Here is a 57,145-nt window from a genome sequence, read left to right on the forward strand (position 1 = left end):
GCAGGCTGCGATCTTTTGATCTTGTTTTTTAAGATCAAAAGATCGCAGCCTGCGGCAGCTCCTACAGGGTGCGGGTCAGCTCTGGTTCTTGAGGAGGCGGCCCAGGGTCTGCAGTGCCTCATCGATCCTCGGTGAATACGGCGCTCCACAGCCGATGCGCACAAAATTCGTGAAACGCTTGGCGTTGGAAAAGATATCCCCAGGTGAAATCTGGATGCCGAGGCTCAGCGCATCATGAAACAGCCCCATGGACGAATGCCGAGCCGGCAACTCTACCCATAGCAAGGTGCCGCCCTGAGGGCGGGTCACTCGGGTGCCCTCGGGAAAATAGCGCATGATCGCCCCGCTCATTTGCTCGCGCTGCTGGGTCAGGGTTTTTCTCAAGCGACGCAGGTAGCGTTCGTAGGAGGGCGTACCCATGAATGCACTGACGGCCAGTTGCGACAGCTTCTCGCAGCCACGGGTTTGCGTGTGCTTGAGCATTTCCACGCGATCGTGCCATTTGCCAGCGCTGATCCAGCCCAGGCGCAGGCCCGGGGCGAGGGTTTTGTTCAGCGAAGCGCAATAGATCACATTGTCGGTGCGGTCCCAGTGCTTGAGGGTGGACAGCGGTTGCTCGGTGTCCACCAGGTCACCGTAGGTGTCGTCCTCGATCAGCACTGTTTCGTGCTCGGCACAGAGCTTCACCAGCCGTGCCTTGTGGGTGTCGGGCATGATGCTGCCCAGCGGATTGTGCAGGTTGGGCATGACGATCAGCGCCTTGATTGGCTCTGGTCCATGCAGCAGGTGTTCAAGGGCCGGCAGGTGAATCCCGGCATGGGTCGAGGCCGGGACTTCCAGCACCCGCAGGTTCAGGCTTTCGAGAATTTGCAGCAGGCCGTAGAAGGTCGGTGACTCCACGGCCACGGTATCGCCGGGACGGGTCACGGCACGCAACGCCAGGTTGATCGCTTCGGTGGCGCCGTGAGTGATCACAATGCGTTCGGCCGTCAGGTTGGTTTTGACTGTCAGCATCCGGCGGGCAAGGACGTTGCGCAGTGCACTGTTGCCGCAGGTCGAACTCGTGGTATCGAACAGATGCTGGTCCAGGCGCAACGCCTTGATCATGTTGTCCTGCAAGGTCTTGAGCGGATAGAGCTGCGGCGCGCAATAGGCGCTGGCAAAATTGACCTTGACCGTGGCGCGCTGACTGGCCTTCAGGACCGAGGAAACCTTTTCATGGATGCCCACGTAGACCCCATTCTCCAGTGCCGGGGGCAGGGCGATCGGCGTGGGTCCGGGCGCAGTGTCGGGCTGACGAATGTAGTTGCCGGAGCGCGGTCGGGCTTCCAGCACGCCATGGTCTTCGAGCTCCCGACAGACCTGTACGGCGGTGGACAGGCTGACGGCGTGTTTTTCCATCATCAGGCGGATCGAGGGCAGGCGCTCGCCGGTCTTCAGGGTGCCGCTGCGGATTGCGTCCAGGTAGTGGTTGGCCAACTGACGGTACAGGGGTGGCGTGTTCATGATGACCTCAGCAGTCGCACCACTGAGGTCTTGGGCTGGAAAGTGAGTTGACGCTCCCCGCAGGCGGCCCCGTGGTGCAGGTGGGTGAAGGGAAGTGTTTCTCTGGCCTTGATACTGGAACACTAAACGCGGTTTTGCAGGAATCGCGGGCAATAAAAAGCCCCGCACGGGGGCGGGGCTCTGAGGATGCCGGCGCGGCTTACTGGGCGGCGATGCTGTAGCCGTCGAAGGCGGTCTGCTGTTGCAGGGCGGTGATGATGTTCTTGCGGTTCACGGCCTGTTCGGCGCCCTGGTTGTCCAGGAACGTCTCGCTTTGCAGCTCTGCCTCGTCGCCTTCGCCAACGAAGCTGAAACCGAGGAACTCCAGGGCTTCACGGTCGACGTTCAGGCGCGAGCGCGGGGTGCGCAGCGGCAAGGTGACGCTCATGCCGTCCTTGCTGATGGTGAACACTTCGACTTCTTTTTTCGCCTTGGCGGCCTTGCTCTTGCCGCCACTCGGGTTGCTGATGGCCTGGTGCGTCTGGTTCAGCACCTTGAGGGCCAGGCCGTAGACGATTTCCTGGAAAGCCGGGTCGTCCTTGAAACTGGACAGGATGCGGCTGATCGGGAATTTGCTGCTCAAGTCTTCGAGGGCGGCGATGTCGGCGGCCTCGGCGTCCTTGAGTTGCTTGAGTTCACCCATCAGTTCGTAGGCTTTATCGTCGTCGAAGCTGTCATGGGCCTGGCGGATCGCGGCGCGTAGCTCGCGGATCTGCTCGCTTTCGCGGGTGGACTGGAAAGCGTCCAGGACCATCTCGCTGATGGTCTTGGCCTGGGGCACATGCTGTGAAAGATTGATGGAGTTTTCGTATTCCGCTTTGGACGACAAGGTGACTACGGATTCAGCGGTGTTGGAATCGGACATTGAAATTTCACTACTTCTTTGAACTTGAATAGGGGCGAGAAAGCCCGGGGGCTTTTTCAGGCCGACTAATCTATTGGACCGGGGCGCGGATGTCACGGAGCAACAGGCAGCTGGTCATTTTTTTGCCTTTCTGTGGGAGCGAGCCTGCTCGCGATGGACGACAGAACACCGCGGGGTGTCAGGCTGCCAGCGTTATCGTTGACGTCCATCGCGAGCAGGCTCGCTCCTACAGAAGATGCAAAAAAGCCCCACGGTCATGACAAACGCGGGGCTTTCCGTCCGGTAGTGTGTTTATGGATGCAACAGTTTCTGCGCGCGTTTTTCCGCCAAGTGTTGAGCCACCAACCGCCCGATCAGCACCAGCAAGGTCAGCGAGATCAGCAGCACCGAAATCGCCGCCACGCTCGGATCAACGTTATCGCGCAAGCCGCTCCAGATCCGCTTGGGCAGGGTGTCGACGTTGACGCTGGTGATGAACAACGTCACCGCCACTTCTTCCCACGACAGCGCGAAACCCAACAGGGCGGTGGACGCCAGCCCCAGCTTGAGGTTCGGCAGGATCACCATGAAGGTGGTCTGCATCAGGCTGGCGCCGAGGTTGCGTGAGGCCAGTTCAATGCGTCGGTCGATCTGGCTGAGGGCAACCAGCATGGTCACCACGCCGTATGGCACCACCATGATCACGTGGGCGATCACCACGCCGGTCAGGGTGTCGTAGCCCATGCCGGGTGCGAAGCGGCCGAGCTTGGTTTCCATGAAGTACAGCACCAGCGCGGAAATCACCGGCGGAATCGCCATCGGCAGCAGCACCAGGCCGATCAACGCCGTGGCCCATTTGGAGCGCATGTACCAGATGCCGAGGCTGAAGCTGGCGGCCAGCAGGGTCGCGATGATGCTCGTGGCGAAGGCGATGGTCAGGCTTTGGCTGATGGCATGGAACCAGTCAGGGTTGCTCACCAGCGCTTCGTAATGCCGCAGCGACCAATTGCCTTGGGGCATCGACAGGAAACGCTTGCTGGTGAACGACACCGGGATGACCGTCAGCAACGGGAACAGCATGAAGGCCATGGCGACCACGGCCAGCAGGCGGGTACTCAGGCTTGTACGATGGGTGTTCATAGTGATCTCAGCCTACCAGTCGGTTCACGCGGGTCATTTTCAACAGCACCCAGATCAATGCGCTGACCAGGGCCAGCAGCACCACGCTCAGTGCCGCCCCCAGACCCCAGTTGCTGGTCTGGAACATCTGCAGGAACACGTATTCGGCGATCATCACCGTTTGCCCGCCACCCAACAGCACCGGTGTGATGAAGAAGCCCAGGCAGAACACGAAGACCATGATGAACGCGCCCAGGATGCCCGGCAGGGTCTGTGGCAGCAGCACTTGCCAGAAGGTGCGCAAGGCACCTGCACCCAGCCCGCGCGAGGCCATGAGCACGCGTTGATCGAGTTGACGCATGGTCGATAACAGCGGGAACACCGCATACGGGATCATCACGTGGAGCATGCCGATGACCACGCCGATTTCATTGCGGCTCAGTTGCAGGGGTTGATCGATCAGGCCCATGCCCAACAGGCTTTCGTTGAGCACACCATTGCTGCGCAGGGCGATCAGCCAGCCGAAGGCGCGTACCAGCACGGAAATCCAGAACGGGATGAAGATGCAGATCTCCACCACCCGCTGCCAGAACGGCGGGCTGAACACCCAGCAGTACGCCAGCAGGTAACCGATCATCAAGGCCAGGCCACTGACAGTCAGGCACAGGCGCAAGGTGCGCCAGAGCATCTCGTGGATCGCCGGGTCGGTGGCGATGCGCTGGTACTGCTCGATGCCTGGAGTGGGCAGCGAGAAGCTCCAGCCGACCACGCCGAGAAACGGCAACACGTAGAAGACCAGCAGCAGCAACGGCAGCGGAAACAGCAGCAAGCCACGCTCCAGGCCCGGCGAGCTGACGCGCGGCTTGGGGGCGGCCAGGGTTGAAGTCAGGGTCGTAGTCATGGTCGATGGCTCACTTGGACAACCGCGTCAGGTACTCTTCCAGGGCTTTGGAGTAGTTATCGGCGTACCACTGGGCATTGAGGGCGATCTGTTTTTTCAGGTTCGCTTCGGAGCCGCAGTTGGCTTCCAGCTGCTCGGCCGACATCAGTTTTTCGGTCGCGCTGTTCGACGGACCATTGCCCAGTGCTTCGAACAACTTGAGCTGGCCTTCAGGCTGCATGGCTTGCTGAATGAACTGCATGGCCGGCTGGGTGCCCGCCGGGTTGCCGTTCAGCACGGCCCAGCTGCTGGAGTTGATGAAACCGTTGTCGAAGCTCCAGCGCACGCGGTTGTCGGTGTCTTCGCTGAGCAGTTTGGCGCGGGTGTGCCAGATCGCCCCCACCGACACTTCGCCGTCGACCATCAATTGCTGGCTCTCGGCGCCCGAGCTCCAGAACGACAGCACGTGAGGCTTGATCTCGTCGATCTTCTTCAAAGCCCGCGGCACGTCCAGCGGGTAGAGCTGATCAGCGGGAACGCCGTCGGCGAGCAGGGCCGCTTCGAGCATCCCGTTCATCCATTTGTACAGCGTGCGCTTGCCCGGGAATTTCTTTACGTCCCAGAAATCCGCCCAGGTCTTTGGCCCGTTGTCGCCGAATTTTGCGCTGTCCCAGGCCATCACGTAGCTGAACTGGTAGCTGGCGATGCCGAAGTCAGAGCTGAGCGCCGGGGCTGCCTGATCGCGCTTGATGGTGGTGTAGTCCAGCGGTTGCAGGATCTTCTCGCGACCCAGCACAATGGCGCTGTAGCTCTCGACGTCGACCACGTCCCAGCTCGGTTGTCCGCTGGCCAACTGCGAGCGGATCGCGCCCTCGGTCGGGCCGGCGCCGTCGATGCGCACCTGGATGCCGGTGTTTTTGGTAAAGGTGTCTGTCCATGCCGAACGGAACGCGTTCAAGGCATCACCGCCCCAGTTGACCACCACCAGCGGCTTGTCCGCCGACCAGCTGATGCCACTGCGCATCGCCAGCGGTACTGCCGCCAACAGGCCCATGGCCTGGATGAAGGTGCGACGATTGATCTGACCGCCACGGGCTTTTTCGATTAGCACTTCGATGCAGTCTTGTTGGTGATCCTGGCGCATTGGGCAAGTCCTCAGTCGGCGGATGCCTGCGTGGGCACCGGCCTTTTTGTTGTCATTGGAAGAGAGCTTTGTGACGCAATGTGTTGGGGGGGAATCAGGCCTGGAGCAGGAAGCTTTGCTGCACCGGCCAGCTCAGCCAAACCGGCGCACCGCTGGGCATCAGCGCGCCCGGGTGATTGCCCGGTACGGACAGGTTGATCGGCAATGTATCGCCGCCGACTTTTAGCGCCAGGTGGGTGCTGGAGCCTTGATAGACCTTGTCTGTGAGCTGCGCGGGCATCACGTTGTAGCCCTCCGTGGTCGGGCAATCGCTGTGCAGTTCCATGTGCTCTGGGCGTACGGCCAATACGATCGGCGCATTGCTCAATGCGTTCGGTGCAACGGCGTGTAACACGCTGGTGCCACAGCGGCCGCTGGCGGTCTGGCCGTTGCGGGTCAGGTTGTCCAGCGGGAACAGGTTCATCTTGCCCAGGAACTCGGCGACGAAACGGCTCTCGGGGCGGTTATAGATGTTTTCCGGCGTGTCGACCTGGGTCAGCTTGCCGTGGTTGAAAATCGCGATGCGCGAGGACAGCGCCAGGGCTTCGTTCTGGTCGTGGGTGACGAAGACGAAACTGGTGCCGACCTGACGGTGGATGCGTTGCAATTCGGTTTGCAGCTGTTCGCGCAGGTTCTTGTCCAGGGCTGACAGCGGTTCGTCGAGCAGCAACAGTTCCGGTTCGAACACCAGCGCCCGGGCAATCGCTACGCGCTGCTGTTGGCCACCGGACAGCTCGGCGGGCTTCTTGTGCATGTGCGCTCCGAGGCCGACCACTTCAAGGATGTGCTTGACCCGGCGATTGCGTTCTTCGGCCGCGACTTTGCGGATGCGCAGCGGGTAGGCGACGTTGTCGGCCACGCTCATGTGCGGGAACAGTGCATAACCCTGGAACACCATGCCGTAGTTCCGCTTCTCGGCGGAGCGCCGGATGATGTCGACGCCTTGCTCCATCAGCTTGCCTGAGGTCGGGCTGAGGAAACCGGCCAGGATCATCAGCAAGGTGGTCTTGCCCGAGCCGGAGGGGCCCAGCAGGGTCAGGAATTCGCCTTGGCGAACATCCAGGTCGACGTTATCCAGCGCCGCGAAACGGCCGTAATACTGGCTGATACCTTGAGCGCTGAGCTGAATCGCTGAACGGCTGGACACAATGAGGTTCCTCTTTTTATTGCCCATAAGACGTACGAGGACGGATGCGAATCCGAAATGGGCTTTGGGCGTATTATTGTTAAAAATATCGCTACATCAATGGAATTATTTTGCCCGTATTGGTTAGTTTTTTTACTCATTTGCCGGTGTCGCCCAGACGGCTTTTCTGTAGGAGCCGGCTTGCTGGCGATAGCGTTCTTCAGGCCGCCATCGCCAGCAAGCCGGCTCCTACAGATCTGCGGTGGTCAGGCATCCCGCTCTGTCCTCAGAGGGTGTCCTGCCAGGTCTGGTGGGAGGACTGCAGCTGCGTCTTGACCCAGTTGCTGAAGGCCTGGACCACTGCGCGCTCGGCCTTTTGCGGATCGGCGGCGAGGTAGTAGCCACGGTGCAGGTCAATGGTGATGTCGAAGGGGCGTACCAGCAGGCCCTTGGACAAGGCATCGCCGCTAATCAGGTTGTCGCCGATCGCGATACCCTGGCCGGCAATGCACGCCGACTGCGCGCAGTGCGCATCGGAGAACAGGATGCCGCTCGTCGCGTTGACCCCCGAAGCCCCCGCGGCGGTCAGCCAGACGCGCCAGTCCGAATAATCGGTCATGTGCAACAGCGGGTAGTTGCTCAGTTCCTGCGGGTTTTTCAGGCCGCTCAGGGCGTTGATCAGGCGCGGGCTGCACACCGGGAAGAAGCGCAGCGCAACGATTTCTTCGACCACCATCTCCGGCCAGTCGCCAATCCCGTAGGCGATGAACAGGTCGGCGCCGGGGTTGTTGATATCGTCCGGTGTGCGTGGGGAAATCAGCTGCAATTGCACCTGCGGATACTGGCGCAGGAACGCGCCGATGTGGTGGCACAGCCAATAGGTGGCAAACCCCGGTGCGCAACTGACGCACAGCCGGCCGGAGATTTCCTGGTCGTCGACCAACTGCCCGGCATCGAGCAGGTTCAACAAGATCCCGTGCACCTCCCTGGCGTAACGTTCGCCCTGGTAAGTCAGGCCAATGCCGCGGCCAATGCGCTCGGTGAGGGGGAAGCCGACACATTCCTCCAGCTTGCTGATCTGGTGGCTGATGGCGCTACGGGTCAGGTTCAGCTCACGGGCCGCAACCGACACGCTGCCGGTGCGGGCGACTGCGTCCAGCGCGCGAAGGGCGGTCATCGAAGGAAAACGCATAAATCATCCCGGTCTTGTTGTGAGCTCGTATGGTGACGTAAATCGAACAGTCAGGCCAAAAAAAATCGATTGTTGTATCGGTTGATTCAACAATACTAGCGCCAATTGTCCTTGGGCCGATATCGCCCATCATCAAAGAGGTGCTGCATGACCCGTTGTGCCCAGGCGCTCGTTCAGTTGCTGGAAGGTTATGGCGTTGAAACCGTCTTCGGCATTCCCGGCGTGCACACCGTCGAGCTGTATCGCGGCTTGCACGGCAGCCGCCTGCAACACGTCAGCCCACGCCACGAGCAGGGCGCCGGGTTCATGGCCGACGGTTATGCCCGCGCCAGCGGCAAGCCGGGGGTGTGTTTCATCATCACCGGTCCCGGCATGACCAACATCATCACCGCCATGGGCCAGGCGTATGCGGACTCGGTACCGATGCTGGTGATCTCCACCTGCAACCGTCGCGAGCACTTGCGCCTTGGGCACGGTCACCTGCATGAACTGCCGGACCAGCGTGCGCTGGTCGCCGGTGTCTGCGCCTTCAGCCATACGCTGCAGCACCCGTCGCAGTTGCCGGAAGTGCTGGCGCGGGCCTTTGCCCTGTTCGGCTGCACGCGGCCACGGCCGGTGCACATCGAGATTCCGCTGGACGTGCTGGAAATGCCTGCCGATGGCCTGGACTTGCGCCCGCGGGCATTGCCGGCAGCACCGGCCCCGGCAGCCACGGCCATCGCCGGCGCAGTCGAATTGATCCAGGCGGCGAAGCGTCCGTTGATCCTTGCCGGTGGCGGCGCGCGCCGCGCCAGCGAGGCCCTGACTGCACTCGCCGAACGCTTGCAGGCCCCCGTGGCATTGACCACCAACGCCCGTGGTTTGCTGGCTCCCGAGCATCCGTTATTGCTCGACGGTGTGCAGTCTTCGGCCCTCGGCCGCGAGCTGTTCGCCGAGGCCGACGTGGTGCTGGCGGTCGGCACTGAGCTGGGGGAAACCGACTACGACTTTTTCGGCCTTGGCCCCTTGCAGTTCAAGGCGCCGCTGATTCGCCTGGACATCGACCCGCTACAGATACTCGGGGTGCAGGCGGCTACGGTCGGCTTGTTGGGTGACGCCGAACAAGGCTTGCTCGCGTTACTGGCGCAACTGCCGCAACGCGAGGCCGATGGCGCCTGGGCCGCTGCGCGGGTGAGTCGGGTCAACGCCCTTGAACAGGCCGGCTGGACGGCGAAACAAAATCGCATGCAAGCGCTGCTCGATACGCTGCGCGATTGCCTGCCCCAACCGCTGATCGTCGGTGATTCGACCCAGCCGGTGTACCAGGGCGCCCTGGGCTACCGGGCGCCAACACCCAACAGCTGGTTCAACGCCGGCAGTGGCTACGGCACCCTCGGCTACGGCTTGCCCGCCGCCATCGGCGCCAAGCTCGCGCAACCCTTGCGTCCGGTGGTGGCGTTGGTGGGCGACGGTGGCTTGCAGTTTTCCAGCGCCGAACTGATCGCCGCCAGGGAAGCCGGCGTTGGCGTGATCCTGCTGCTGTGGAACAACAGCAGCTACGCCGAAATCCGCGACTACATGAACGCCAGGGCGGTGCCCTTGCTCGGGGTGGACATCCTCACGCCGGACTTCGCCGCTCTCGCGCAAAGCTGCCACGTCTCCCACCACCGGGCGAGCACTCTGCAAGCGCTGCGCGAGCTGCTGGGGCAACTCGGCAATTGCCATGAACCGGTGATGATCGAGGTCGATGCGGCAACGTTTCTGGCTGATTAAAACAACAACAATTTTTTCAGGCCCCCGATGCGCCCGACGCCCGGTGGACCTTTCAATCTCCTGAACTCAAAGGTGGCTTACATGGCTGAGTCCGATAACTTTTCCTCTACCCATTCCGTGCAGGGGACCTATGCCGACCTGATCCTGGCCAACGGTCGTATCTACACCCAGGACCTTGCCAACCCGTGGGCCGAGGCCGTGGCCATTCGCGACGGCAAGTTGATCGGTGTTGCCAGCCTTGGTCAGATCGAGATGTTCAAGGGCCCGAACACCCGCGTGCATGACCTGCAAGGTGCGTTCTGCATGCCGGGCCTGCACGACATGCACACCCACCCCGATCTCGCACTGGCGCCGCGCTACGCCGATGACCTCGACGTCGGCATCGAAGACCCGACCCCGGAACAGCTGCGCGAAAGCATTCTCGCCTACGCCGACAGCCATCCCGGCGATGGCTGGATCTACGGCCAATACTGGGTGCGCTACACCTTCCGCGAAGCGGGCCTGACCCCGGGGCGTGCCTGGCTCGACAGCGTCATGCCTGACCGTCCCGTGGCGCTGCTCGACCGCATGTGGGGCACCATGATGGTCAACTCCAAGGCCCTGGAACTGGCTGGGATCGATGGCAACACCTCAGACCCGCGCAACGGCTATTTCGAGCGTGACGAACTGACCGGCGAACCCACCGGCCTGATGATCGATGGCGCCTACGCGATGATCCACGCCGCCATGCCGCCGACACCGGTCAGCGTGCTGCGCCGCGCTTATCGCGATGGCGTGCACTTCCAGAGCTCGCGCGGGGTCACGGCAAGCAAGTATGTGCACGTCTGCGAACAGCGCTTGCAAGCCCTGAAGGCGCTCGATGACAGCGGTGAACTGACCGTGCGCATCGAAGCGGCGATCAGTTGGCAGGACGACATCTTCCCGGTGCGTCGTCGCTGGGAATTGCTGGCGGGCGAGCGTCACTACTATCGCAGCGCACGCCTGAGCGCCAACGCGGTGAAGTTTCACTTCGACGGTACCGTGGAGCCAAAGTCTTCGTACCTGCTGACCCCATGGCCAGAGGAAAAGAGCTGGCGCGGCAAGCTCAACCTGACACCGGAGCACATCACCGACATGGTGGTGGACATGGACCGCAAGGGCATCCGCGTCATTGCCCATTGCACCGGCGACGGCGCCTCCGACGTGTTCCTCGATGCCGTGGCCGAGGCGCGTCGGCGCAACGGCTTCAGCGGTGTGCGTCACCAGTGCGCCCACAGCACCTTGCTGCACCCGGGCAACCTGCCGCGTTTCAAGGAACTGAATGTCATCGCCGAATTTTCCCCGGCGGCCTGGTACCCGACACCGTTCGCCAGCGGTGCGCGTTCCGGTTACGGCCAGGAACGGCTCAAGCGCATCTACGACTTCAAGGGCGTGCTCGCCGCGGGTGGCACCGCCGTGATGGGCACCGACTGGCCAGTGGCGTCCATCGACCCGTGGCTGGCGCTGGAAACGATGATCACCCGGCAGAACCCGTGGAACGACGACCCGGCCTGCTTCGGCGACCCGATCAGCCTCGAACAGGCGCTGACCGTGATTACCAGCAACGGCGCCGTGGCCATGGGCCTGGAGCACAGCACCGGCAGCCTGCAAGTGGGCAAGTCGGCGGACCTGATCGTGATCGACCGTGACCTGTTTGCTGCACCGGCACGCAACTACATCCACAAGACCCAGGTGCTGCTGACCTTCGTCGAAGGGCAACTGGTCTACGACCGCCATTCGACGCTGGAAGCCGTTGGCCTCAAGGCGGTCTGGCAGGGCGAACCACCGGTGCTGGAGGGCAAGGCGCAATGACCACGCCACGTATTGCCGTGACCGTCGTCTCGGGTTTTCTCGGGGCTGGTAAAACCACCTTGCTCAACCGCATGGTGCGCCGTGCCGAAGGCAGCCGCCTGGCGGTGATCGTCAACGATTTCGGCGAGCTGAACATTGATGCTGCGATCGTTTCGGAGGTGACCGACGCGGTGTACAGCCTGCAAAACGGCTGCATCTGCTGCACCGTGCAAGAAGACCTGCTGGCCCAACTCGGCAGCCTGGCGCAATTGCAGCCGCGGCTGGAGCGCATCGTCATTGAGTGCAGCGGCGTGTCCGATCCGCAGCGCATCGTGCAGACCCTGGCTTATCCACAGCTGCGTAGCCAGATGCAACTGGACATGGTGATCACGGTGGTCGATGCCACTCGCCATCTGCAACTCGACGGCGAGTACGCGCGACTGGCGCGGGCGCAAGTGGCCGCTGCCGATTTGCTGCTGTTGAACAAGACCGATCTGGTCGACGAGACGCAGTTGCAGGCATTGCGCGAGGCGTTGGGGCTCAGGACCCGCGTGCATGAAAGCGTGCAGGCGCAGTTGCCGGATGCGCTGTGGCTGGATACCGAACTGGAGCTTGAACCTCGCAAAGTCAAACCGCTGACACGGGTGTCCGATGGCGATCACGGCGAGATGTTCAGCAGTTGGTTGTGGCAGAGCAACGCGGCCCTGGATGCCGACGGATTACGCGGCTGGTTGCAGGCGCTGCCCAGCGATGTGTTCCGGGTCAAGGGGCTGGTGAAGCTGGCGCAGGGCAACAAGGCGCACTGGCTGCAACACGTCGGTACCCGCAGTCAGTTTTTGCCGGCGACCGACGAAGCCGGCGTCGATACTACCCGGCTGGTGTTCATCGCCCGTCGTGGCTTCGACGGTTGGGAGGCCTTGGGTCAGGGACTTGAGGCCTCTACCGTGAAGGTGAACGCATGAGCCCGACCGAACAACGTTTGCGCGAAGAACTCGCCGCCTGTTATCGCCTGGTGGCGCATTTTCGCATGACCGATTTGATCTTTACCCACATCTCGGTGCGCATTCCGGGGCCGGAGCATCACTTCCTGATCAACCCCTACGGGCTGATGTTCGATGAGATCACCGCGTCCAACCTGGTGAAAATCGACCTCGATGGCAACGCGGTGGAACCGTCGCGGTACCCGGTGAACCCGGCCGGTTTCGTGATCCACAGCGCCATTCACGGTGCTCGTGAAGACGCGCAATGCGTGTTGCATACGCACACCAAATCCGGTTGCGCGGTGGCGGCGTTGAAGTGCGGGCTGTTGCCGGTGAACCAGATTTCCATGGAGTTCTACAACCGTGTGGCCTACCACGACTACGAAGGCGTGGCGCTGGACATGAGCGAACAGCGGCGGCTAGTGGCGGACATGGGCGACAAGCCGGTGCTGATGCTGCGCAATCACGGTTTGCTGACGGTGGGGGAGACGGTGGGGCAGGCGTTCATGCGCATGTATTACCTGGAAAAGGCCTGCGACATTCAGTTGGCAGCCATGGCTGCCGGGGAGTTGGTGTTGCCGTCGCCCGAGGTTTGCGCGCATACCGAGCGGCAGTTCAATGAGCCGGGACGGGCGCTGGAGGAGGGTGAGCTCAATGATCCAGATGCCATGCAACTGGCCTGGGCGGCGTTGCTGAGATTGCTGGAGCGGGTGGCGCCGGATTATCGGGACTGACCTGAGTTCTATATTGTTTGAGCTGGCCTATTCGCGAGCAGGCTCGCTCCCACAGTTGATTTGGGTTGCCACAAATTCTGTGTACGACGCAAATCCCCTGTGGGAGCGAGCCTGCTCGCGAAAGCGGTGTGTCAGGCGCCCTGACTTTTCAGACTTGCCCCGGCGTATTCAGGTTCATCGATCGCTCCGCCAATCCCGCCGCAGTCTGTTCATCGATCGGCAACAAAAACCGAAACGTCGCCCCACGCCCCGGCCTGTCGATCAACTGAATCTCAAGCCCATGCAATTGCAGGATGCGGTGCACAATACGCAACCCCAGCCCGCCATCGCGCCGTGCGCCACCGATATTGAACGGCCGCAAAAACAGACCCTCGCGCAGTTCGGGAGCGATACCAGGGCCAGTGTCGCTGACAGTCACTTCAATGAACGAGCCTTGTGGACGCAATCCCAGTTCGATCTCGCCACCTGGCGGCGTATGGCGCAACGCGTTGTCGAAAAGATTGGTCAACACCCGCTCGATCAATCCCAGGTCAGCGCAGGCTGCAGAAACGTTGGGGGCGAACGTGGCCTTCAATTCAACCTGCCGCGCCTCGGCCGTCAGTTCGAATTTCTGGAAAATGTCCTGGACCAGGTCGGTCAGCGAAAAACGCTCCAGCACCGGTTGCACAAAACCATGTTCCAGGCGCACAAGTTCCAGCAGCGACTGCGCCAGCCCACCGACCTTGCGGCTTTGATCCAGGGCGATGCCCAGGTAGCGGCGGCGGTCGGCGGCGGACAGTGTGGCGTCCTTGAGCGACAGGGTTTCCAGATAGCCGTGCAACGAGGCCAGCGGCGTACGCAGATCGTGGGAGATGTTTGCCACCAGTTCGCGGCGTTCCTGGTCCTGGCGGGTCAATGAGCGCCATTGTTCGCCCAAACGCGCCTGCATCTGCCGGAAGGCGGCGTCGAGAACAGCAATTTCATCGTGGCTGGCGACCTTTTCCAGGGGAACGGGCAGGGCCGGCGTCACCGGGACGCCATCGATGTCGAACTGGCTGACGGTTTCGGTGAGGCGGCGCAATGGCCGGGTGATCAGCGCAAACGCGGTGAGACCGGCAATCAGGCACAACAGCGCGACCAATCCAATGGACATCAGGGCGGTATTGAGCGCAGCACTGGTGGCGCCCCGTTCGGCCAGGCGATCATGGTCTTCACCCAGCAGCACCACGTAGAGATACCCGACGGCCTTGCCATTGACCTTCAACGGTGCGGCGCTGAACACCTTGCGCGCGTCGACGCTGCGCGGATCATCACCGGTAATCGGCAAGGCGTCGCCCCTGAGCAGGCGCTGGATTGGCGCCAGGTCGACACGCTCGCGTCGAATCCGGCCTTCGGGCGCGGCACTGCCGACAATCTTGCCCTCGGTGTCCAACAGGTACACCTCGACACTGGGGTTGACCTGCATCAGCTTGCTGAACAGATCCCGCACGGCATTGGGCATCAGGCCCTGGGTGTCCATCAGCACCGTGTCACTGGCGATATGCTGCGCCAGGTCCCGGGACAACCCTTGCACCACTTCCTGTTCATGCATCTGGTTGGAACGCACCTGCAGCCACGCCGAGGTGCCGCAGCACACCAGCAGTAGCACGGCGAACACCAGGGACAGGCGCTGCGTCAGGGTCAGCCTCATGGCGGCGATTCCTCCCCGGTGGCGAACTTGTAGCCGCGGCCCCAGACCGTGAGGATGCGTACCGGTTGCGCGGGGTCGGCCTCGATCTTGGCGCGCAGGCGATTGATGTGGGTGTTGACCGTATGCTCGTAGCCTTCGTGGCTATAGCCCCAGACGGCGTTGAGCAGGTCCATGCGCGAAAACACCTTGCCCGGTTGGCGGGCGAAAAAGTACAGCAGGTCGAACTCCCGGGGTGTGAGGTCCAGGCGTCGGCCGCCCTGGGACACTTCGCGGGTGATCGGGTCAATGGCCAGGCCGTCGATGAGCAGGCTGCCGGCGTCCATCTTCAGGTTGCGTGCCATGGCATCCACCCGGCGCAGCAGGGCTTTGACCCGGGCCACCAGTTCGAGCATGGAAAACGGCTTGGCCAGGTAATCGTCGGCACCGAGCTCCAGGCCGAGGATCCGGTGCACTTCGCTGGAGCGCGCACTGGTGATGATGATCGGCGTGTAGCGGGCCATGGCGCGGGCGCGGCGGCAGATTTCCAGGCCGTCGACACCGGGCAGCATCAGGTCGAGGATCAGCGCATCCCAGTTGCCTTGCTGCAGCAGGCGCATGCCTTCATTGCCGTCGGCGCTGTGCACCACCTCGAACTGCTCGTCACGCAGGTGCAGGCAGATCAGGTCGGCGATATGCAGGTCGTCCTCGACCACGAGGACGCGTTTGGTCTGTTCCATCCAGCTCGATCCCTCTGCGCATTGTGCGTAATGCCACTCACTGTAGGAGCTGCCGAAGGCTGCGATCTTTTGACTTTGATTTAAAAAAACAAGATCAAAAGATCGCAGCCTGCGGCAGCTCCTACAATCAAGTCAGTCAAGTCAGTGAAGTCATTGAAGGGTCCATTGTGCGGGTTTTTCGCGGCGCGAGTTATCACGAATTGTTTAACTTCCCGTGAGGATTTGGCGATCACCCAAAGCCTAGGCTGTGTTCCATGAAACACCCCTGGATTTTTGGAGACGAGCATGTTTTCACGACGACAATTTCTTCTCGCGAGCGGCGGGCTGGGGGTGGCAGCCCTGGCAATCGGCCTGTTGCCTAAGTTTTCCACAGGCACGGCATTGATCAGCGATGCCAGCGCCGCCGAGGCGTTTGAAGTGACCCACAGCGATAGCGAATGGCACGCCATCCTGAGCGACGAACAGTATGAAATTCTCCGCGAAGAAGGCACTGAACGGGCCTACAGCAGCCCGCTGAACAACGAGCACCGCGACGGCACATTCCTCTGCGCCGGGTGCCAGTTGCCGCTGTTCTCATCGGCGACCAAGTTCGATAGCCATACCGGCTGGCCGAGTTTCTGGGCGCCGCTGGACAAGGCCGTGGCCACTCGCCAGGACCGTTCCTACGGCATGTCGCGCGAAGAGGTGCACTGCCGGCGTTGCGGCGGGCATCTGGGCCATGTCTTCGACGACGGGCCGAAACCGACCGGTTTGCGTTACTGCATGAACGGTCTGGCGCTCAAGTTCGAGCCCAAAGCCGTCTGAATTTCTCAGGAGTCTGTGACATGAAAAATCTTTTCACCTGGCGCCGCACGCTGTTGGGGTTGGCCGCTGCGGGCATCATTGGCCAATGCTCGGCATTTTCCCTGGGCGGGGCTGAAGAGGGCGTGCTCCTGCCCCCACCGGCCCTCGACGAAACCACCCAGGCCCGCAGCGAAACCGCGGTATTTGCCGGTGGTTGCTTCTGGGGTGTGCAAGGGGTGTTCCAGCATGTCAAAGGCGTGAAGAATGCCGTCTCCGGTTACGCCGGTGGCAAAGCTGATACGGCACAGTACGAACGCGTCAGCAGCGGCAGTACCGGTCATGCGGAATCGGTGGAAGTGACCTTCGACCCGAGCCAGGTCAGCTACGGCACCTTGCTGCAGATCTACTTCTCCGTGGCCCACAACCCGACCGAACTCAACCGCCAGGGGCCCGACACCGGCACCCAATACCGTTCGGCGATCTTTACCAAGAGCAGCGAGCAGCAACGGGTCGCCCAGGCCTACATTGCCCAGCTCGATGCCGCGCATTCGTTCGACAAGCCGATCGTGACCAAGCTGGAGAGCTTCAACGGTTTTTATCCGGCCGAAGAAGAGCACCAGGACTTCCTGACCGAGCACCCGACCTATCCCTACATCGTGATCAATGACTTGCCAAAGGTGGCACAGCTCAAGCAACTGTACCCGGATCGCTATCAGGAAAAACCGGTGCTGGTGAAGACGGGGATGTGACGGTCGTTATCCGGTGATCACATTCTTGCCGGCGATTTTCGACCGATACAGTGCCTGATCGGCCCTGGCCATCAGGCCGGTCTGTTGCTCCTCCTCGAAGCGCTGGACCACGCCGAAACTCATGCTCACGTGAAAGTCGCCCACCGATGGCATCTCCGATAGACCCTGGCGGATGGCTTCGGCCAGGGTCCTGGCCTCAGCCAGCGAGGTATCGGGCAGGACCGCGATGAATTCGTCGCCGCCCCAACGGGCCAGCACATCCCCCGCACGCAAACTGCGCTTGACTCGTTCGACCACCTGAATCAAAGCGGCATCGCCCAGTGCATGGCCGTAGTGATCGTTGATGCTCTTGAAGTCGTCGATGTCCATGGCGATCAGTGACAACGGCTGGCGAAAGCGCTGGGACCGCTCGCATTCCTGGCGCAGGGTCTGTTCCAGGCGATAGCGATTGGCGATCGACGTCAGGGCATCGGTTTCAGCCAACTTACGATTTTCTTCCAGTTGCTTCTGCAGTTGCTGATTGACCCTGGACAGCTCGCGGGTGCGTTCTTCAACGAGGGCTTCAAGGGATTGATTGCGCCGCTCGAGGGCTTCGAGCAGGCGCTTCTTGTCTTCGATGCTGCGGTGGGCGCCGACCATCCGCGCCACTGAACCGTCGGCATTGCGTGCCAGCACGTGGCCGCGGTCTTCGATCCAGATATAACGGCCGTCATGCGTGCGGCAGCGGTACTCGGCCTGATACACGGGCGTGCGCTGGCTCAGGTAGTCATCGAACAGGGCCATCACCTGCGGGAAATCATCGGGGTGAATGATGTTTTCCCAGGTCAACACGTTGTTATCCAGGGAGTGCGGCGTGTAGCCGAGCATTTCGTACCAGCGGGCGTTGCGGTAGACGAAGCCGGTGTTGGCGTTCCAGTCCCATATTCCGTCGCTGACCAGTTCCATGATGGTGTGCAGCATGCCTTCGTTCATGTCCGAGACATTGAACTTCAAGGGTTCGATACTCGATGCTTCTCCCATCGCTGCTCTCCCTGGCACGCGCCTGATAGCCAATGACCTGCTCAGTCAGGGAGATTAGTCCAAGGGTTGGCGAGGCTGCTAGTGCTTGCCCCACATCTGCACCGCGAAGTCGACGAAACGTCGCAATTTCGGCAGGCGGTAGCGGTCCTGGGCATACATCAGGTGCATCGGCCGGCTCGGTGGGTTGAATCCGGGCATCAAGGCCAGCAGTTTGCCGTCCTGGATGTCTTGCTCGACCAGGACATCGGGCAACATCACGATGCCCATGCCGGTTCGCGCCGCCTGATGCAGCCCTGCCGAGCTGTTGATCAGCATCGGTCCGCTGACCGCTACCGTGACTTCGCCTTCGGGGCCGGCCAGGCGCCATTCTTTCTCCACCGAATGCCAGTCATCGCCAGCCGGATAGGCGAAGGACAGGCAATCGTGGTGGCGCAGGTCTTCAGGGGTTTGTGGCGCGCCGCGACGGGCCACATACGCCGGCGATGCGCACATGGTCAGGGTGTAGTCGAGCAGCGGGCGGGCGATCAGGTTGGACGCCTCGATGGCGCCCAGGCGAAAGGCCACGTCCAGCCCGTTTTCCAGCAGGTCCGGACGCCGGTTGGTGAGCATCACGTCGAGTTTTACCCTGGGGTAGAGCAGGGCGAATTCGCTCAGGGCGGGTGCCAGTTTTTCCGTGCCGAAGGTCAAGGGCGCCGAGATGCGCAACGTGCCGCTGGGTTCATCCAGCGCTTGCTCGGCCAGGCGTTCGGAATCAGCCACCAGCCCCAACACTTCGAGGCAGCGCTGGTAATACGCAACGCCAAATTCGGTCAACCGCTGGCGCCGGGTCGTGCGGTTGAGCAGGCGTACGCCCAGGCGCTGCTCGAGGGCCTTGAGGTGGTTGCCGACCATGGTCGTGGACATTTTGCACTGCGCCGCGGCGCTCGTCATGCTGCCGGTTTCTACCACCTTGACGTAGACGGTCATTGCCTGGAACAGGTCCATTATCAAGCTCGACTTTAAAATGATTGAAGTATTGCAGTATTTATCCAGTTCAGGTGGCTAACCATACTGCAAAAACAACGACCCTTGATGGAGCTTGATGTCATGACCGCCGCCTGCCTGATGAGCACTTACCAACCCTTGGCCTTGAGTTTCAACAAGGGCCTGGGCACGCGCCTGTGGGACCAGGCCGGTCGTGAATACCTGGACGCGGTGGCCGGGGTGGCGGTGACCAACGTCGGCCACTCTCACCCGAAAATCGTCGCGGCGATCAGCGAACAGGCCGGCCTGTTGCTACACACTTCCAACCTCTACAGCATCGACTGGCAGCAACGCCTGGCGCGCAAACTGACCCAACTGTCAGGCATGGACCGGGCGTTCTTCAACAACTCCGGGGCCGAGGCCAATGAAACGGCGCTGAAAATTGCCCGTCTGCATGGCTGGCACAAAGGCATCGAGCAACCCTTGGTGGTGGCCATGGAAAACGCTTTCCATGGCCGCACCCTCGGCACCCTGTGCGCCAGCGATGGCCCGGCGGTGCGCCTGGGTTTCAACAAGTTGCCGGGGGACTTCGTCAAAGTGCCGTTCGGCGACCTCAAGGCACTGGACAAGGTGCGCCAGGATTACGGCTCGCGCATCGTGGCCATCCTGATGGAGCCGATCCAGGGCGAAGGCGGTGTGCAACTGGCACCCCCCGGTTACTTGAAAGCCGTGCGCGAGCTCTGTAACCGGCGCTCCTGGTTGTTGATGCTGGATGAAATCCAGACCGGCATCGGCCGTACCGGGCAGTGGTTCGCGTTCCTGCACGAAGGCATCGTCCCGGATGTGATGACCCTGGCCAAAGGCCTGGGCAACGGCGTCCCGATCGGCGCCTGCCTGGCCCGTGGCAGAGCCGCCGAACTCTTTACCCCCGGTAGTCACGGCAGCACCTTCGGCGGCAACCCGCTGGCCTGTCGGGTCGGCTGCACGGTGCTGGACATCATCGAGGAGCAAGGCTTGCTGGAAAATGCCCGGCTTCAGGGCGAACGCCTGATAAGCAGGTTGCGCATGGAATTGGCGGATCAACCGAACGTCCTGGCGATCCGTGGCCAGGGCCTGATGATCGGCATCGAACTCAAGCAGCCGATCCGCGACCTGAGCCTGATCGCCGCCCGGGACCATGGGTTGCTGATCAACGTGACGCGCGGGCAAACCATTCGTTTGTTGCCTCCGCTGACGATTGATGAGCGGGAGGTGGATATGATTGTCAGGGGGGTGAGTCGGGTGCTGAAAGCAGAACGGTGACTCCCTTCGTAGGCGCTGCCGCAGGCTGCGATTTTTTGTTCTTGATGTGCGGCGGCTCTGGCGTCGTTGAAGATCAAAAGATCGCAGCCTGCGGCAGCTCCTACAGTAAATCGGTGGCGAACACTGTTATTTCCGTCCGATCCGTCAGCCGCATTTTCGTACCGGTAAACCCTTCGAACAGCCGCTGATGGGCCGTATATCCGCTGGAGTCATCGCGCTGGCGATAACTCCCCGCCCACTCCAGCAGGGCGATCAGGCGTTCATCGTCGTTGATTTCACGCTGGCGAATATTGGCGACGCAAACCTCGTCGGCAACGCTCAACCAGATCAGCGTCGTCGTGCGGGGCAGCAGTTCGCTGGCGATCCAGCCATACACGCCTTCGATCACCCAGCGCTCCTGCTCGGCCGCGACCCTCGCCATGGCCAAGGCTTCAGCGCGGGGGCGGGCGATGCTGTGTTCGTCGGACAGCCAGTGAATGCGGTCGAGATCGGTCCATGGCACCTGCAATCGCTCGGCCAGGCGTTGCGCCAGCCAGCTCTTGCCGGAACCGGAGTTACCGATGATCAGGGTTCGGGTAAGGTCCATGAGCGACACCGATCAAACTGTGGGAGCGAGCCTGCTCGCGAAAGCGGTGTATCAGGTAGCATAAATGCTGAATGTTAAGCAGTCTTCGCGAGCAGGTCGGATCGCCGCACCGTCGCTCCCACAGGTTCTCCGTACAGCCCCTCAGTCATCGTTTGCAGGCGCCACCATTCGCGTCTTCGGCGAGCCATTGGCGTTGTGCTGAAAAATATCCCGTGGCTGCCCTTGTTCATTGAAGTACACCTGGCCGATCCCCGCCGAATTCCACAGTCGTTCGCCCGCTTCGGCATGTTCGGGCACGTGCGGCACGATGCGCATGCGCCGGCGCTTGGTCAGCCAGTTCAGCGGCGAGCGTGGTGAATACAGCCAGCGATTGAGGCGGTCGAACCACTCCAGCAGGGTCGGCGGGAACTCGTTCTTGATCCCGCTGCTGGTGATCTGCCAGATGCGCGGGCCGGCCTTGCGGTGGCGGATCAGCACTTCGTAGACGAAGGAGTAATGCACATCGCCGGACAGCACCACGTAGTTACCCGGCGTGCGCGAGTGGCGGAAAATGTTCAGGATCACCTGGGCCGCGCCGCGATGGGCCATCCAGTTCTCGGCGTCCACCAGCAGTGGATAGCCCAGCCAGCTGAACACTCTTTGCACGGTTTCAATCAGTTTGACGCCGAAGATCGGCGCCGGCGACACGATGATCGCCGAGGGGTGATCGAGCAGCTCCTGCTGCAGTTCGCAGAGGGCTTCCCAGTCCAGCAGGCCCGACGGTTGCTTGAGGTTCATCTCGCTGCGCCAGCGTCGGGTGCGGGTATCGAGCACCACCATGGCCGGGGTGGTGGGCAGCACGTAATGCCAGTGCTGGAAGCGCAGCAGCTCATCGATCAGAGCGTCCTGGACATCGCTGTCGAGGTAACGGTCATCTCCGGTGGCACTGAGCAAACGGGTCTTTTCCAGGACAGCGGTGAAGGCATCCGGATTGTTGCCCCAGCCCTGGCAAAGCATGTAGGCCAGCAGCGCGTTGCCGATGATGCGTTTGGAAAACGGATGGCCGTAGGCCGTCTCCTCCCACTGCGCGGAAAGATTCCAGTCGTCGGTAATGTCGTGGTCGTCGAAGATCATCAGCGTCGGCACGTGCGCCAGGGCTCGGGCGACCTTGTCCAGGCCGGCCTTGAAGGCATCGATGCGCGTCTGCTCCAGGGCATAACGCTCGCGTCGCTCCTTGATCAGTTTCGGCGGTTTGGGCGCGATCAAGGCCCAGGGCGTCGGCGACCAGACCAGCAGGTACATGGCCATGACTTCGGCGAAGGTCACCAGGTGATTGTCGGCACTGCTGCTGGTGAAAATCGGCTTGCGCGCGCCGCCGAAAAAGCGCTCGCGCAGGGTTTCGTTGCTCTGTAGCGCCGGCAACAGATCCGCGCGGTGGTAATAACAGGCCGCGTGCCCGTAAAGCTCGGCGCTGTCGCTGACCACGGCGCCTTCCAGATGCTCACCGAACAACCCCAGCCGTTCGATCAGGGCGTGGATCGCCCGCAGGGTCGGCCCGGCTACATCGTCGGCGTAGACCTGATCGCCGCTCATCATCAGCAGCGCCGGACGGTCCGTGGCCGGGTGGTCTTGCGCCAACAACCCGTCGACGCACAGCAGGCCGTCGGTCGCCGGATGATGGGGTTTGCGGCAGGAGCCGTGCAGCAACTGCTCGATGCGGCTGCGCAGGACGAAGTTCGGCGCAGTTGCATCGCCGTACAACAGATGCGGCGCCCAGGTGGCGATGCCGGTGCCGTCATCGATCAGCAGGTCGTACTCGATCAGTTCATCGCAGGGCAGGGCAACGTCCAGCGCCACATCAATCAGATGCACAAATGCATGGGTACCCACGGCAATCACCGTGCATTGCCCGGCATCGAGGCGAATATCGCCCACGCCCTGCAAGCGCAGCGTCAGCTCCAGCGCCCGCGAGCCCACCAGCCACAGCACCAGCCGCGTGGGTTCCAGGCGTCGCAACAGCGGGCCGGCCAGCACGGGTGGCAGCGATTGAGGGGCATCGGGTATTGGCAGCGCTTGGGACATCCGGGATACAAACTCTTGAAGATACAGAGGCGGGCGATGATAGCGCAGCTGACGGCGACACAGGCTAAAGTGAAGTGGCCATTGCGTCTGTCACGAAATGATCCGCCGCCCCCAGGATACCCATGACATGAAGCCCACCCATACCTCGCACATCCGTCGAGCGTTCTACAAAGCCGTAGGTTACTACCTGCGAATTGTCTGGCCGATCTTTTCCACCATGCTGGTCGTCATCGTCACCTGCGGCCTGATCATCAGCTACCTGGAAGGCTGGGACGCTTTCGACGGCATTTACTTCGGTTTCGTGACCGGGTTGACCATCGGCTACGGCGAACTCGTGCCGAAACTGCCGATGTCGCGAATACTCGCGATATTGCTGGGGTTCAACGGCGTGCTGCTCACCGCGATCTTTGCGGCGATCAGCGTGCGGGCGATCGAGAGTGCGGTACGCACGACCGGCGGAGAAAAGTAAGGCAGGCCCGATGGCATGAAGTCGTGCTTAGATGCTCTTTTTGACAATCAGGGAGAGGCCAATGATCGACTTCAACAACAAGGGATTCTTCAAGCTCAAGCAAAATGCGGAATACGCCGAACGCGTTGCCGACCTTTTGCTCGACGGCGAACAGGTCATCGATTCCTACAAGTCCATGCGCGACGGCGTGGTGTTCACCAACAAGCGCATCATTGCGGTGAACGTACAAGGCATCACCGGCAGCAAGAAAGACTTCACCTCGTTGCCATACAAAAACATCGTGGCATATTCGGTGGAAACCTCAGGGACGTTCGACCTGGATTCCGAGCTGGAAATCTACTTTTCGTCATTGGGCAAAGTAAAATTCGAGTTCACCGGCAAGACCTCGATGGTCGAGATCTCCAAGCTGATCTCCCAACACTTGCTCTAACCCCCCCCTGCAGGTACTGAGCCCGCAGGCATAGGTCACCGCTTCATCCCACCCATACTGTTCGCAGCCATTGGCCAAGTTGTTGATCAATAAGAGGGCAATCATGAAAAAAATCATCCTGCCAGTGCTGGCAATCCTGCTGACCGCGCAATCCCCGGCGTTTGCCATCAACGACAAGTACCGCAAGCAACTCGAGCAATCGGGTTGCACCCAGGTCAGCGAGACCCAGGGCTGTGATATCCACAAGAGCAAGGCGGAAAACGCCAAGGCCGGGTTCACCAACCCCGCCACGGACAACTCGACGACCCAGACGCCCTATGCCGGCCAGTGGGTAGCCAAAAGCGATGCAGGCGCGACAGTGGCCACCATCCGCATCGATGCCAAGGAACAGGTCTGGGTGAACGGCAAACGGGTTGACGCCAAACGCACCGACGGCACCCTGCAATTTCACCAGGGCAAACTTACCTTCACGTTGCAAGGTGATCGGCGGCTGACGGGTGAGGATTACTGGACGGACAGTGATGCCGGGACCAAGGGGCCGATTGAGATCGAGTGATCCAAACAGGAACTCGAGAGCGACGCTCCCATAGGGGGTGTGGTGAATTTTAGGTTTCTTCATTTCCTACAAAAAAAACAGAAAGCGGAGTGTCCCAGCGTCCCACTTGGCCCATTTATGTTAGTCGCTCAAAACTTCAAGGTCGTCACTGCGTACACCATCAATATCGTCAGGGAAGATCAAATGACTATAGGTTCAAGCTACAACTACCCTTCATACGCAGCCACGCTAACCACCAGAAAAAAGCGCTCGACTGACAACAAATGGGCCGCCCGCTTTCCCAATCCACCCGACCTGTGTTTCGACTATCGATCACTGGTTGAACAGGCAAATGGTATAGCCAAGACCGCTGCCCCGGATCACCGAATTTGTATCGTCGGCGCGGGGGTGACCGGACTGACGGCAGCCCGAGAACTGTATCGCTGCGGTTTCACCAATATCACCCTCATAGAACAGTCCTCTCGAATAGGGGGCAGGCACTTAACCATTCCAGGAAGTCGTAACTCCACGGAAAGTCATACGCCGTTTGAAATGGGGGCCATGCGCATGCCCTTTTTCAATCGGGCAGACGAGCCACCGACAGAGGGCAGATCGCTCATGGCTTATTACGCGAAGGCGTTTGACCTTTCGTTTTCAGACTTTGCGAATCCCGGAAGCCAGTGGGTCCGTTCGACTGGTATTTACCTAAGAGAAGGCAGCATGGGGAACAGTGGCACCCCGGAGATGTTGATCTGGAAAAATGCCGATGGACTCACCCCTCCTCCTGGTGAGGAACTGCAAAAGGTTTATGCAAAGTGGAAGGATTTTGCCGATCGCATGACGAAACATGTTTCGGAAATTTACGCGAGTCCGCAATGGGAAAGCATGTGGGCTGCGATCGTAAACAAGTACGAGAGCGTTTCATTTCGCGATCTGGTCAGTATGCCGGCCCTTACAGCCTGGGATGAAAGCGCTCCCGGGGACTTTGGCGGAATGGGAATGTCCGCGGAAGAATCCGCAATTTTCTATGCGATAGGTATAGGTGACGGGAGCTGGGGGGCTTTTTACGACGTCTGCTGCCTTTACCCACTGCGAACTGCTATTTTTGGATTTAGCAGTCAATTGCAACTGATCCATGGTCGGGTAAACGCAAATGGAGACCCACTGGCCTCGCCGTACCTACACAGCAAAGCTGTTTTTGACTCGGCTGGATTGAATTTCGACGTTCCGCGCTATATCGGACTCGCCGCTTTAGACGAATGCCTGATGTTTCTGAAGACCGTCGAAACCGGGAAGTCGGTTTACGAACACAGCATTGAAAGAAGCAATGGCCTCCTCACGGACTCATCCGTCACAAAACTTGAAAAACTGACTAACCAGAAAATACGCGTCTACTTCAACTGGCAGAACAGTCGACCCGAGCATGCCGAGGAACGGTTCGACGAATTTGATTCGGTCATCATGACCCTACCGTCCTGGTTAATCGAGACTCGAATCGAACTGAAAAATTTCTCTCAGGAGATGCTGCCATTCGAGATAATCAACGCCTACAAAACGGCGCACTGGGAAACCAGCTGTAAAGTCTATGCACCGCTGAAAAAATCATTTCTTTCGAAGAACCACAAAATCCCGCAAACCATCGTCACCGACAGCTTTATCCACGATGTCTACACCTACCGCTACAACGATAACTATACATACGACTGCATCCTCTTGAGTTATACATGGGAGGATGACGCAACAAAACTCGCCTCATTCACCGACAAAGAACTGGTTACCAAGTGCGTCAAAGAGCTGGATCGCATCCTCATGAACTCCGCCAATATTCAGGAGAAAATCTCTCCTTACGTTGGGATTGATCAAGCGGTGGTCCAACGCTGGATAACCGACAAAAACGCCTTGGGTTGTGCAAAGCTCTACCGGCCCGGCACTTATTACGACGCAGTGAGCCTGATGAAGTACAACAGAGACTTCGCGCGTTCATCAGGCCTGTATTTTTCTGGGGAGTCATTTTCAGTCGATGCTGGCTGGACTGAACCTTGTTTCCGGGCGGCCGTCGATGCGGCGATTCACATCTGCGACAAAACCGCAGCAAAATTCAATGGCGGTTTTTCCATGAGTGACTATCCACACTACAAACTTAAAACCTGATGCCTCCGCCAGAGCCATGCACCTCTGGCATGGCTCTGCTTTCCCGCCTGACCAGGCCGACGAACAAAACACTCGCTCATGCATCTTCGGACAAAGGCTACAGCCTTATCGGAAACGTCTGACTTACGTCGGTTGGCTTTTCGAGTCTTATAAACACGCAATTAAACAGCGTGAATAAAAATAAAAAGAGGTCACCCGAAATGAGCGAGCCAACAAGCCCTGTGCGTGTAGCAGTCGTGCAATTCGATCCACAAGTCGGCATTGAAAACTGTGATGCAAATCTGTGTCGCAGCCTGGAATTGGCGCTGGAGGCGGTCAACGGCGGTGCGAATCTTATCGTGCTGCCTGAACTGTCCAGCACCGGTTATTTCTTCAGCAGTCGGCAGGATGCCTTTGCACATGCGCAGTTGATACCCGGCGGACCAAGCGCGCAACTCTGGATCGATTTTGCCTGCAGGCACAACGTCTACCTCGTGGCCGGCCTGGCGGAGCGCGACGGCATGCGACTGTTCAACACCGCGATGCTGGTCGGCCCTGACGGTTTTATCGGCAAGTATCGAAAGACGCATTTGTGGAACCTGGAGAAACTCTGGTTCACACCCGGCGATCTGGGTTTTCCGGTTTTTGATACGCCGATTGGTCGAATCGGCATGTTGATTTGCTGGGATATCTGGTTCCCCGAGGTGCCACGCATCCTGAGTCAACAAGGCGCCGACATCATTTGCAGCGTCAACAACTGGGTCTGGACACCGCCGCCGCTGTTCGACGATGCCGGCAAATGCATGGCGTCGTACCTGACGATGACAGCGGCGCACGTAAACAATGTGTTTATCGCCGCTGCCAGCCGGATCGGTGAGGAACGAGGTGCACGCTACCTCGGATGCTCGCTGATCGCCGGCACCAATGGCTGGCCGATTGGCGCCGTAGCCTCGGCAGACCAGGAGGAAATCCTGTATGCCGATATTGACCTGACCAGCTCCCGCAGCGCCCCCATCTGGAACAACCTGAACGATCTGCATCGTGACCGTAGAGCCGACCTCTACGATCAGATGCTCGGCTACACCCAACACCCATGTCTCCCACGCTGATAGGGGAGACCTGACATGCAAACGACTACCGACAAAAACCGCATTGCCCACAGATCGCCATTTGATATGGCGGTCATCCTGATGCTGGTCGGCGCGACATTGCTGATCATCTGGCTTTCATTGACCTATCGCTCGCTCTGGGCCGCGCATTGGCCGAGTTACAGCGACATGGTGTCGAGCCTTTCCCAGCCGAGTGCCTGGTTGCGCTGGCTGCTTGGCGACATCAGCGAGGTGGCGTTCTACAAACACGAGTTCGCCTCGATCGGACTCTTGGCCGGCGCCTATCTCGCCTATTGGGCGAATCGAACGGGCAGAGCCTGGCAAGGCTTCAGCATTGCCTATGGCACCGGGTTATGGCCGTGGCTGATCACCAGTTCGTTACTCGGGTTGTTGCTGAGTAACGTGCTGTGGGGCTGGACGGTGACCGCCACCAGCTGGCAACCCACCTTCGCCGCGTTCGTTTCGCTGCCAGCGGCGATGGTGCTGATGTTTGGCAGGGGCTGGAAGGTCACGATCAACGGCGCAATCATGGGGGCCGTACTCGTCACACCCATGTGCCTGTTGATTGTCAATTACCTGTGTAACCCGTTGGGGTTGCCAGCGGTGATCGGTAATGTTCTGGGCATGGCGGTCGCCAGCGTCGTGGCATTTTTGCTGTGTCGCTACCGGCCCGGCCTGATGAAGTCCGGACAGACGGAGATATCACCTGGCAAGCCTCCCGCACCCGTCACCAAAGCGCCCGACTACGGGGTCGTCTGGAGCCTGCGCCGGGTCTTGGCAGACTTTTCCGAAGCGCCATTCTTTGGCAATGAACTGGCCAGTCTTGGCTTGTTACTGGGGGTATTGCTGGCGTACGCGATGAACCCGATCAGCCCGGCGTACGGGTCGGGACTATTGCTGCATATCATCGCTGCACAAGCGCTGAGCTCGGCCATCGGGGTGCTGGTCTGGCGTCGACAATGGAGGCTGCGCGGCTGGTACCCCACTTACGTGCCTCTGGTGTCAGTGGTGCCCGCTGCGATCCTGACCCATGGCGGCAGTGGGCTGGTGATCGGCTCGAGTGCGTTGCTGGGGGCATTGATCGCACCGCCCCTGGCCTGTGCGATCGCCAAGCGATTGCCGGCCGACATGCATGCCTACATCGGCAATGTCCTGTCCATGGCCATCAGCACGTTGTTGATCCTGCCGCTGATCGGCGTTCTTGTCGCGGAGTAAATGCCCCAGCCCCTTCGGCTGTCCCCGTCTTGAACCGGGTACAGCCACCTCTCTTCCTGAACACGTGAGGTATCACATGGATCTGCCCAAACTAGCTATCGCGGCGCTTGGTGGCACAGTGAGCATGCAAGCCAGGAATGCTGGCGAAGGCGTTATCCCGACCGTCAGCGGCGAGACTCTACTGGCATCCGTTCCGCAATTGACGACGCTTGCCCGGGTGACCGTTGAAACCCTTGGACTGCTTCCCAGCGCTTCACTGGATTTCGAACTTTTACTGACCGTATTGTCTTGGGCAGAATTTCAAATCAAACAGGGCGCCGTGGGTGTCGTGTTGATCCAAGGCACCGACACACTCGAAGAAACGGCAGTTTTTTTCGATTACCTGTGGCCTCACGACGCGCCACTGGTGCTGACCGGTGCGATGCGCTCGGCAGCACAGCCAGGGGCCGAGGGGCCGGCGAATCTGCTGGATGCATGCCGCGTAGCGCTGTCCGAGAACAGCCGGCGGCGGGGCGTTCAGGTCGTTATGAACGGGGAGATTCATCAAGCGAGAAGCGTGCGCAAAACCGATTCGCTGGCGCTGCAGGCGTTTACCTCTCCAGTCGTGGGGCCTACAGGCTTGATCATGGAAGACCGCGTTCACTACCTTCGTGCGCCGGCTCAGCGCAGGGTTTTGCCTTTACCACACCAGACAACACAGAAGGTTGCGATGCTCGAGGCATCCCTCTCGGCCGACACGCTGTTTCTGGAAAGCACTCTCACCCTCGGTTATGACGGGCTGGTGATAGCCGGTTTCGGCGCCGGACATGTCTCGCAGAGCTGGGCGACCGTGATTGAGCACGTCGCCGAAAATATCCCGGTCATCATCGCGACTCGCACCGGTTCGGGCTCTACCGCGCAAGCCAGCTATGGTTTTAACGGCAGTGAGATGGATTTGATTCGCAAGGGTGCATCGATGGCGGGATTTCTATGTCCGCGTAAAGCCAGGGTTCTGCTTTGGCTGTTGCTTGGTTGTCAGCGGCAACATGAGTTGTCGCGCTACCTCAAAGACGAAAGCTGCATTCAAAATTGATACTTAACCTTGTAGGAGCCGGCTTGCTGGCGATTGCGGGCATCCAGACGACACAAATGTCGCCTGACGAACTGCAATCGCCAGCAAGCCGGCTCCTACAGGAATTGCGTTTTTCAGTCGCTACCAGCCCGCTCCGCTGACCGCCTCCTGCGCCAGCGGGTGCATATCCGCGCCCTGATGCTCGGTCTGCCAGGCCAGCAGCTCCTTGCGCATGCCCGGCGTCCAGTACATCTGCAGATGATTACGCACACCCAGTACTGCCTGTTGCCGGTCCGGTTCGGTGGCGAAGTACTGGGCGATCTGGTTGGCCATCTTGATCAGGTTTTCGGTGCTCATCGGCGCACCTCTGCCTTATCGCCACGGGCCTGGCGGCGCTCCTTGAGCAAGCGGTGCTGTTCTTCGGTGAATTCCTGGAAGCGTTTTTGCCACTCCGAAGGGTGGTACACGCGGCTGACCTCCACGGCCGTGACCTTGTACTCCGGACAGTTGGTGGCCCAGTCGGAGTTGTCGGTGGTAATCACGTTGGCCCCCGATTCCGGGAAGTGGAAGGTGGTGTACACCACGCCCGGCGCCACCCGCTCGGTGACCCGCGCGCGCAGCACGGTCTGCCCGGCGCGGCTGCCGATGCCGACCCAGTCGCCTTCGTTGATGCCACGGCTCTCGGCGTCGGTCGGGTGGATTTCCAAGCGGTCTTCATCGTGCCAGGCGACGTTTTCGGTACGCCGGGTCTGGGCGCCGACGTTGTACTGGCTGAGGATGCGCCCGGTGGTCAGCAGCAGCGGATAGCGGCTGTTGACCTTCTCCTCGGTGGGCACGTAGCCGGTGAGCATGAAGCGCCCCTTGCCGCGCACGAATTGATCGATGTGCATGGTCGGCGTACCGTCCGGTGCCTCGGCGTTGCACGGCCATTGCAGGCTGCCGTGGCGCTCGAGTTCGGCGTAGCTGACGTTGGTGAAGGTCGGCGTCAGGCGGGCGATTTCATCCATGATTTCCGATGGATGCTTGTAGTTCATCGGGTAACCCAAGGCATTGGCCAGCGCCACCGTGCCTTCCCAGTCGGCCTTGCCGCCCAGGGGATCCATGACCTTGCGCACCCGCGAGATGCGCCGCTCGGCGTTGGTGAAGGTGCCGTCCTTCTCCAGGAACGAAGCGCCCGGCAGGAACACGTGGGCGAATTTGGCGGTTTCGTTGAGGAAGATATCCTGCACCACCACGCACTCCATGGCCGACAGGGCCGCGGTGACGTGCTGGGTGTTCGGGTCGCTCTGGGCGATGTCTTCGCCCTGGCAGTACAAGCCCTTGAAGCTGCCGGCCAGCGCCGACTCGAACATGTTGGGAATGCGCAAGCCCGGATCGGGTTGCAACGTGACGTTCCACGCCTGCTCGAACTGCGCCCGCACCACTTCGTTGGAAATGTGCCGGTAGCCGGGCAATTCGTGGGGGAAGGAGCCCATGTCGCAGGAGCCCTGCACGTTGTTCTGCCCCCGCAGCGGGTTCACGCCCACGCCTTCGCGGCCGATGTTGCCGGTGGCCATGGCCAGGTTGGCGATGCCCATCACCGCGGTACTGCCCTGGCTGTGCTCGGTGACGCCCAGGCCGTAATAGATCGCGGCATTGCCGCCGGTGGCGTACAGGCGTGCGGCCGCACGAATATCGGCGGCGTCGACCCCACAGACTGGGGAAAGGGCTTCCGGTGAGTTCTCTGCACGGCTGACGAACTCGCTCCAGCGGGCGAAATCGTTGCCTTCGCAGCGGGCGTCGATGAAGGGCTGGTTTTGCAAGCCTTCAGTGATGATCACGTGGGCCAGGGCGTTGAGCATGGCGACGTTGGTGCCGGGGCGCAGCGCCAGGTGATATTCAGCGCGAGCATGCACTGAGTCCACCAGATCGATACGCCGTGGATCGATGACGATCAGCCGCGCGCCTTCACGCAGGCGGCGCTTGAGTTGCGAAGCGAACACCGGGTGCGCATCGCTCGGGTTGGCGCCCATCACCAGGATCACGTCGGCCTGCATCACCGAGTCGAAACTCTGGGTGCCGGCGGACTCGCCGAGGGTTTGCTTCAAGCCATAACCGGTCGGCGAATGGCAGACCCGGGCACAGGTGTCGACGTTGTTGTTGCCGAAGGCGGCGCGCACCAGTTTCTGCACCAGGTAGGTTTCTTCGTTGGTGCAGCGGCTGGAGGTGATGCCGCCGATGGAATCGCGGCCATATTTCTGCTGCAGGCGGCGGAATTCGCTGGCGGCGTAGGTCACCGCTTCATCCCAGCTGACTTCCTGCCACGGGTCGTTGATGTGCTTGCGGATCATCGGCTTGGTGATGCGATCCGGGTGGGTGGCGTAGCCCCAGGCAAAGCGCCCTTTGACGCAGGAGTGGCCGTGGTTGGCCTGGCCGTTCTTGTCCGGGACCATGCGCACCAGTTGGTCGCCTTTCATCTCGGCACGGAACGAGCAACCCACACCGCAGTAGGCGCAGGTGGTGATCACGCTGTGTTCGGGCTGACCCAGTTCGACCACGCTTTTTTCCATCAGCGTGGCGGTCGGGCAGGCCTGTACACAGGCGCCGCAGGACACGCATTCCGAATCGAGGAAGTTATCCCCGCCAGCCGCCGCCACCCGGGATTCAAAACCGCGCCCGGTGATGGTCAAGGCAAAGGTGCCCTGGGTTTCTTCGCAGGCGCGCACGCAGCGGTTGCAGACGATGCACTTGCTCGGGTCGTAGTCGAAGTAGGGGTTGGAAGTGTCCTTCACGTCGGCCAGATGGTTGTCGCCTTCATAGCCGTAACGCACCTCCCGCAGGCCGACCTGACCGGCCACGGTTTGCAGCTCGCAGTTGCCGTTCGCCGAGCAGGTCAGGCAGTCCAGCGGGTGATCGGAGATGTACAGCTCCATGACGTTGCGCCGCAGGGTGGCGAGCTTCGGCGTCTGGGTATGTACGGTCATCCCTTCGGTGACCGGCGTGGTGCAGGACGCCGGATAGCCGCGCATACCGTCGATCTCCACCAGGCACATGCGGCAGGAGCCGAAGGCTTCCAGGCTGTCGGTGGCACAGAGTTTGGGAATGGTGGTGCCCAGCAACGCGGCTGCGCGCATCACCGAAGTACCTTCGGGCACGCTGATGGTTTGGCCGTCGATGTTCAGGGTGACCTGCACCTGGCTGTCGCGGGCTGGCGTGCCCAGATCCATGTCGGTTTTCGGATCGAATACAGTGATCATTGCTCGGCCTCCGAGGGCTGCAAGCCGAAGTCGGCGGGGAAGTACTTGAGGGCGCTGGCGACCGGAAAGGAGACCATGCCGCCCAAGGCGCACAGCGAACCGTATTGCATCGTGTCGCACAGGTCCTTGAGGATGATCACTTGCTGATCACGACCGGCCTGATCTGGCGCGGCCAGCAAACGGTCGATCACCTCCACGCCCCGGGTCGAGCCGATACGGCACGGCGTGCATTTGCCACAGGATTCCTCGGCGCAGAACTCCATGGCGAAACGCGCCATGTGGGCCATGTCCAGCGTGTCGTCCGCCACCACCACGCCACCGTGACCGAGCATCGCGCCCATGGCGGCGAAGGCCTCGTAATCCAGCGGCGTGTCGAATTGCGCCGGCGGCACCCAGGCGCCAAGCGGGCCACCCACCTGCGCAGCCTTCAGCGGCCGGCCACTGGCAGTGCCGCCGCCGTAGCCTTCCACCAACTCGCGCAGGGTCAGGCCGAAGGCCCGTTCCACCAGGCCGCCGTGACGAACATTGCCCGCCAACTGGAAGGGCATGGTGCCCAGGGAACGGCCCATGCCGTAGTCGCGATAGAACTGCGCACCCTTGGCCAAAATCAGCGGCACCGAGGCCAGGGTCAGCACGTTGTGCACCAGCGTCGGCTGGCCGAACAGGCCCTGCAACGCGGGGATCGGCGGCTTGGCGCGAACGACCCCGCGCTTGCCTTCGAGCGAATCCAGCAGGGCGGTTTCTTCACCGCAGATGTAGGCGCCGGCACCGACGCGTACTTCCATATCGAAGGCCTGGCCGCTGCCGCCGACATTGGCGCCCAGGTAACCGTTCGACCGGGCAATCTCCAGCGCGTTGCGCAAGGTGGCCACGGCATCCGGGTATTCCGAGCGCACGTAGATATAACCGTAGGTGGCCCCGGTGCAGAGACCGGCAATGGCCATGCCTTCGATCAGCAGGAAGGGGTCGCCTTCCATCAACATGCGGTCGGCGAAGGTGCCGGAGTCGCCTTCGTCGGCGTTGCACACGATGTACTTTTGCGCCGCCTGGGTGCCGCGCACCGTGCGCCATTTGATCCCGGCGGGGAAGGCGGCGCCGCCACGGCCACGCAGGCCCGAATCGAACACCGCTGTGGCGGTTTGCTCGCCGCCGATGGCGACAGCCCTTGCCAGGCCTTCGAAACCGCCGTGGGCGCGGTAGTCGTCCAGCGATAGAGGCCGGGTAATACCGGCGCGGGCGAACAGCAGGCGTTGTTGGGTCTTCAGATAAGGCAGCTCTTCTACCAGGCCCAGGGACAGAGGATGTTCGGTTGAGCTGTGTAGGGCTTCGAGGACGGACGGCACATCGGCAGCGGTCATCGGGCCAAAGCCGATCCGGCCTTGTGGCGAGTCCACTTCCAGCAATGGCTCCAGCCAATACAGGCCGCGCGAACTGGTGCGCTGCAACTCCAGCGGCAGGTTGCGCTCCCTGGCCTGAGTGATCAGCGCCGCGGACACCTCATCGGCCCCCACGGCACGGGCCAGCGAGTCGGTCGGCAGATAAAGAGTCGGCATCATGCATCCTCCCGGCAAGCGTCGAGCAAGGCATCCAGACGCTCAGCGCTCAGCCGCGCATGCACCCGGCCGTCCAGCTCCAGGGCCGGCGAGCAGGCACAAGCACCCAGGCAATACACCGGCCGCAAACTGATGCTGCCATCAGCGCTGCTGCCGTGATCATCCAGCTGCAGACGCTCACGCAATTGCGCCGCCAACTGCTCGGCACCGCGACTCTTGCACGACTCGGCGCGGCACAGCCGCAGGATATGCCGGGCAGGCGGCGCAGTACGGAAGTCATGGTAAAAACTGATCACCCCACGCACCTCGGCCTGACTCTGGTTCAGCGCGTGGGCAATCTCGGGCACGGCCGCATCGGGGATATACCCAATGCGCTCCTGAATATCATGAAGAATCGGCAACAGAGCACCGGGAGTGCCCTTATGGCGCTCCAGCAGGGTATTGACCACAGACAGGTGCAACTCAACATCAGGCATTCAGCAATCCTCACGGTCACGGACAAACCAGAAGGTCGTCGGTCGTCCGAAAGTGTCGGCTGCGGCACTCACACCACGTCACGGCATCGTGGCATTGACAGGCCGTTGGCCAGGGCACCCTGAGCGGGCATCTTGTTGTGCCCGGCACGGTCTTCGCCGCACCTCAACTGGGCATAAAGGGCAGCTTGCCACGCCGCTATTGATCAAACCGCACCAAAGCGACGTGCTCGGTTCTGCCTACGACTATGCAGTAAGTCTAGATGAGCGCCACAAGGGGCGTTCACACACTGACCTAACGGCCTGAAGGCTTGTCGATGAGGGATGTATAACAAGCATTACAGGTGGAAAGAAGCCTCAGAACCGTAGGCAATTCTGCGGCGCAGATGGGCAAAACCATTCCGCGAAAAGCAGCGGTCCGCTCAACCAAAGCCCGAAACTCGGGGCTAATCCAACCGAACGGCACGCAAAACCCCTGTGTGCCCCCCCTGTGGGAGCGAGCCTGCTCGCGAAAACGCCAGCCCAGCCAACACAAATGCCAAATGGGGTCCTGCATCAAAAAGCAACTCACCCACCAGGGCCAAACAACACCCACCAGCCCCCGCAATACCCTGTAGGAGCTGGCTTGCCAGCGATAACGCCAGCCCAGCCAACATCACTGCTGAAGCTAGCCACTACCCCTCAACCTCCGCCGCCACCCGCACGGGTGTCACCAAAACCAGTGTTCAATGCGAAATCGAAATTGCCACATCATCAGACTGGCTCAGTCCGGCATTCCATTCGAGCCTTCTTGTTAACGAACCACGAAGATTGCCCATACCAGCTTCCTGTAGGAGCGAGCATGCTCGCGAAAAACCCAAGGCAACCCCCACGCCCACAGAATGCCCAAGCCCCCGCAACCAAACCCATCCCTACAAACGTCATGCCTGGCGTCTAAAACGCAAAAACTACCCTCCAGCCTCCGCCGCCCGCTTGCCCATCGGCCCAACCACCCGATCCCGCTCCAACACCTTCACCGCATCATCCACCAACGCCTTACTCATCGACGTCAAATAATGCGCAGCCCAGGCATGCCGGTCGGTATCCCTTGCATAGGCAGCATCTTCAGTCAGCGTCTTGGCCAGAAACAGAAAATCAGAAGCCATCGACAACGCATCACCGAGCGGAACACCGCGAGTGACGTGGAACAGTGGTTGATCGGAGCAGTAGATGGCGGGGGTTAAGCCGATGGTTTTGAGTTCAGGTTGTTCAGTCATTGGCCACCTCCGAGGATGGAGAGGCAATGGGGGAGGGCGTTACGCGATTGGGAATTACGTCGTGGGAAAAGCCAAATTTCAAACGGATTTATCTTGTTCATGGTCAACATCCTTGATTTGAGGAGCTGCCACGAGCCTTCTCACGGGCTTGGGTGACAGCCGTGCGCGGGGTGAGAAACCGGCAATCAAGGCAACCGGCAGACCCGAAGGTCTCCCACGCACAGCCGCCATAAAGCCATATCGCAGACGAAAAAAACGCCACGACAGGTTTTTGGGCGCTTAGCGCCTTGATTTCCACGGGTTCTCACACCCGGTCGCTGAATTGGCAGCGACGGCGGAAGGGTATCGTGCAGTCACCACTGGTGCAACCATCAATCGAGCAGTACATGACCTGCCGCCGAGAAGATAATGGGGCGAAGGACGACTAAGTTATTAATGTATGTTTTTTTGACGTTTTTACGAATTAAGGACGAATTTGTATTTGTCCTGTCTACATTTTCTTCGGCTTTTTCCGCATGGTTTGTGGGATCTTTCCTGATTTTCTCGACCATCTTGAGTTTCCTCTCTGTCCACGTACTTTGCGTTAAGCCACTCACCCCGAGTCGGCTTATCGATCGTTAACCGTGGTGCGCTATCTGGGGCGCCAGCAGAGAGGGAGATCAACAATGGCACAAGGACATTTCATTCGCCTGGGTGACAAGACCACTTGCGGTGGCCAGGTTTTAGAGGCCGACACACGCGTCATGATGTTTGGTATCGCCCATGCTCGTGAAGGCGACCGTGTTTCCTGCGGGAAAAACGACGAAACCTACACCATCGTGGGAGGCGTCTCCTACATCAACAGTCATGGCAGGATCGTGGCGGGCTCGCTGGACAGCTACAGCACCTGCCCGTGCAGAGCCAGGTTGATCCCCTCGGTTTTCACCGCCACTTACGAATCGCGTAGCAGTGCTGCGCCCCAGGCCACAAGGGCCGCGCCCCAACCGACCACACCTCTCGCCGGCAATCCGGCACCACGCTCAGCCAGTTTCGCATCTGAGTCGAACACTCCCAAGCCAGTGTCCTTGGGCAGTGCAGCAGCCCAGGAACCAGGCTTCTACATCGTGCCCAAGAGTACCACCCGCGAACAGCTCGAAGCCTCCTTGTTCACCCTGCGTGACCCGGCGGTGATGGGTAAATTCAAGCTGCTCAATCCTAACCTGCGCGATGTCAAAGCCGGTTCGATGATCGTGCTGGGCGACCCCAACAACTACCAGTGCACCCGTGAAGAAGCCCTGCTCATGGACGTGGCAGCCAAGACCAACCAGATCATTCAAACGCTTAGCCCCGAAGAGGCGGATTTCATGGTGCAACACCGAGACGTCATTCAGGCTTTCCTGACCTATGGCTCAGACGCTATCGGCATTGGCGCGAGCGTTTTCAAGAACAACCTGGACAACGTAGGCAATGCCTTGAGGGATATTGAAGCGTTGCAACAGAATACGCTTCAGAGAGATGGGAACCTGCGCTCGCCAGCGTTCTTTGCAGAGCGCCAGCGTCTGCTCGCACAACTGAACACCCATATGACGACACTGACCCGCAAGGGAATTGGATTCCCTGACCATATCAACTTGAAAAAAATGTTAGGGATTTCCAGTCAAAGCCTGGTTCATCTCTGGACGGAGGCCAGTCCTGGGGGCCAAATACCGGGTCATGCCACCCATCTTGAGGGTGTGGCGAAGGCTTCTAAATACGTCAAATACGGCGGTTGGGTCGGGACGGCGGTCGGAGGAGGAGCATCTGCCGTAAAGGTTCAAGACGTGTGTACAGCGGGGGATGCTGAGGCCTGTAAAAAGGTGAAGTTCACTGAGGGAGGATCTTTTATAGGGGGAATAGTCGGTGGTAGTGCCGCAGGCGTGATCTTTGGCGCTGGTACGACAGGTATTATCTGCGCAGCTTTAGGAGTACCCACAGCAGGCGCAGGGACCCTGATATGTGGACTCGTAGTGGTGGGAGCAGGTTCTTTGGCTACAGGCTATGCCCTCGGCAAGACGGGTGAAAAAACCGGCGAGATAATTTACGAGACCCTGAAATGAGCGTGAGTGTCGCGCAAAAGATATTTCTGTGTATCAGCATAATTGGTTTTAGCGGTCTTCTCATTTTCCTTGGCGTTGCGCTGCATTTGGCCTACACCAGAATGGATATGATGCTGGATCACTTGAAAAACTGCCCATCTATTATGGTTAGGGCTCAATTTAAGAATGGGGGGGCTTGGGGAAGGTTGTTCGTTCTGGCTGCAATAATGGGCGTTATGACTATGCCTAATGTGTATCTTCGCGATGGCGGAGCCAACGCTAAGGATCTGCAAAGCTTTCCTGGGAACCTCAGGCGCAAACTAATTGTTTTGCATTGGAGTGGGGTGGTTTTTATCGTTATATTGCTTGGGCTTTTTGCAGTCAGTGCACTTGGCCTCGTTTAGTAGTGTCCGGGGTAAGGTTGTAGAGTTGTTCCAAAGCGCACGGCAGTACTAGGAGTGGAAAAAGGAAAAAGGGGGGTAAATCTTCCCCCTTTTTATTAAAATAAATCTGTCCCATTTTTATTCCATTCTTGTTACTGGATCGTGGTCTTGGGCATTTCTATGCGCAGGCTTTGGCGATGCTTTGCTAGCGCTTCGTGGGTGACCACGACAGGGGCGTCGTGGTTTTCTCTAGTTACAGACTCCGTCTCAGCAACCTCCGCACGGAAGAACTTCCGTCCTAAGACGCCTATGCTGCCTTCTTGCGTCTTGCCTCTAAGTCATCTCGCCATTGCTTCAGCGACTCAATGTCGGCTTTAAGCTCTGCCTCCTCCGGTGGCTGGACAGGCATTTCGTCAGACTGGCTGTGCTCATAGCAGCTGAACTTGGTCATGAGATCGTCGATGCGATGAAGGTCTTCACGAGTGATCTCGAGCAGGGCGGGCAAGCGCCCATCGGTCGAAATGCCCCGACGATGACGCACAACGATTTTCTGGAGTAGATCGTCTTCAACGGACCGCTCGATCAGTTTGCGAAAATCGCTACAAATTCCTTGGGCTAGGGAGTAGTACGCCGCTGCACCAGCCGTTTCTCCAATTTTTTTTGCTTCTCTCAGCCTCTCTAGCAGGATGTTGTTCGCTGTCTTCGTCGAGCTATTCCACACTGCTTGACCTGCGGGGTGGCCAGAGACTCCACCGAAGGACTCGATGCACATCTGTCGAAAATTGGCTTTTTTCCATGACTCACCAATTTTCTTGGCCACATCGTCCATCACCCCGTAAAGCGAAAGCCGGTGGGTGAAGATCAGGACCTGGCGTTCTTTGGCCAGCTCGGCAAGACGGCAGGCAACCTTCCACTCGAAATCATGGTCCAGTGAAGAAATCGGATCGTCGAAGATGAACGGAGCAACCCCAGGCTTGTCGGTCACGTCGGCGAGAAACGCAGCCAGAGATATGATTCTCCTCTCACCTTCACTCAAGACCTTGTCCGGGGAGTGGTCGCCGTTTTTCACCGCTTTGAGTTTGAGCTGGTGAAGCACTTTTCCTCGAGATGTTCTCGTCTTTACCAATTCAACCTGAATTCGGGTGGCACCAAGTGCACGGAGTTCGTCATTGAAACGCGCCACATACACCTCGGTAACCACGTTTTCCGAAATTTCTGTAGCCTTAGTCGAGATACGCCGTGAGCTTGCGATGCTCTTCAACGATTCAAGCAGTTTGTAATTTTTAAACCTTTGCTGTTCCTTCCTGACCGCCTCACTTTGCTGTGATACCCATTGTTTGGCTTCGAGAATATTCTTCTCGTCGATCGCCTTTGGTCGGTCAAACTGAAGCGCGTCCTGTTCAAACTGGACGGCATCTGCAGCAAGTTGCTCGCCGTAATTCTCGAGTATAAGTAGATTGGCAGTAACGTCAGGTAAGGCGCCGGCTAACTTCGCGATCTCATGGTCAAATAGCGCCGTTCTCATCTCCGTAACGGCGCTCCAGAAAGCCCAGAGTGCAGCCCTCCATTCCGGGGTAGTCAACGCAGCAGCAGTACATAGCGTCTGCACTTCGGCCTCTGTCAAAGCAATCGGAAGGCTTAGCAGCGCCTGGTTATAAGTTTTTTCGGCAGAATTAGCGTCTGTTTCCAACCTGCCTTGAACAAACTGCTCAAAATCGTTCAGCCGTCGTTGGGCATCAGCGGAAAGGGCTTGTTGGCAAAGGACGCACCTTCCATCCTGCGTCACTGGAAACGTTTGGTGTGGATAGGGCGTAACTGAGTATGCGCGCGCCGCCTCCCACAAGGCTCTCCAGGTAGCCGTACCAACACCTTCGAGAACCGCTGATTTGGCTTGTGCTCCCTCGGTAGCTATACGTCTCTTCTGGACTGCATCTGCTCTTAGTGAGCGGATAGCCTCTATTTTATTAAAGTCAAATGCCTCCGACGCTGCTCTGACTCCTTTGATTATGTGCATGACCTGAACCTTGGTCTCGCGTTTCTGCTTTGCAAGGGAAGCAGGATCAGTGGTTTTCAGCCGCTCATTCAGCGCCTCCAGGCTAGCTAAGTCGTCAGCGGTCCACCTCAGCAGTTGTTCAACAGCTGATGCCGACAATGAGCTGAGGCCTCGATAGGATTTTCCTGCGGGTGATTCCTGATGTATGGCAGGAATGGCGGGAAGGGTACTGACGAGCAAATCCTGCTCTGATTGCAATGACTCTTTAACCTTGTCAGTAGCCGCAGCCAGCTTTTCAAACAGCCCCATGATAGGTGGGCTGTAGGTGGCTGCACTCTCGCTTTTCAGGTAGTGCAGAGCTTCGTCACTGTCAAAGATATCGATCTCGCGCAATTGCTCCACGGGAGGATGAGTGATATGCCACTCAACGCTTCCATGTACGTGGTCCAACTCGAAGTTGAGTGTGCATTTGCTCGACGCCGGCGTGGCCTGAAAAACGTTGGGTTTGAGATCGCTCGCGCGAGCTTTACCTGTAGCCTTCTTCAGGATCCTTGTGTAGCAGGACTTTCCAGAACCGTTGTGGCCATAGATAACTGTCAAATTACCTGTGCCGAAATCTAGCGGTGCGCGAGGACCCAAGCTCTCAATGCCCGTCACGTCCGCAAGGCTCCGCAGTCGTAGCACGGAGCCAGCCGGGGCATGTGTTAGCTCGTCGAAGCTTCTGTGTTTGGAGATGGCTTGGCCTTCCGGGGTTTTAAGCCGAGCCGCGATTTGCGAAATATCATCTTGGGTGAGCGCCCCGTGCTTTAGGAGCCTATCAGCAGTCTCCTGAAGCCAATCCTGCTGCTGAAGCAGCCAAGCGCGAACCTGTCCCTGCGCGTCCATACGATTCCCTACTGGTGTTGAGTCAGATGACGCTAGCAGAGTGCCATCTGTCAGGCAATTATTAGCGCGCGCCTGATTTTGAGCGGGGGATAGCGCCAGGGAAGGAGACTGTCACCTTGCACTGTGTGAGCTTTTATATCAGAGGTCACGACCAGCGTCGGTCCGGATATTGGTCGTACCCGCTTTTTTGGGTCGTTCGCCTTCATTGGATGTCTTTCAGATAATCCTTAAGCGCAACGAGCGGCGCACCAAGCTCCTCCATCCCCCTAACCCCAGAAAACTCCCCCACCAACCTCCCCAACTCCCGCCCCAACGGCTTATCCACACCCCCAACAGCCTCCAACGCCAACCCCACACACTCACCCACCTTCACCTGAATCCCCTCAACATCCCCCCGCCGCACCAGCAACTCAAACACATCCCGCTGGTAATCACCCATGACCAGGTCGTCACGCAAAATCGGGCTTGAATCTTCCGATTCGTAAGCCAATTTGAGGGAGAAGAGGGCGACGGTTTCTAGGTGCAATTCCATGGGGGGAGTCCTTGTGAAATGTTCCGGTGGTGCGGGCGGCTTGGAAAAGGAGGGTCAAAAGCATCGCCAGCAAGCCGGCTCCTACAGGTCGGTGGGGTGCCAGGTGCTTTTCTGCGGGCGAAAAAAAAGGCCTTGCTAAGCAAGACCTTTCTTAATTTGGTGCCCCGAGGGAGACTCGAACTCCCACTCCTTTCGAAAACGGATTTTGAATCCGCCGCGTCTACCAATTCCGCCATCAGGGCAATGGCCGCGGAGTATAAAGATGAGATAACCGTCGGTCAATCAGGTACATGGAGAATTTTTGATATTTCCGCTAGACTTCCCGGCCCTGCTAGACGAACCCCATCATGCGCGTTGCTGACTTTACTTTCGAGCTCCCTGATTCGCTGATCGCCCGCCACCCTTTGGCCGAGCGTCGCGGTAGTCGCCTGTTGACCCTGGATGGGGTCAGCGGCGCCCTGGCACACCGTCAATTTACTGATTTGCTGGAGCATTTGCGCCCTGGCGATTTGATGGTGTTCAACAATACCCGGGTGATCCCGGCGCGGCTGTTTGGCCAGAAGGCTTCCGGCGGCAAGCTGGAAATCCTGGTGGAGCGGGTGCTGGACAGTCATCGCGTGCTGGCCCATGTGCGTTCCAGCAAGTCGCCCAAGCCGGGGTCGAAGATTTTGATCGACGGCGGTGGCGAGGCCGAGATGCTGGCGCGTCATGATGCGTTGTTCGAGCTGGGCTTTGCCGAAGAGGTATTGCCGCTGCTCGACCGCGTCGGGCACATGCCGCTGCCTCCTTATATAGACCGCCCGGACGAAGGCTCGGACCGCGAGCGTTACCAGACCGTCTACGCCCAGCGCCTGGGCGCGGTGGCGGCGCCGACGGCGGGGCTGCATTTCGATCAGGTGCTGATGGAGGCGATTGCCGCCAAGGGCGTCGAGACGGCGTTCGTGACCTTGCACGTGGGCGCTGGTACCTTCCAGCCGGTGCGGGTCGAGAAGATCGAAGACCACCACATGCACACTGAATGGCTGGAAGTTGGCCAGGACGTGGTGGATGCGGTGGCCGCCTGTCGCGCGCGCGGCGGTCGGGTGGTGGCGGTGGGGACGACCAGCGTGCGTTCCCTGGAAAGTGCCGCCCGCGATGGCGTGCTCAAGCCGTTCAGCGGCGATACCGACATTTTCATCTACCCGGGCCGGCCGTTTCATGTGGTCGATGCCCTGGTCACCAATTTCCATTTACCTGAATCCACGTTGTTGATGCTGGTCTCGGCGTTTGCCGGTTATCCGGAAACCATGGCTGCCTATAAAGCCGCCGTCGACAACGAATACCGCTTTTTCAGCTACGGTGATGCGATGTTTATCACCCGTAACCCCGCACCACGTGGCCCCGAGGACAAAGAATGAGTCGCCAATGTCGTATGTCGTTTGAGTTACTTGCTACTGACGGCAAGGCTCGTCGCGGTCGTTTGACCTTCCCGCGCGGTACCGTCGAGACCCCGGCCTTCATGCCGGTGGGCACCTACGGCACGGTCAAGGGCATGTTGCCGCGGGATATCGAGGCCACTGGCGCGGAAATCATTCTGGGCAACACCTTCCACCTGTGGCTGCGCCCGGGCATGGAAGTGATCAAGAAGCACGGCGACCTGCACGATTTCATGCAGTGGAAAGGCCCGATTTTGACCGACTCCGGCGGTTTCCAGGTGTTCAGCCTGGGCGCCATGCGCAAGATCAAGGAGGAGGGCGTGACCTTCGCCTCCCCGGTCGACGGCGCCAAGGTGTTCATGGGGCCGGAAGAGTCGATGCAGGTCCAGCGTGACCTGGGCTCGGACATCGTGATGATTTTCGACGAATGCACGCCGTACCCGGCCGACGAAGACGTCGCTCGCGTGTCCATGGAGTTGTCGCTGCGCTGGGCCCAGCGCTCGAAAAACGCCCATGCCGACAACACGGCGGCGCTGTTCGGTATCGTTCAGGGCGGCATGCACCAGGATCTGCGCATGCGCTCCCTGGAAGGCTTGGACAAGATCGGCTTCGACGGCCTGGCCATCGGCGGTCTGTCAGTGGGCGAGCCCAAGCATGAAATGATCAAGGTGCTGGACTATCTGCCGGGCCAGATGCCGGCTGACAAACCTCGTTACCTTATGGGCGTTGGCAAACCGGAAGATCTCGTGGAGGGTGTGCGCCGCGGTGTGGACATGTTCGATTGCGTGATGCCAACCCGTAATGCCCGCAATGGGCATCTGTTCATTGACACAGGCGTGATCAAGATCCGTAACGCGTTCCATCGCCATGATGATTCGCCGCTGGATCCGACCTGCGATTGCTATACCTGCCAGAACTTCTCCCGTGCTTATCTGCATCACCTGGACAAGTGCGGCGAAATGCTGGGAAGCATGCTCAATACCATCCATAACTTGCGTCATTATCAAGTGCTTATGGCTGGTTTGCGCGAGGCTATTCAACAGGGTACATTGGCCGCCTTTGTCGATGCCTTCTACGCCAAACGCGGGCTACCCGTGCCGCCTTTGGACTGAGTTTTCTGACCCCAAGATTCAACATTTGCAACTGGAGTGCTAAATGAGCTTTTTTATCTCTAACGCCATGGCAGACGCTGCTGCACCTGCGGCAGGCCCTATGGGCGGCGGCTTTGAGTGGATTTTCCTGGTCGGCTTCCTGGTCATCTTCTACCTGATGATCTGGCGTCCACAGGCCAAGCGCGCCAAAGAGCAGAAGAACCTGCTGAGCAGCCTGCAGAAAGGCGACGAAGTCGTGACCACCGGCGGCATCGCCGGCAAGATCACCAAAGTGGCCGACGATTTCGTGGTTCTGGAAGTTTCCGACACCGTCGAAATGAAGTTCCAGAAAGGCGCCATCGCCGCCACGCTGCCAAAAGGCACGCTCAAAGCGATCTAAGTTTCAACTTCTACTCAATCGACGGGGCGCGCAAGGCGCCCCGCGTCATAAGCGGGCGGCGTGATGCTGAACAAATACCCTCTGTGGAAATACATTCTGATCCTGGCGGTGCTGGCGATCGGTCTGATTTATTCCGCTCCCAATCTTTATCCTGATGACCCGGCCATTCAGGTCAGCGGTGCAAGCACTGCGCTGCAGGTCAATCAGGCTGATCTGGACCGTGTGAGCGCTGCGCTCAAGGAATCCGGGATCAACGTCAAGGCTGCCACCCTGGCTGCCAACGGCAAGGGCGGTTTGATTCGCCTGACCAAGGCTGAAGACCAGCTGCCGGCCAAAGACGTCGTGCGCAAGGCATTGGGTGATGACTACGTCGTTGCACTGAACCTGGCGCAAACCACCCCGCAATGGCTGCGCAGCCTGGGCGCGCACCCGATGAAGCTGGGCCTGGACTTGTCCGGTGGCGTGCACTTCCTGCTGGAAGTGGACATGGACAAAGCCCTGGATGCACGCTTGAAAGTGTACGAAGGCGATGTAAAGAGCCTGTTGCGTAAAGAGAAACTGCGCTATCGCAGCCTGCCGCAACTCAACGGCGCCATTCAGCTGGGCTTCTCCGATGAAGACAGCCGTGAACAGGCCCGCAGCCTGATCCGCAAGAATTTCAACGATTTCGACATTGTTCCGGCCGACCTCAATGGCCAACCGGTGCTGCGTCTGGCGATGACCCCGGCCAAGCTGGCGGAAATCCGTGAATACTCCATCAAGCAGAACTTGACCACGGTCCGTAACCGCGTCAACGAGCTGGGTGTTGCCGAACCGATCGTCCAGCGTCAGGGCGCCAACCGCATCGTGGTTGAGCTGCCGGGCGTGCAGGACACTGCCGAAGCCAAGCGTATCCTCGGCAAGACGGCCAACCTTGAGTTCCGCCTGGCCGCCGAGCCTGGCGCTTCGAAGGCCACGTCCGAGGAATTCGAGTTCCGTGAGGGCAAGCGTCCTCCTGCGCTGATCGAGCGTGGCCTGATCATCACCGGTGACCAGGTGACCGACGCCAAGGCTGGTTTCGGCGAGCACGGTACGCCAGAAGTGAACATCCGCCTGGATGGCCACGGTGGCGAGCTGATGAGCCGTGCGACCCGTTCGAACGTCGGTCGCAGCATGGCGGTGATCTTCATCGAGCAGCGTCCGGTTACCACTTACACCAAGCAAGTGGTCAACGGTGTCGAGAAAGACGTCGCGGTGCAGTCGTTCAAGGAAGAGAAGAAGATCATCAGCCTGGCGACCATCCAGTCGCCGCTGGGCGCGCAATTCCGCATCACCGGCCTGAATGGCCAGGGCGAGTCGTCGGAACTGGCGCTGCTGCTGCGTGCCGGTGGCCTGGCCGCCCCGATGTACTTCGCTGAAGAGCGCACCATTGGCCCGAGCCTGGGTGCCGACAACATCACCAAGGGTATCGATGCGTCGCTGTGGGGCATGCTGTTCGTGTCGCTGTTCATCATCGCCATCTACCGCTTCTTCGGCATCATTGCCACCGTCGCACTGGCGGTGAACATGGTGATGCTGCTGGCTTTGATGTCGCTGCTGGGGGCCACGCTGACCCTGCCGGGCATCGCCGGTATCGTGTTGACCATGGGTATGGCGGTCGACGCCAACGTGCTGATCTTCTCGCGGATTCGTGAAGAGATCGCCGCGGGCATGACCGTGCAGCGCGCAATCAACGAAGGCTTCGGCCGGGCATTCACCGCGATTCTCGACGCCAACCTGACCACCTTGCTGGTCGGCGGCATCCTGTTTGCCATGGGCACAGGGCCGGTCAAGGGCTTCGCAGTGACCATGTCCCTCGGGATCTTTACCTCGATGTTCACGGCCATCATGGTGACCCGCGCGATGGTCAACCTGATCTTCGGCGGACGTGACTTCAAGAAGTTGTGGATTTAAGGGGCTGCCATGTTACGTACAATCAACTTCATGGGCGTTCGCAACGTTGCGTTCGGCGTCACATTGTTCCTTACCGTGCTGGCCTTGTTCAGCGTCGCCACCAAGGGCATGAACTGGGGCCTGGACTTCACCGGCGGTACGCTCATCGAGCTGACCTACGAGCGTCCGGCCGACGTCACCAAGGTGCGTGAGCAGCTGGTGACCGCGGGTTATCACGAAGCCATCGTGCAGAACTTCGGTGCAACCACCGACCTGCTGGTGCGTATGCCGGGTGAGGATCCACAACTGGGTCACCAGGTGGCCGAGGCCTTGCAGAAGGTCGGCGGCGAAAACCCGGCGACGGTCAAGCGCGTCGAGTTCGTCGGCCCGCAGGTGGGTGAAGAGCTGCGCGACCAGGGCGGCCTCGGCATGCTGATGGCGTTGGGCGGCATCCTGATCTACCTGGCGTTCCGCTTCCAGTGGAAGTTCGCGGTCGGGGCGATCGTGTCCCTGATCCACGACGTGATCGTGACCATCGGTATCCTGTCGTTCTTCCAGATCACCTTCGACCTGACGGTGCTGGCGGCGGTACTGGCGATCATCGGTTACTCGCTCAACGACACCATCGTGGTATTCGACCGGGTTCGTGAGAACTTCCGGGTACTGCGCAAGGCCAGCCTGATCGAGAACATCAACATCTCGACCACGCAAACCCTGCTGCGCACCATGGCCACCTCGATCTCCACCTTGCTGGCGATCGCGGCCCTGCTGTTCTTCGGTGGTGACAACCTGTTCGGCTTCTCCATCGCGCTGTTTATTGGTGTATTGGCGGGTACTTACTCCTCGATCTACATCGCCAACGTGGTGCTGATCTGGCTGAACCTGAGCTCCGAAGACCTGATTCCTGCGGCCAACACCGAGAAGGAAGTCGACGACCGTCCTTGAAGGCCAATTCCTTCGGCGATGTAGTCCAAAAAGGCGCGAGTTGAACTCGCGCCTTTTTTTATACTCCAAGGCTGGGAGAAGCGCAGACGCGCTCCGCATGTGATGTTCAGGAGGTTCATGTGAACAAGTCGATGCTGGTTGGTGCTGTACTGGGTGCTGTCGGTGTAACTGCCGGCGGTGCTGTGGCCACCTACAGCCTGGTTAAGGATAATGGCCCTGAGTACGCGCAAGTACTCGCGGTTGAGCCGGTCAAGACGCAAATCAAGACTCCACGTGAAGTGTGCAAGGATGTAGCGGTCACCCGGCAAGCGCCGGTCAAAGATCAACACCAGATTGCCGGTACCGTGGTAGGTGCGCTGGCAGGTGGCTTGCTGGGTAACCAGATCGGCGGCGGCACGGGCAAGAAGATTGCCACGGTTGCAGGCGCTGTCGGTGGTGGTTATGCCGGTAACAAGGTGCAGGAGGGCATGCAAGAGCGTGACACCTACACCACGACCCAGACCCGTTGTAATACGGTAAATGACATCAGCGACAAGGTCGTGGGTTACGACGTGCGTTATTCGCTCGATGGCAAGGAAGGCAAGGTGCGGATGGATCGCGATCCAGGGAACCAGATCCCTGTGGATAAAGAGGGCAAGTTGATCTTGTCGGAGAATCAGCAGGCGCATTGATCCGCTGAAGTCAGATTCAAAAAGAAGCACCCTGCGGGGTGCTTTTTTGTGCGCACGCTATTTGTGCGCCACCACACATCCCCTGTGGGAGCGGGCTTGCTCGCGAAAGCGGTGTATCAGTCGCCATCTTTATCGACTGACACGGCCTCTTCGCGAGCAAGCCCGCTCCCACATTTGGATTTGTGGTGTTTGGGGGATCAAATTCCAGGCATAAAAAAAGCACCCCGTAGGGTGCTTTTTCTGTCGCTTGGACGCTTAGCGCTTCAGCGAGGCTGGCAGGTGCGGCTGGATGGCCGTCAGTACTGCCTTGAAGCATTTGGTGTTGCCGGCTACGACGTGGCCTTTTTCAAGGAAGTCATGACCGCCGGTGAAGTCGCTCACCAGGCCGCCTGCTTCCTGGATCAACAGGGCGCCTGCTGCCATGTCCCACTCGGACAGGCCCGACTCCCAGAAGGCGTCGAAACGACCGGCGGCCACGTAGGCCAGGTCCAGGCTTGCCGAACCGGCGCGGCGGATGCCGGCGGTCTGGCCGACCAGGGCGCGGAACATGCCCAGGTAGTTGTCGAGGTTGTCCATCTGGTCGTCACGGAACGGGAAGCCGGTACCCAGCAGGGCGCCGTCCAGGCTGGTGCGACCGCTGACGCGCAGGCGACGGCCGTTCAGTTGGGCGCCGCGACCACGGCTGGCGGTGAATTCTTCCTGGCGAACCGGGTCCAGGACCACAGCGTGTTCCAGGCGACCGCGGTATTTGCAGGCGATGCTGACAGCGAAGTGAGGGATGCCGCGCAGGAAGTTGGTGGTGCCGTCCAGCGGATCGATGATCCACAGGTACTCTTCGCCTTCGATGCCGGTGCCGGCGTGCAGGCCGGTCTCTTCACCCATGATCGAGTGATTCGGGTACGCCTTGCGCAGGGCGTCGATGATTTTCTGTTCGGCGGCGCGATCCACCTCGGATACGTAATCCTTGGCGTCTTTTTCGTCGACCTTGATGGTATCCAGGCGCTCGATGGAGCGGAAGATCAATTCACTGGCGCTGCGGGCGGCGCGCAGCGCGATATTCAGCATGGGCTGCATGGATGTGTCACCTAAGGTTGTTAAAGAAAGCCGGGCATTCTATCAGAAAGTTTCTACAGGAGAAGGACGACGTTCGCTTTCATGGCTTAACGGTAGTGGGCGCTGTAAGATTCTGCTCCCGATAATGTGTTCGAGAGCGCCTCCCTTGCTGCAAAACATTCGTGTCGTCCTGGTCAATACCAGCCATCCGGGCAATATCGGCGGGACCGCGCGCGCCATGAAAAACATGGGGCTGTCGCGCCTGGTGCTGGTCGAACCACGCCTGTTCCCGCACCACGAGGCCGATGCCCGTGCTTCCGGTGCCGGTGACATCCTTGAAAAGGCGCAAGTCGTCGCCACCTTGGAAGATGCCTTGGTCGGCTGCAATCTGGTGCTGGGCACCAGTGCTCGCGACCGGCGCATTCCCTGGCCGCTGCTGGACCCGCGCGAATGCGGGACCAAAGTGGTCGAGGAAGCCGGGCAGGGGGCCGAGATCGCCCTGGTGTTCGGTCGGGAAGATTCCGGCCTGACCAACGAAGAGCTGCAGCGATGTCACTATCACGTGCACATCCCATCAGACCCTGAGTTCAGTTCTCTGAACCTTGGGGCGGCGGTGCAGGTGTTGAGTTATGAAGTGCGCATGGCCTGGCTGGCCGCCCAAGGTCAGCCAACCAAGGTCGAGAAGGAGGAAGTGGCTTCGGTCAAAAGCGCTGAGCTGGCGACCATGGATGAGCTGGAGCGGTTCTATGAGCACCTGGAACAAACCCTGGTGGCCATCGAATTTCTCGACCCGGAAAAGCCACGGCACTTGATGGCGCGCCTGCGCCGGTTGTACGGACGCAGCTCGGTCAGCCGGGCGGAAATGAATATTTTGCGTGGCATCCTCACGGAAACCCAGAAAGCGGCCCGTGGTGAGCTTCTTAAGCGGAAGGATTAATGATGTTTGAGCGTTTGCGTGAAGATATCCAGAGTGTTTTCCATCGAGACCCGGCGGCGCGTAACGCTTTTGAAGTCCTGACCTGCTACCCCGGCATGCATGCCATCTGGATCCACCGTTTGTCGGCGATGCTGTGGCGCGCCGACCTGAAATGGCTGGCGCGGCTGGTGTCGAACTTCGGCCGCTGGCTGACCGGGATCGAGATCCACCCGGGGGCCAAGGTCGGGCGGCGATTCTTCATTGACCATGGCATGGGCATCGTCATTGGTGAAACCGCCGAAATCGGCGATGACGTGACCATCTACCAGGGCGTGACCCTGGGCGGCACCAGTTGGAACAAGGGCAAACGCCACCCGACGCTGGGTGATGGTGTGGTGGTCGGTGCCGGTGCCAAGGTGCTTGGCCCGTTCACTGTGGGGGCGGGTGCCAAAGTCGGCTCCAACGCCGTGGTCACCAAGGAAGTGCCGCCGGGTGCCACGGTGGTGGGCATTCCGGGGCGGATCATCGTCAAGCCGGACCAGGAGCTGGATGCCAAGCGCAAGGCCATGGCCGAGAAAATCGGCTTCGATGCCTACGGCGTGACTGAAGACATGCCGGACCCGGTGGCACGCGCCATCAACCAATTGCTCGACCACCTGCAGGCGGTCGATGGGCGTCTGGAGGGGATGTGCGGGGCGTTGAAGGACCTGGGCAGTAATTACTGTGCCAAGGACCTGCCCGAGCTGCGTGAAGAAGACTTCGCCTGTGTGAAGGACAAGGACCAAAGCCAGGCCGGCTGAATCCCCCCCCCTGTAGGAGCTGCCGCAGGCTGCGATCTTTTGATCTTGTCTTATATAAGCAAAATCAAAGATCGCAGCCTGCGGCAGCTCCTACAGGTCGCATTTAGACAATGGCACCGCGCTAAGCGGTGTGCCATTAAGTCGCAGATCCTGATATGATGCGGCCGCTCTTTTGCGGGTAAACCTGACTAAAGTACTAGGTCTTATAGTTGACTTAAATACTCGGGAATTGCATACTCGCCTCATTCCGAACTCCGTGGTAATTGTCCATGCGACTGACTACAAAAGGCCGATACGCCGTGACCGCCATGCTTGACCTGGCGTTGCACGCGCAGCACGGGCCCGTGTCCCTGGCCGATATCTCCGAGCGCCAAGGCATCTCCCTGTCCTACCTCGAGCAGCTGTTTGCCAAATTGCGCCGTAGCAATCTGGTGTCCAGCGTCCGTGGTCCAGGCGGCGGTTACCAGCTGTCACGCGACATGCAAGGTATCCAGGTCGCCCAGGTGATCGATGCCGTGAACGAATCGGTCGATGCAACCAAATGCCAGGGCCAGGGTGATTGCCATCAAGGCGACACCTGCCTGACCCACCACTTGTGGTGCGATCTGAGCCTGCAGATTCACGAATTTCTGAGCGGTATCAGCTTGGCTGACCTTGTGACTCGCCGTGAGGTGCAAGAAGTAGCCCAGCGTCAGGATCAACGCCGTTGCAACAGCAAGGCGCCACGCCTGGACAAGATTGAAGCGTCCGCCGTCGAATGACAGCCAGAGAGCTAGCGGCACGCCAGCCAGCCTGATTTAGGAGATAGTCCATGAAATTGCCGATTTACCTTGATTACTCTGCGACTACCCCGGTTGATCCGCGTGTCGCGCAAAAGATGAGTGAATGCCTGCTGGTCGACGGAAACTTCGGTAACCCGGCGTCCCGTTCCCACGTGTTTGGCTGGAAGGCCGAAGAGTCCGTCGAAAACGCCCGTCGTCAGGTGGCCGACCTGGTCAACGCCGACCCGCGCGAAATCGTCTGGACCTCCGGTGCCACCGAATCCGACAACCTGGCAATCAAGGGTGCGGCACATTTCTATGCCACCAAAGGCAAGCACCTGATCACCACCAAGATCGAGCACAAGGCTGTCCTGGACACCATGCGCCAACTGGAGCGTGAAGGTTTCGAAGTGACCTACATCGAGCCTCGCACCGACGGCCTGGTCACGCCTGAGATGATCGAGGCCGAACTGCGCGACGACACCATTCTGGTTTCGGTCATGCACGTGAACAACGAAATCGGCACCATCAACGACATCGCGGCCATCGGCGAGCTGACCCGTTCCAAGGGCATCCTGTTCCACGTCGACGCCGCCCAGTCCACTGGCAAGGTCGAGATCGACCTGCAGAAGCTGAAAGTCGACATGATGTCGTTCTCCGCCCACAAGACCTACGGTCCTAAAGGTATCGGCGCGCTGTACGTCAGCCGCAAGCCGCGCGTACGTATCGAAGCGACCATGCACGGCGGCGGTCACGAGCGCGGCATGCGTTCGGGCACCCTGGCGACCCACCAGATCGTCGGCATGGGCGAAGCTTTCCGGGTAGCCAAGGAAGACATGGCTGCCGAGAACGTGCGCATCAAGGCCTTGAGCGACCGTTTCTACAAGCAGGTCGAGCACCTGGAAGAGCTGTACGTCAACGGCAGCATGACCGCCCGCGTCCCGCACAACCTGAACCTGAGCTTCAACTACGTTGAAGGCGAGTCGCTGATCATGGCGCTCAAGGACCTGGCGGTTTCGTCCGGTTCGGCCTGCACCTCGGCGTCCCTGGAGCCTTCGTACGTACTGCGCGCCCTGGGCCGCAACGACGAACTGGCACACAGCTCGATCCGCTTCACCTTCGGCCGTTTCACCACCGAAGAAGAAATCGATTATGCCGCGCAGAAAGTCTGCGAGGCCGTTACCAAGCTGCGCGCTTTGTCGCCGCTGTGGGACATGTACAAAGACGGCGTCGATATCTCGAAGATCGAGTGGGCGGCACACTAAATAAAGAAGCCGCCAGATACAGCTCCTGTAGCGACGCGGCGACTGACGCAAGCGCAGCTACAGGGTCTCAAGAGCGGCCCTGATGAGTGAGGATTGAGAATCATGGCTTACAGCGAAAAGGTCATCGACCACTACGAAAACCCGCGCAACGTCGGCAAGATGGACGCGGAAGATCCTGATGTCGGCACCGGCATGGTCGGCGCTCCGGCGTGCGGCGACGTGATGCGCCTGCAGATCAAGGTCAACGACGCCGGCATCATCGAAGATGCCAAGTTCAAGACCTACGGCTGCGGTTCGGCTATCGCTTCCAGCTCCCTCGCCACCGAGTGGATGAAGGGCAAGACCCTGGACGAAGCGGAAACCATCAAGAACACCCAGCTGGCTGAAGAGCTGGCCCTGCCGCCAGTCAAAATTCACTGCTCGGTACTCGCCGAAGACGCCATCAAGGCGGCCGTTCGCGATTACAAGCAGAAGAAAGGCTTGATCTGACTTTCAGTTTTTGGCGACGAGTAAGGAGTCACCGATGGCTATCAGCATGACAGAAGCGGCTGCTCGACACGTGCGACGCTCCCTTGACGGGCGCGGCAAAGGTGAGGGGATTCGCCTGGGTGTTCGCACCACGGGCTGCTCCGGCCTTGCCTACGTGCTGGAGTTTGTCGACGAGGTGGTTGCAGAGGACCAGGTGTTCGAGAGTCACGGCGAGAAAGTGATCATCGACCCGAAAAGCCTGGCCTACCTGGACGGCACCGAGCTCGATTTCGTCAAGGAAGGGTTGAACGAAGGCTTCAAGTTCAACAACCCCAACGTGCGCGGTGAATGTGGCTGCGGCGAAAGCTTCAACATCTGAGGCTTGTCGTGGGTACTCCTTGTCATTTCGCTTTATTCGAGCTGCAACCGAGCTTCAACCTGGATCTCGACCAGCTGGCTACGCGCTACCGAGAGTTGGCGCGCAGTGTTCATCCAGACCGCTTTGCCGACGCTTCCGAGCGGGAGCAGCGGCTGGCGCTAGAGCAATCCGCGAGCCTCAACGAGGCCTACCAGACGCTCAAGAGTCCACCCAAGCGCGCGCGTTACCTGCTCGCCTTGAATGGTGGCGAGCTGCCGCTGGAGGTCACGGTGCATGATCCGGAGTTTCTTCTGCAACAGATGGAGTTGCGCGAAGAGCTCGAAGACCTGCAGGACAGCGCCGACCTCAATGGCGTTGCCGTCTTCAAGCGCCGCCTGAAAGTGGCTCAGGAAAAACTGAACGACAGTTTCGCAGCTTGCTGGAATGATGCAGCGCAACGTGAACAGGCCGAACGCCTGATGCGGCGCATGCAGTTCCTCGACAAGCTGACCTACGAAGTGCGCCAGCTGGAAGAGCGCCTCGACGATTAACCCAGTGCCGCTCCGGTCGCACGCCTGATATACAGATAAGTCCTGATAACGATGGCCCTACTGCAGATCGCCGAACCCGGCCAAAGTCCTCAACCGCACCAGCGTCGCCTGGCTGTGGGGATCGACTTGGGCACTACCAATTCGCTGGTCGCTGCGTTGCGCAGTGGTCTTTCCGAGCCGCTGGCTGATGCGCAAGGGCAGGTCATCCTGCCGTCTGCCGTGCGCTATCACGCCGATCGCGTCGAGGTTGGCGAATCCGCCAAGCTGGCTGCCGCCACCGATCCCTTGAACACCGTGCTGTCGGTCAAGCGCTTGATGGGTCGTGGTCTGTCCGACGTCAAGCAATTGGGTGATCAGTTGCCGTACCGCTTTGTCGGTGGCGAGTCGCACATGCCGTTCATCGAGACGATCCAGGGGCCGAAAAGCCCGGTCGAAGTCTCGGCGGACATCCTCAAGGTCTTGCGCCAGCGTGCCGAAGCCACTTTGGGCGGCGAGCTGGTAGGTGCGGTCATCACTGTTCCTGCCTATTTCGACGATGCCCAGCGTCAAGCCACCAAGGATGCGGCCAAACTGGCTGGCCTGAATGTGCTGCGTTTGCTCAACGAGCCGACCGCTGCGGCAGTGGCTTACGGTCTGGACCAGCACGCCGAAGGCCTGGTTGCCATCTATGACCTGGGCGGCGGCACCTTCGATATTTCGATTCTGCGCCTGACCGGCGGTGTGTTCGAAGTCCTGGCTACCGGCGGCGACAGCGCCCTGGGCGGTGATGACTTCGACCACGCAATTGCTGGCTGGATCATCGAGAGCGCCGGTCTGTCCGCCAATCTCGATCCGGGTGCGCAGCGTCAGCTGCTGCAAACGGCTTGCGCCGCCAAGGAAGCCCTGACCAACGCCTCGTCGGTCGAAGTGACTCATGGCGACTGGAAAGCCGAGCTGACCCGCGAAGCCTTCGATGCCTTGATCGAGCCGATGGTCGCGCGCAGCCTGAAAGCCTGTCGCCGCGCGGTGCGTGATTCCGGTGTAGAGCTGGAAGACGTGCATGCGGTGGTCATGGTTGGCGGCTCGACTCGCGTGCCTCGCGTCCGCGAAGCCGTCGCCGAAGCCTTCGGTCGCCAGCCATTGACTGAAATCGACCCGGATCAAGTGGTGGCCATCGGTGCCGCGATCCAGGCCGATACCCTGGCTGGCAACAAGCGCGATGGCGATGAATTGCTGCTGCTGGACGTGATTCCGTTGTCCCTGGGCCTGGAAACCATGGGCGGCCTGATGGAGAAGGTGATTCCACGCAACACCACCATCCCCGTCGCTCGGGCGCAGGACTTCACGACTTACAAAGATGGCCAGTCGGCCATGGCGATCCACGTGTTGCAGGGCGAGCGCGAGCTGATCAGTGATTGCCGCTCCCTGGCGCGCTTCGAATTGCGCGGTATTCCGGCGATGGTGGCCGGCGCGGCGAAGATTCGCGTGACCTTCCAGGTCGATGCCGATGGCTTGCTCAGTGTTTCCGCTCGCGAACTGGGTTCAGGCGTCGAGGCCAGCATCCAGGTCAAGCCGTCCTACGGCCTGACCGACGGCGAAATCGCCAAGATGCTCAAGGATTCGTTCCAGCACGCCAACGACGACAAGGTTGCCCGCGTTCTGCGTGAGCAGCAGGTCGATGCCCAGCGCCTGATCGAAGCGGTACAGGCCGCCCTGGAAGCTGACGGCGAGCGCTTGCTGGACGCCGACGAGCGCATGGTCATCGAACTGCAAGTGCAGGAACTGACCGAACTGATGAAAGGTACCGATGGCTACGCCATCGAGCAGCAGACCAAGCGTCTGTCGCAAGTGACCGACGCCTTTGCTGCCCGCCGCCTGGACTCGACGGTGAAAGCCGCGCTGGCGGGGCGCAACCTGAATGAGATTGAGGAATAACGATGCCGCAGGTCATTTTTCTGCCACACGAAAAGTTTTGCCCTGAAGGCATGGTCGTCGAGGCTGAGCCGGGTATTTCCATCCTCGAGCTGGCTCACGAACACCATATCGAGATGGAAAGTGCCTGTGGCGGCGTCTGCGCCTGCACCACCTGCCACTGCATCATCCGCGAGGGTTTCGATTCGCTGGAAGAGGCTGATGAGCTGGAGGAGGACTACCTCGACAAGGCTTGGGGGCTGGAGCGTGAGTCGCGCCTGGGCTGTCAGGCCAAGGTCGGCACCGAAGACCTGACTGTCGAAATTCCGAAAT

The 57,145-nt window shown here is 59.9% G+C and carries 53 protein-coding genes and 1 tRNA gene (1 of these 54 cut by a window edge); 31 read left to right on the forward strand and 23 right to left on the reverse strand.

Features of this window, described 5'->3' with window-relative positions:
- Positions 1–75: 75 nt before the first annotated feature.
- From QLG10_RS17790 to QLG10_RS17820, 7 genes are all read right to left on the reverse strand, one after another.
- On the reverse strand, positions 76–1,506 hold the full coding sequence (locus tag QLG10_RS17790) for a PLP-dependent aminotransferase family protein (RefSeq protein WP_282487763.1): 1,431 nt from the start codon (positions 1,504–1,506) through the stop codon (positions 76–78).
- 199 nt (positions 1,507–1,705) lie between these two features.
- Entirely contained in the window at positions 1,706–2,410 is a 705-nt protein-coding gene (locus tag QLG10_RS17795; protein WP_110746988.1) for a hypothetical protein, read from the reverse strand.
- Positions 2,411–2,701: 291 nt separating this feature from the next.
- Positions 2,702–3,529, reverse strand: coding sequence for an ABC transporter permease (locus QLG10_RS17800; protein ID WP_282487764.1), 828 nt, complete (start codon positions 3,527–3,529; stop codon positions 2,702–2,704).
- 7 nt (positions 3,530–3,536) lie between these two features.
- Positions 3,537–4,409: an ABC transporter permease gene (locus QLG10_RS17805; RefSeq protein ID WP_282487765.1), complete on the reverse strand. Its 873-nt coding sequence runs from the start codon at positions 4,407–4,409 to the stop codon at positions 3,537–3,539.
- Between the two features lie 10 nt (positions 4,410–4,419).
- Positions 4,420–5,532 (reverse strand): ABC transporter substrate-binding protein, encoded by a 1,113-nt coding sequence (locus QLG10_RS17810; protein ID WP_179056290.1) that lies wholly within the window; start codon positions 5,530–5,532, stop codon positions 4,420–4,422.
- 94 nt (positions 5,533–5,626) lie between these two features.
- Positions 5,627–6,718, reverse strand: a complete 1,092-nt coding sequence (locus tag QLG10_RS17815) for an ABC transporter ATP-binding protein (RefSeq protein WP_282487766.1) — start codon at positions 6,716–6,718, stop codon at positions 5,627–5,629.
- Positions 6,719–6,983: 265 nt separating this feature from the next.
- Entirely contained in the window at positions 6,984–7,889 is a 906-nt protein-coding gene (locus QLG10_RS17820) for a LysR substrate-binding domain-containing protein (protein WP_110746997.1), read from the reverse strand.
- 147 nt (positions 7,890–8,036) lie between these two features.
- Between QLG10_RS17820 and QLG10_RS17825 the strand changes: the two genes are divergently transcribed.
- The 4 genes from QLG10_RS17825 (at position 8,037) to QLG10_RS17840 (ending at position 13,164) form a co-directional block, all read left to right on the forward strand.
- Positions 8,037–9,641: a 5-guanidino-2-oxopentanoate decarboxylase gene (locus QLG10_RS17825; RefSeq protein ID WP_282487767.1), complete on the forward strand. Its 1,605-nt coding sequence runs from the start codon at positions 8,037–8,039 to the stop codon at positions 9,639–9,641.
- Between the two features lie 81 nt (positions 9,642–9,722).
- Positions 9,723–11,471: an amidohydrolase gene (locus tag QLG10_RS17830; RefSeq protein WP_110747000.1), complete on the forward strand. Its 1,749-nt coding sequence runs from the start codon at positions 9,723–9,725 to the stop codon at positions 11,469–11,471.
- Positions 11,468–12,412: a GTP-binding protein gene (locus tag QLG10_RS17835; protein WP_188265036.1), complete on the forward strand. Its 945-nt coding sequence runs from the start codon at positions 11,468–11,470 to the stop codon at positions 12,410–12,412. Before QLG10_RS17830 ends, QLG10_RS17835 begins: the two co-directional genes overlap by 4 nt.
- On the forward strand, positions 12,409–13,164 hold the full coding sequence (locus tag QLG10_RS17840) for a class II aldolase/adducin family protein (protein WP_282487768.1): 756 nt from the start codon (positions 12,409–12,411) through the stop codon (positions 13,162–13,164). The genes QLG10_RS17835 and QLG10_RS17840 overlap by 4 nt, the downstream gene beginning before the upstream one ends.
- A 148-nt stretch (positions 13,165–13,312) precedes the next feature.
- Here the strand turns inward: QLG10_RS17840 and QLG10_RS17845 are convergent, their stop codons facing one another.
- Both QLG10_RS17845 and QLG10_RS17850 read right to left on the reverse strand, forming a co-directional pair.
- Positions 13,313–14,833: a HAMP domain-containing sensor histidine kinase gene (locus tag QLG10_RS17845; RefSeq protein ID WP_282487769.1), complete on the reverse strand. Its 1,521-nt coding sequence runs from the start codon at positions 14,831–14,833 to the stop codon at positions 13,313–13,315.
- Entirely contained in the window at positions 14,830–15,549 is a 720-nt protein-coding gene (locus QLG10_RS17850) for a response regulator transcription factor (protein ID WP_083348256.1), read from the reverse strand. The genes QLG10_RS17845 and QLG10_RS17850 overlap by 4 nt, the downstream gene beginning before the upstream one ends.
- Before the next feature lie 285 nt (positions 15,550–15,834).
- On the opposite strand from QLG10_RS17850, the gene msrB reads away from it, so the two are divergent.
- The gene (msrB, locus tag QLG10_RS17855) at positions 15,835–16,353 is read left to right on the forward strand and encodes a peptide-methionine (R)-S-oxide reductase MsrB (RefSeq protein ID WP_020795563.1); all 519 of its coding nucleotides are present in this window, start codon (positions 15,835–15,837) and stop codon (positions 16,351–16,353) included.
- 20 nt (positions 16,354–16,373) lie between these two features.
- On the forward strand, positions 16,374–17,081 hold the full coding sequence (gene msrA / locus QLG10_RS17860; RefSeq protein ID WP_083348257.1) for a peptide-methionine (S)-S-oxide reductase MsrA: 708 nt from the start codon (positions 16,374–16,376) through the stop codon (positions 17,079–17,081).
- 6 nt (positions 17,082–17,087) lie between these two features.
- Here msrA and QLG10_RS17865 read toward each other — a convergent pair whose 3' ends face one another.
- Both QLG10_RS17865 and QLG10_RS17870 read right to left on the reverse strand, forming a co-directional pair.
- A complete protein-coding gene (locus tag QLG10_RS17865) occupies positions 17,088–18,101 on the reverse strand; it encodes a sensor domain-containing diguanylate cyclase (protein ID WP_110747009.1) in 1,014 nt (337 codons plus the stop codon).
- Positions 18,102–18,179: 78 nt separating this feature from the next.
- Positions 18,180–19,085, reverse strand: coding sequence for a LysR family transcriptional regulator (locus tag QLG10_RS17870; RefSeq protein ID WP_020795566.1), 906 nt, complete (start codon positions 19,083–19,085; stop codon positions 18,180–18,182).
- A 102-nt stretch (positions 19,086–19,187) separates the two neighbouring features.
- On the opposite strand from QLG10_RS17870, the gene QLG10_RS17875 reads away from it, so the two are divergent.
- The gene (locus QLG10_RS17875; RefSeq protein WP_282487770.1) at positions 19,188–20,366 is read left to right on the forward strand and encodes an aspartate aminotransferase family protein; all 1,179 of its coding nucleotides are present in this window, start codon (positions 19,188–19,190) and stop codon (positions 20,364–20,366) included.
- 100 nt (positions 20,367–20,466) lie between these two features.
- Here QLG10_RS17875 and QLG10_RS17880 read toward each other — a convergent pair whose 3' ends face one another.
- The gene (locus QLG10_RS17880) at positions 20,467–20,952 is read right to left on the reverse strand and encodes an AAA family ATPase (RefSeq protein ID WP_282487771.1); all 486 of its coding nucleotides are present in this window, start codon (positions 20,950–20,952) and stop codon (positions 20,467–20,469) included.
- Between the two features lie 141 nt (positions 20,953–21,093).
- Complete coding sequence (locus QLG10_RS17885; protein ID WP_282487772.1) at positions 21,094–23,013, reverse strand: alkaline phosphatase D family protein; 1,920 nt, start codon at positions 23,011–23,013, stop codon at positions 21,094–21,096.
- A 127-nt stretch (positions 23,014–23,140) separates the two neighbouring features.
- Here QLG10_RS17885 and QLG10_RS17890 point away from each other — a divergent pair, with 127 nt between their 5' ends.
- The 7 genes from QLG10_RS17890 to QLG10_RS17920 all read left to right on the forward strand — a co-directional run bounded on the left by QLG10_RS17890 (position 23,141) and on the right by QLG10_RS17920 (position 29,973).
- A complete protein-coding gene (locus tag QLG10_RS17890; RefSeq protein ID WP_282487773.1) occupies positions 23,141–23,482 on the forward strand; it encodes a potassium channel family protein in 342 nt (113 codons plus the stop codon).
- A gap of 61 nt (positions 23,483–23,543) precedes the next feature.
- Complete coding sequence (locus QLG10_RS17895; RefSeq protein WP_020795573.1) at positions 23,544–23,912, forward strand: PH domain-containing protein; 369 nt, start codon at positions 23,544–23,546, stop codon at positions 23,910–23,912.
- 103 nt (positions 23,913–24,015) lie between these two features.
- On the forward strand, positions 24,016–24,468 hold the full coding sequence (locus QLG10_RS17900) for a hypothetical protein (RefSeq protein ID WP_248678008.1): 453 nt from the start codon (positions 24,016–24,018) through the stop codon (positions 24,466–24,468).
- A gap of 183 nt (positions 24,469–24,651) precedes the next feature.
- Positions 24,652–26,598, forward strand: coding sequence for an FAD-dependent oxidoreductase (locus QLG10_RS17905; RefSeq protein ID WP_282487789.1), 1,947 nt, complete (start codon positions 24,652–24,654; stop codon positions 26,596–26,598).
- Between the two features lie 200 nt (positions 26,599–26,798).
- Complete coding sequence (locus tag QLG10_RS17910; protein WP_110747021.1) at positions 26,799–27,686, forward strand: nitrilase family protein; 888 nt, start codon at positions 26,799–26,801, stop codon at positions 27,684–27,686.
- Positions 27,687–27,701: 15 nt separating this feature from the next.
- Positions 27,702–28,901 carry a hypothetical protein gene (locus tag QLG10_RS17915; RefSeq protein ID WP_282487774.1) on the forward strand — a complete coding sequence of 400 codons (1,200 nt, stop codon included), beginning with the start codon at positions 27,702–27,704 and terminating at the stop codon, positions 28,899–28,901.
- Positions 28,902–28,977: 76 nt separating this feature from the next.
- Positions 28,978–29,973 (forward strand): asparaginase, encoded by a 996-nt coding sequence (locus QLG10_RS17920; protein ID WP_248678004.1) that lies wholly within the window; start codon positions 28,978–28,980, stop codon positions 29,971–29,973.
- A 120-nt stretch (positions 29,974–30,093) separates the two neighbouring features.
- On the opposite strand, the gene QLG10_RS17925 is transcribed toward QLG10_RS17920, so the two are convergent.
- The 6 genes from QLG10_RS17925 to QLG10_RS17950 form a co-directional block, all read right to left on the reverse strand.
- Positions 30,094–30,309 carry a formate dehydrogenase subunit delta gene (locus QLG10_RS17925; protein WP_248678003.1) on the reverse strand — a complete coding sequence of 72 codons (216 nt, stop codon included), beginning with the start codon at positions 30,307–30,309 and terminating at the stop codon, positions 30,094–30,096.
- Complete coding sequence (gene fdhF / locus QLG10_RS17930; RefSeq protein ID WP_282487775.1) at positions 30,306–33,188, reverse strand: formate dehydrogenase subunit alpha; 2,883 nt, start codon at positions 33,186–33,188, stop codon at positions 30,306–30,308. The genes QLG10_RS17925 and fdhF overlap by 4 nt, the downstream gene beginning before the upstream one ends.
- Positions 33,185–34,744: a formate dehydrogenase beta subunit gene (locus tag QLG10_RS17935; protein ID WP_282487776.1), complete on the reverse strand. Its 1,560-nt coding sequence runs from the start codon at positions 34,742–34,744 to the stop codon at positions 33,185–33,187. Before QLG10_RS17935 ends, fdhF begins: the two co-directional genes overlap by 4 nt.
- Positions 34,741–35,217 (reverse strand): formate dehydrogenase subunit gamma, encoded by a 477-nt coding sequence (locus tag QLG10_RS17940; protein ID WP_020795582.1) that lies wholly within the window; start codon positions 35,215–35,217, stop codon positions 34,741–34,743. The genes QLG10_RS17935 and QLG10_RS17940 overlap by 4 nt, the downstream gene beginning before the upstream one ends.
- A 944-nt stretch (positions 35,218–36,161) precedes the next feature.
- The gene (locus tag QLG10_RS17945; protein WP_188265047.1) at positions 36,162–36,470 is read right to left on the reverse strand and encodes a DUF3077 domain-containing protein; all 309 of its coding nucleotides are present in this window, start codon (positions 36,468–36,470) and stop codon (positions 36,162–36,164) included.
- 371 nt (positions 36,471–36,841) lie between these two features.
- Positions 36,842–37,021, reverse strand: a complete 180-nt coding sequence (locus QLG10_RS17950) for a hypothetical protein (protein WP_282487777.1) — start codon at positions 37,019–37,021, stop codon at positions 36,842–36,844.
- Positions 37,022–37,135: 114 nt separating this feature from the next.
- On the opposite strand from QLG10_RS17950, the gene QLG10_RS17955 reads away from it, so the two are divergent.
- A complete protein-coding gene (locus tag QLG10_RS17955) occupies positions 37,136–38,545 on the forward strand; it encodes a PAAR domain-containing protein (protein WP_282487778.1) in 1,410 nt (469 codons plus the stop codon).
- Positions 38,542–38,928, forward strand: coding sequence for a hypothetical protein (locus tag QLG10_RS17960; RefSeq protein ID WP_282487779.1), 387 nt, complete (start codon positions 38,542–38,544; stop codon positions 38,926–38,928). Before QLG10_RS17955 ends, QLG10_RS17960 begins: the two co-directional genes overlap by 4 nt.
- A 286-nt stretch (positions 38,929–39,214) precedes the next feature.
- Here QLG10_RS17960 and QLG10_RS17965 read toward each other — a convergent pair whose 3' ends face one another.
- The 3 genes from QLG10_RS17965 to QLG10_RS17975 form a co-directional block, all read right to left on the reverse strand.
- Positions 39,215–41,785, reverse strand: coding sequence for an AAA family ATPase (locus QLG10_RS17965; RefSeq protein ID WP_282487780.1), 2,571 nt, complete (start codon positions 41,783–41,785; stop codon positions 39,215–39,217).
- Between the two features lie 202 nt (positions 41,786–41,987).
- Positions 41,988–42,317 carry a hypothetical protein gene (locus tag QLG10_RS17970; RefSeq protein ID WP_282487781.1) on the reverse strand — a complete coding sequence of 110 codons (330 nt, stop codon included), beginning with the start codon at positions 42,315–42,317 and terminating at the stop codon, positions 41,988–41,990.
- Positions 42,318–42,474: 157 nt separating this feature from the next.
- Positions 42,475–42,559 (reverse strand) — tRNA-Leu (locus tag QLG10_RS17975).
- Between the two features lie 105 nt (positions 42,560–42,664).
- On the opposite strand from QLG10_RS17975, the gene queA reads away from it, so the two are divergent.
- The 6 genes from queA (at position 42,665) to QLG10_RS18005 (ending at position 48,750) form a co-directional block, all read left to right on the forward strand.
- Positions 42,665–43,714 carry a tRNA preQ1(34) S-adenosylmethionine ribosyltransferase-isomerase QueA gene (queA, locus tag QLG10_RS17980; RefSeq protein WP_020795591.1) on the forward strand — a complete coding sequence of 350 codons (1,050 nt, stop codon included), beginning with the start codon at positions 42,665–42,667 and terminating at the stop codon, positions 43,712–43,714.
- A 14-nt stretch (positions 43,715–43,728) separates the two neighbouring features.
- Positions 43,729–44,844 (forward strand): tRNA guanosine(34) transglycosylase Tgt, encoded by a 1,116-nt coding sequence (gene tgt, locus QLG10_RS17985; RefSeq protein ID WP_020795592.1) that lies wholly within the window; start codon positions 43,729–43,731, stop codon positions 44,842–44,844.
- A gap of 43 nt (positions 44,845–44,887) precedes the next feature.
- Positions 44,888–45,223: a preprotein translocase subunit YajC gene (yajC, locus tag QLG10_RS17990; protein WP_007982729.1), complete on the forward strand. Its 336-nt coding sequence runs from the start codon at positions 44,888–44,890 to the stop codon at positions 45,221–45,223.
- A 63-nt stretch (positions 45,224–45,286) separates the two neighbouring features.
- Positions 45,287–47,155 (forward strand): protein translocase subunit SecD, encoded by a 1,869-nt coding sequence (gene secD / locus QLG10_RS17995; RefSeq protein ID WP_188265055.1) that lies wholly within the window; start codon positions 45,287–45,289, stop codon positions 47,153–47,155.
- Positions 47,156–47,164: 9 nt separating this feature from the next.
- Positions 47,165–48,079 (forward strand): protein translocase subunit SecF, encoded by a 915-nt coding sequence (gene secF / locus QLG10_RS18000; protein WP_033040611.1) that lies wholly within the window; start codon positions 47,165–47,167, stop codon positions 48,077–48,079.
- Positions 48,080–48,198: 119 nt separating this feature from the next.
- Positions 48,199–48,750 carry a glycine zipper 2TM domain-containing protein gene (locus QLG10_RS18005; protein WP_020795595.1) on the forward strand — a complete coding sequence of 184 codons (552 nt, stop codon included), beginning with the start codon at positions 48,199–48,201 and terminating at the stop codon, positions 48,748–48,750.
- Between the two features lie 255 nt (positions 48,751–49,005).
- Here QLG10_RS18005 and suhB read toward each other — a convergent pair whose 3' ends face one another.
- A complete protein-coding gene (suhB, locus tag QLG10_RS18010) occupies positions 49,006–49,824 on the reverse strand; it encodes an inositol-phosphate phosphatase (RefSeq protein ID WP_007941397.1) in 819 nt (272 codons plus the stop codon).
- 145 nt (positions 49,825–49,969) lie between these two features.
- Here suhB and trmJ point away from each other — a divergent pair, with 145 nt between their 5' ends.
- The 9 genes from trmJ to fdx form a co-directional block, all read left to right on the forward strand.
- Positions 49,970–50,740 (forward strand): tRNA (cytosine(32)/uridine(32)-2'-O)-methyltransferase TrmJ, encoded by a 771-nt coding sequence (trmJ, locus tag QLG10_RS18015; protein WP_033042604.1) that lies wholly within the window; start codon positions 49,970–49,972, stop codon positions 50,738–50,740.
- Positions 50,741–50,742: 2 nt separating this feature from the next.
- Positions 50,743–51,519 (forward strand): serine O-acetyltransferase, encoded by a 777-nt coding sequence (cysE, locus tag QLG10_RS18020; protein ID WP_110747044.1) that lies wholly within the window; start codon positions 50,743–50,745, stop codon positions 51,517–51,519.
- 269 nt (positions 51,520–51,788) lie between these two features.
- The gene (gene iscR / locus QLG10_RS18025; protein ID WP_007903581.1) at positions 51,789–52,280 is read left to right on the forward strand and encodes a Fe-S cluster assembly transcriptional regulator IscR; all 492 of its coding nucleotides are present in this window, start codon (positions 51,789–51,791) and stop codon (positions 52,278–52,280) included.
- Positions 52,281–52,330: 50 nt separating this feature from the next.
- Positions 52,331–53,545, forward strand: coding sequence for an IscS subfamily cysteine desulfurase (locus QLG10_RS18030; RefSeq protein ID WP_020795599.1), 1,215 nt, complete (start codon positions 52,331–52,333; stop codon positions 53,543–53,545).
- A gap of 102 nt (positions 53,546–53,647) precedes the next feature.
- Complete coding sequence (gene iscU / locus QLG10_RS18035) at positions 53,648–54,034, forward strand: Fe-S cluster assembly scaffold IscU (RefSeq protein ID WP_007974006.1); 387 nt, start codon at positions 53,648–53,650, stop codon at positions 54,032–54,034.
- Positions 54,035–54,068: 34 nt separating this feature from the next.
- Complete coding sequence (iscA, locus tag QLG10_RS18040) at positions 54,069–54,392, forward strand: iron-sulfur cluster assembly protein IscA (protein ID WP_003227904.1); 324 nt, start codon at positions 54,069–54,071, stop codon at positions 54,390–54,392.
- Between the two features lie 8 nt (positions 54,393–54,400).
- Complete coding sequence (gene hscB / locus QLG10_RS18045) at positions 54,401–54,922, forward strand: co-chaperone HscB (protein WP_008025499.1); 522 nt, start codon at positions 54,401–54,403, stop codon at positions 54,920–54,922.
- A gap of 51 nt (positions 54,923–54,973) precedes the next feature.
- A complete protein-coding gene (gene hscA / locus QLG10_RS18050; RefSeq protein ID WP_083348284.1) occupies positions 54,974–56,836 on the forward strand; it encodes a Fe-S protein assembly chaperone HscA in 1,863 nt (620 codons plus the stop codon).
- A 2-nt stretch (positions 56,837–56,838) separates the two neighbouring features.
- Positions 56,839–57,145, forward strand: the 5' portion of a protein-coding gene (gene fdx / locus QLG10_RS18055; protein ID WP_020795601.1) for an ISC system 2Fe-2S type ferredoxin. It continues 35 nt past the right edge of the window; only the first 307 of its 342 coding nucleotides appear in the window; the start codon lies at positions 56,839–56,841; its stop codon lies beyond the right edge, outside the window.

The organism is Pseudomonas sp. V98_8 (assembly GCF_029967975.1).
Lineage (GTDB): Bacteria > Pseudomonadota > Gammaproteobacteria > Pseudomonadales > Pseudomonadaceae > Aquipseudomonas > Aquipseudomonas umsongensis.

Coding starts and splice junctions, on each gene's coding strand:
- QLG10_RS17790 (WP_282487763.1), bottom strand. CDS start 1,506: ATGAACACGCCACCCCTGTACCGTCAGTTGGCCAACCACTACCTGGAC.
- QLG10_RS17795 (WP_110746988.1), bottom strand. CDS start 2,410: ATGTCCGATTCCAACACCGCTGAATCCGTAGTCACCTTGTCGTCCAAA.
- QLG10_RS17800 (WP_282487764.1), bottom strand. CDS start 3,529: ATGAACACCCATCGTACAAGCCTGAGTACCCGCCTGCTGGCCGTGGTC.
- QLG10_RS17805 (WP_282487765.1), bottom strand. CDS start 4,409: ATGACTACGACCCTGACTTCAACCCTGGCCGCCCCCAAGCCGCGCGTC.
- QLG10_RS17810 (WP_179056290.1), bottom strand. CDS start 5,532: ATGCGCCAGGATCACCAACAAGACTGCATCGAAGTGCTAATCGAAAAA.
- QLG10_RS17820 (WP_110746997.1), bottom strand. CDS start 7,889: ATGCGTTTTCCTTCGATGACCGCCCTTCGCGCGCTGGACGCAGTCGCC.
- QLG10_RS17825 (WP_282487767.1), top strand. CDS start 8,037: ATGACCCGTTGTGCCCAGGCGCTCGTTCAGTTGCTGGAAGGTTATGGC.
- QLG10_RS17830 (WP_110747000.1), top strand. CDS start 9,723: ATGGCTGAGTCCGATAACTTTTCCTCTACCCATTCCGTGCAGGGGACC.
- QLG10_RS17835 (WP_188265036.1), top strand. CDS start 11,468: ATGACCACGCCACGTATTGCCGTGACCGTCGTCTCGGGTTTTCTCGGG.
- QLG10_RS17840 (WP_282487768.1), top strand. CDS start 12,409: ATGAGCCCGACCGAACAACGTTTGCGCGAAGAACTCGCCGCCTGTTAT.
- QLG10_RS17845 (WP_282487769.1), bottom strand. CDS start 14,833: ATGAGGCTGACCCTGACGCAGCGCCTGTCCCTGGTGTTCGCCGTGCTA.
- QLG10_RS17850 (WP_083348256.1), bottom strand. CDS start 15,549: ATGGAACAGACCAAACGCGTCCTCGTGGTCGAGGACGACCTGCATATC.
- msrB (WP_020795563.1), top strand. CDS start 15,835: ATGTTTTCACGACGACAATTTCTTCTCGCGAGCGGCGGGCTGGGGGTG.
- msrA (WP_083348257.1), top strand. CDS start 16,374: ATGAAAAATCTTTTCACCTGGCGCCGCACGCTGTTGGGGTTGGCCGCT.
- QLG10_RS17865 (WP_110747009.1), bottom strand. CDS start 18,101: ATGGGAGAAGCATCGAGTATCGAACCCTTGAAGTTCAATGTCTCGGAC.
- QLG10_RS17870 (WP_020795566.1), bottom strand. CDS start 19,085: ATGGACCTGTTCCAGGCAATGACCGTCTACGTCAAGGTGGTAGAAACC.
- QLG10_RS17875 (WP_282487770.1), top strand. CDS start 19,188: ATGACCGCCGCCTGCCTGATGAGCACTTACCAACCCTTGGCCTTGAGT.
- QLG10_RS17880 (WP_282487771.1), bottom strand. CDS start 20,952: ATGGACCTTACCCGAACCCTGATCATCGGTAACTCCGGTTCCGGCAAG.
- QLG10_RS17885 (WP_282487772.1), bottom strand. CDS start 23,013: ATGTCCCAAGCGCTGCCAATACCCGATGCCCCTCAATCGCTGCCACCC.
- QLG10_RS17890 (WP_282487773.1), top strand. CDS start 23,141: ATGAAGCCCACCCATACCTCGCACATCCGTCGAGCGTTCTACAAAGCC.
- QLG10_RS17895 (WP_020795573.1), top strand. CDS start 23,544: ATGATCGACTTCAACAACAAGGGATTCTTCAAGCTCAAGCAAAATGCG.
- QLG10_RS17900 (WP_248678008.1), top strand. CDS start 24,016: ATGAAAAAAATCATCCTGCCAGTGCTGGCAATCCTGCTGACCGCGCAA.
- QLG10_RS17905 (WP_282487789.1), top strand. CDS start 24,652: ATGACTATAGGTTCAAGCTACAACTACCCTTCATACGCAGCCACGCTA.
- QLG10_RS17910 (WP_110747021.1), top strand. CDS start 26,799: ATGAGCGAGCCAACAAGCCCTGTGCGTGTAGCAGTCGTGCAATTCGAT.
- QLG10_RS17915 (WP_282487774.1), top strand. CDS start 27,702: ATGCAAACGACTACCGACAAAAACCGCATTGCCCACAGATCGCCATTT.
- QLG10_RS17920 (WP_248678004.1), top strand. CDS start 28,978: ATGGATCTGCCCAAACTAGCTATCGCGGCGCTTGGTGGCACAGTGAGC.
- QLG10_RS17925 (WP_248678003.1), bottom strand. CDS start 30,309: ATGAGCACCGAAAACCTGATCAAGATGGCCAACCAGATCGCCCAGTAC.
- fdhF (WP_282487775.1), bottom strand. CDS start 33,188: ATGATCACTGTATTCGATCCGAAAACCGACATGGATCTGGGCACGCCA.
- QLG10_RS17935 (WP_282487776.1), bottom strand. CDS start 34,744: ATGATGCCGACTCTTTATCTGCCGACCGACTCGCTGGCCCGTGCCGTG.
- QLG10_RS17940 (WP_020795582.1), bottom strand. CDS start 35,217: ATGCCTGATGTTGAGTTGCACCTGTCTGTGGTCAATACCCTGCTGGAG.
- QLG10_RS17945 (WP_188265047.1), bottom strand. CDS start 36,470: ATGACTGAACAACCTGAACTCAAAACCATCGGCTTAACCCCCGCCATC.
- QLG10_RS17950 (WP_282487777.1), bottom strand. CDS start 37,021: ATGGTCGAGAAAATCAGGAAAGATCCCACAAACCATGCGGAAAAAGCC.
- QLG10_RS17955 (WP_282487778.1), top strand. CDS start 37,136: ATGGCACAAGGACATTTCATTCGCCTGGGTGACAAGACCACTTGCGGT.
- QLG10_RS17960 (WP_282487779.1), top strand. CDS start 38,542: ATGAGCGTGAGTGTCGCGCAAAAGATATTTCTGTGTATCAGCATAATT.
- QLG10_RS17965 (WP_282487780.1), bottom strand. CDS start 41,785: ATGGACGCGCAGGGACAGGTTCGCGCTTGGCTGCTTCAGCAGCAGGAT.
- QLG10_RS17970 (WP_282487781.1), bottom strand. CDS start 42,317: ATGGAATTGCACCTAGAAACCGTCGCCCTCTTCTCCCTCAAATTGGCT.
- queA (WP_020795591.1), top strand. CDS start 42,665: ATGCGCGTTGCTGACTTTACTTTCGAGCTCCCTGATTCGCTGATCGCC.
- tgt (WP_020795592.1), top strand. CDS start 43,729: ATGTCGTTTGAGTTACTTGCTACTGACGGCAAGGCTCGTCGCGGTCGT.
- yajC (WP_007982729.1), top strand. CDS start 44,888: ATGAGCTTTTTTATCTCTAACGCCATGGCAGACGCTGCTGCACCTGCG.
- secD (WP_188265055.1), top strand. CDS start 45,287: ATGCTGAACAAATACCCTCTGTGGAAATACATTCTGATCCTGGCGGTG.
- secF (WP_033040611.1), top strand. CDS start 47,165: ATGTTACGTACAATCAACTTCATGGGCGTTCGCAACGTTGCGTTCGGC.
- suhB (WP_007941397.1), bottom strand. CDS start 49,824: ATGCAGCCCATGCTGAATATCGCGCTGCGCGCCGCCCGCAGCGCCAGT.
- cysE (WP_110747044.1), top strand. CDS start 50,743: ATGTTTGAGCGTTTGCGTGAAGATATCCAGAGTGTTTTCCATCGAGAC.
- iscR (WP_007903581.1), top strand. CDS start 51,789: ATGCGACTGACTACAAAAGGCCGATACGCCGTGACCGCCATGCTTGAC.
- QLG10_RS18030 (WP_020795599.1), top strand. CDS start 52,331: ATGAAATTGCCGATTTACCTTGATTACTCTGCGACTACCCCGGTTGAT.
- iscU (WP_007974006.1), top strand. CDS start 53,648: ATGGCTTACAGCGAAAAGGTCATCGACCACTACGAAAACCCGCGCAAC.
- iscA (WP_003227904.1), top strand. CDS start 54,069: ATGGCTATCAGCATGACAGAAGCGGCTGCTCGACACGTGCGACGCTCC.
- hscA (WP_083348284.1), top strand. CDS start 54,974: ATGGCCCTACTGCAGATCGCCGAACCCGGCCAAAGTCCTCAACCGCAC.